Source organism: Bacteroides sp. MSK.20.12, from assembly GCF_019052435.1.
GTDB classification, from domain to species: domain Bacteria; phylum Bacteroidota; class Bacteroidia; order Bacteroidales; family Bacteroidaceae; genus Bacteroides; species Bacteroides xylanisolvens.
Map to the genome: position 1 here is coordinate 1 of NZ_JAHQVH010000049.1, position 48,196 is coordinate 48,196.

A 48,196-nucleotide genomic window follows, 5' to 3' on the forward strand; every position below is an offset into this window, starting at 1 on the left:
ATAAAAATAAAATACAAGTTGTAAGATAGTAAAAAATATAATGCGTCGACCCTGTCACTTTATAAGGTGATATTTGTTTTTCTATAAGGTGACTATTGTCCCGTTACAACTGGACAACTACCCGAGTGCATAAACTATGATAAATCTCTGCACTGAAAATCTTTATTCTCTGCACTGAAAAGTCTTAAATATAATAATAAGATTATGGCCTTTTACAATTTAAAGAAGAAGCCTGCCTTGACTACTAAGGAAGGAGAAACGGAAACAATGTATGCCGACATTGTCTACAGTGGAACGATTCCGGCAGAACGATTGATCCGTGGCGTTGCTAAGAGAACCGGATTTAAGGAAGGAGTGATAGAAGGTATCCTTATAGAACTGAAAGAGGATGTATTGCAATATCTGGGTGAAGGATACCGCGTTGAATTGGGAGAGTTCGGTTTCTTTTCAGCCAAAGTGAAAGCTTCCCGATTGGTAGCAAATAAGAATGATATTCGTTCTGAATCCGTAGCTTTCAACGGGGTGAATTTCCGTGCTTCCAAGAGTATGCGTGTAGGTATTCGCGGAGATTTGGAGCGCAGAAAGTGTGTCGATTTCAATACTTCGCGTAAGTGGGACAGGGAGAACCTGAAGAAACTCGTCCTGCAATATATCGGAGAGCATGGCTTCATCACAAGAACCACTTATACAGAACTTACCGGGCGTTTGAAGAATACTGCATTGGACGATCTTAAATCTTTTGCGGCCGAAGGCATTATCAAGCGGGAGGGACGGGGTAATCAGATGCATTTTATAGCACTGCCACGAAAGGAACCGGATGGCGAGTAGTGAACTCTGATTGGATATGTTTAACTTGCGTTCGTGTGTCTAAAACATACTGTTATCGTCCATCATTAAATGATATTATGGCTAGAAATTTGTATCTTAGCGCCCATGTTGGGTTGCTAATCCGGTAACCGTGTATGTTTGTTTTTATAATACTTCTAAAATAAAAAAACGATGTTTCAGAAACTTGTAGCTATAGAGCCGGTCAGTCTGGTTCCGTCGGCCGAAAAAGCGTTGTATTCATTTGCCGGTCAGGTGGTGATGTATCCTGATGTACCCGCGAGTGATGATGAAATCATTGCCCGTATCGGAGATGCCGATGCGGTGCTTTTGAGTTATACCTCCCGTATCAACCGGTATGTACTTGAATGTTGTCTGAATGTGAAATACATTGGAATGTGTTGCTCGCTCTATTCTCCCGAAAGTGCGAATGTCGATATTCGCTATGCCAATGAACGGGGTATCACGGTAACAGGTATCCGGGATTATGGTGATGAGGGAGTGGTAGAATATGTCGTCAGTGAGTTGGTGCGCTGTTTGCATGGCTTCGGGCAGGAATCGTGGGAGGAGTTACCTCGTGAGATCACCGGCTTAAAAGTCGGAATAGTCGGATTGGGTAAGTCGGGCGGCATGATAGCGGACGCTTTGAAGTTCTTTGGTGCTGATATTTCATATTATGCCCGCAGTGAGAAAGAAGCGGCTACTGCCAAAGGATATTGCTTTTTGCCGTTGGAGAAACTCCTTGCAGAGAGTGAAGTCATTTGCTGTTGCCTTAATAAAAATACGGTTCTGCTGCATGAAGAGGAATTCAGGCAGATGGGTAATCGGAAAATCTTATTCAATACCGGTTTGTCGCCGGCATGGGATGAGGCAGCTTTCGCTGAATGGCTGGAAGGTGACAACCTTTGTTTTTGTGACACGATAGGCGCGTTGGGGAGTGAGCAACTGCTCAATCATCCGCATGTACGTTGTATGCAGGTGTCTACTGGCCGCACGCGTCAGGCGTTTGACCGCCTGAGCGCAAAAGTATTGGCCAATCTGTCAGAATACAATGGGTGATGTGATATTAATCAGGGTGCTCACTACTGACCACCCTGCAATATCCGATGTAGCACTATAAATGTCTACTACGGCATGCACCTGGTCATTTTTGATTTCTACCCTTTGCGTATCTCCCACAAATCCGGGGGTAGATTGTATGGATACCTGCATGTTCTCCGGACCGACAGAAGCTCGTGAGGCGGCAACTGTAACATTCACTTTGGTTGGAAAGAGGCGAATAGCTTCCGCAGCACTTCCGGAGAAAACAGTACGTTGCTCCGTTTGCAAGGAATCATCATAAACGGGAGTTCCTTTGAGTCCGTTAGGACCTTTTTCATTGAAGAAGCGGGCCGTCGTATTTCCCATCAGAGAGGCAGTTCTTAAAACATCGAATCCACCGGTAGCTCCGGATGCGATATAGATTCGTGTACCATTTGCCTTGGCTGTTTCTGTCACTTCCTGATAGAATGTCTCGTCTGCCAAAGCACCGATAGACAAGGTAATGACAGAGGTTCCCTTTCTCAATGCCGGCAAAGCCAATTCCCGCATAGCGGCAGGAGAGGCCGATTCCACCAGATAATCTGGTTTTAATGCTAATAACTCTTCCAATGTGGCGCAAGCAATGCAGGGCTTGCCATGTTGCTGCATTTTATGAACGATGTGCGCTGTTTTTGAAGCCGTACGCGAATAGACACCTACCAAGTCATAATCTGGTAATAAGCCTTTGACAACTGCATCCGCAACGATTCCTGCAAGTCGTCCACATCCTACAATGACTAATTTTTTCATGCAACAAAGATAATACTTTTATTGGTAAGAGCTTGGATTGGTAATATGGTATTTATTTTCATCAGGTCTGTATCTGGGAATGGATTTGTCTGATAGAGTAAGACTCATTTTTATTAATAATAATGTAACATATACTCTGTCTGGCTTCTGTTTTTTCTTTATAATAGTCTGTTTGTTCCTTTAATTTATGAGCCATTTATAGTTAGGTTACGAAGATTTTCTCTACATTTGTCCGGTTAATCTCTATCATCTCATACTCACTAAAGTCTATCCGCCCAATGAAAAAGAACTGTCTACTCTGCTTTTTGCTCTTCTTTTCCTGTTATTCGGCTTTTGCTGGTGAAAGCCTGGATTCATTGTTGAATGTGCTTGATAAAACGATTAAGGAAGCCGATATTTATGTACAGATCAAAGAGAACAAACTCCATGAACTGAAAAAAGAAGCACGAAAGACACCTCCCGTTTCTGTCGAACGCTATCATCTGAATAATGATATTTATCTTGAATATAAAGCATACAGTTCCGATTCCGCACTCCACTATCTGAATGAAAATATGCTGCTGGCTCGCCAGTTGAATGACAAAGAGCGGGAACTTAACATTCAATTGGAACTATCCTATCTGTTATCCTCTATCGGAATGTATATGGAAGCAGCGGATATACTTAACTCGATTGATCGTCAGACATTGCCATCGTCACTTTTGGGATATTACTATACTTGTTACGAGCATGTATATTTCGAAGCAGGAGCGGCACAACCCCGATATAAGATGTTTGCTTCCCGCTATGCAAAATTGAGCCATGCCTACCGTGATTCGATGCAGGTCACTTTAGATCCGTCCTCGGCTACATACCTGTGGTTGCGTGAGACGCAATTAAGAGAAGCCGGAAAATACGATGAGGCTCTTGAATTCAGTGACCGTCGGCTTGCGGAATCTTCTTTCGGAACGCCTCAATATGCACTGGTAGCCTATCAGCGTTTCCGCCTTTTTGAGAGCATGGGCAAGAAAGACGAGCATTTGTATTATCTGGTGCTTTCAGCCATTTCAGATGTGCGTTCCGCCATTAAGGAGCAATCTTCTTTGATGGTACTGGCACAAGAACTGAATAGAAAAGGAGATTTGAAACGTGCCTATGACTATATCAATTTCTCATGGGAAATATCACAATTCTATAAAACGCGGTTGCGGAGCTGGATGAATATCACCCCGCTTTCTATGATAAACGGGAATTATCAGGATATTATCAAGCAACAGAACCGGGAATTACTGATCTATATTGCGTGCGTAGCCTTGTTGGCATTACTGTTGGTGATCGCATTAATCTATATCTACCGGCAGATGAAAGCCCTTTCCATCGCGAAAAAAGGATTGCAGGAAGTAAACGAACGGCTTTTCTCGTTAAATGAAGAACTCGAAGAAGTGAACCGTCATCTTCGTTCCACCAATCTCGAGCTTTCCGAGTCCAATCTCATTAAAGAAGCCTATATTGCCCGTTTCTTCAAACTGTGCTCTGTATATGTAGACCGTTTGCAAGCGTACAGAAAGCTGGTAAACAAGAAACTGCAACGCGGACAAGTGGCAGAATTGCTCAAGATGACACATCTTAGCAATGACATTGTAACCGTTGAAGTGCAAGAATTATATGCGAACTTTGATTCCGCTTTCCTGCATCTCTTTCCTAATTTCGTGGAATCTCTCAATGCCTTATTATTGCCGGAAGAACAAATCGTTTTGAAACCGGATGAATTACTGAATACCGAACTGCGTATTTTTGCTTTGATACGTTTGGGAATAAAAGACAGTTCGCAGATTGCGGAACTTCTGCATTACTCAGTGAATACAATCTATAATTACCGTTCGAGAGTAAAAACAAAAGCACGTGTTTCACGAGACGATTTTGAAGATTTGGTGGCAAAAATCCGTTAATAAAATCTGTGCCCAATCTACCTTTTAATGTGAGCTTATTTAGAAATAAGATATTAATAATCAAGTGGTTATTTCTTTGAGAGAATTGTAGATTTCCACTTATATTCCCTTTGCTATTTTTTATCGGGGCATTTCCCTCTATTTTTGTCATAACCGAACGGAACGAACAGGTTCCGCCTTCGGGAGTTTCTTTTTTTATTAACCTTTATAGAAATACAAATGAAAAATGAATTACTGCATTTTTTTGTTCCGGAAAAAGGAAGAAGAACAAAACGCCAGCCGATAAGCTGGTTATGCTGTTGGGCTATTCTATTGGGAATAGTTTGCAACGCTTGCTCTGACGATGATCCTGTGAAAAAGAATCCTTACCTGCAAGTAAGTACCCGTGCCCTGCTGAAAGAAGTGGTGGAGGTCAAATTCAACAACATTGATGGAAATACCGATATTACTGTCGATTTTGGTGACGGGACGGTCAAGGAAGGAAAAGCTGCTACCCCTATCACTTATGCCTATACCCAAAGTGGCGACTACACATTGCATGTTACAGCAGGTCAGTATGAGGTGCAGAAGAGAATCCGTATCTATAATCTGTTGGCACTGACGGAGGCGATGAAGCAATTCAGAGAGCCGGACAACAAAAAAGTATGGGTCATGACACACCGGGCGCACACGTCGGACAGGACTGTTCCCGAAAATTCAGTCTCTTCCGTAGAAGATGCCATTGATTCGGGCGCGGAAGTGATCGAGTGTGATACTCATGTGACAAGCGACGGAGTGGTAGTGGTATGCCATGACCAAACCATTAATGCCACTACGGATGGCACAGGCGACATCACAAAAATGACCTATGCAGAATTACAGAAGTACAACCTGAAAGACCGGAATGGCCGGGTGACTGATGAAAAAATGCCTACTCTGGAAGAGTTTCTGAAAGCAGGACGCGGTAGAATCTATTACAACCTCGACTACTCTCCGCGCACGGCTACTTCGCAGCAGGTGGTGGATATCGTGATGAAGCTGGATATGATGGAATCTGTATTCTTCTATTGTAACAGTGCGCAGAAAGCGGAAGAAGTATTGGGTATTACTCCTAAAGCACATGTGTATACATGGACAGGAAGTCATAAACCGATGATAGGGCTGCCGGGTAATTACTTTGTGCAATACAGTTACCTGACAAACGGGAAAAGCACTCCTTTGGGAAGTTCAATCAATGACGGAATGCTTGCTACGGTAAATATGCTTCCGACAAGTGGCAGTAGCGTATCCGAATGGACACTGAACGAGGATTATCTGAATGAACTCTTGCAAATCTATCCGATGGTATGTATGATACAGACGGACTTACCGGACTTGTTGATTCCGGCATTACAGGCAAGAGGGCTTCGTTAACTTTATCATCTAATATAAAAATCATCTATTTATGAGAAATATTCATTTCAAAACGTGTACCTGTCTGTTAGGTATATTGCTGATGCTGTTTTCCGGTATCCAGGCAAGAGGAGCTTCCTTAGAAGTGCAGCAGGAACGTAAAATATCCGGTACGGTGATCGACGAAAAGGGGGAACCTGTCATCGGAGCTTCGGTGGTAGTTGTAGAGACGAAACAAGGCACCATCACCAATATCGACGGTAAATTCCAGGTGAATGCTCCGCAGAACGGACGTTTAAAAATCTCTTATATCGGTTATGAGACACAAGAGGTGGCTATCAAAGACCGGCAGTCATTGAAAATCGTGTTGAAAGAAGAATCCACAGCGTTGAATGAAGTGGTAGTGGTGGGTTATGGTACGATGAAACAGAAAGAAATGACCTCGGCTATTTCGCATGTCGGTGCGAAAGACCTGAATCAAATCTCCAGTCTCGATGCTTCCATGCTGTTGCAGGGAAAAGTATCCAGTGTATCTGTTTCCAATACGGCTTTGGCCGATCCGAACAGTACGGGAAGTATCCAGATTCGTGGTATATCTTCGCGTAATGCCGGGCTGGGCCCGTTGATTGTTGTAGACGGAGTGCCGGGAGGTGATATGACGAATATCAATCCCGCCGATATTGAATCGATCGATGTGTTGAAAGACGGTGCCGCTTCCGCTATCTACGGTACACGGGGTAGCAACGGTGTGATCCTTGTGAATCTGAAAAAAGGAACCCGTGACGGGGAAGTGCATACGACTTACAGCGCTGCCGTCACCTTCAATAAAGCAAAGAAAGAGCTGGACATTATGAATGCGGAAGAATATCGTGCTTACCGCACGGTTTCTAATCCACTTTCCGATATGGGAGCCAGTACGGATTGGTTTGATGCCGTTACCCGTTTGGGAGTGACACACATGCACACGTTGACCTTCTCCGGAGGTAATGCGAGAACTAATTATCGCGTAACAGCCGATTATCGAAAAGCGCAGGGAATCGACTTGCGTTCCGACCGTCGGGAATATGGTGCGCGTGCTACCATCAGCCACACAACGAAAGACGGCCTGTTTACCTTTGCGGCTAACATGACTCCCCGTGTCATCGACCGGAATAAGTCAGCCAGTGTCTATGGCAGTGTCATCAAGAATAATCCGACAATGCCGGTTTATGATCCTGAATCAGCTAACGGATACTATCGTTTTCCGTCCGGAGGCGACAGCTCGAATATTGTTGAACAATTGAATGAGGAAGAGAATGGTACAGAGATTAAATTGCTGGAATGGAATGCTACTGCTGCCGTTAATTTGTTGCCGTTGTTCAATCCTAATAATCCGAACATGGTCTTGAAATCACAGGTTACTGTTTCACAGTATCAGGTGGATAAGTTCAACGGATGGTTCATTCCGTCTACTTATGGTCCCAATGTCAATTCGGGTGTTGCCGGAAAAGCGAGCCGTGACTTTGATAAAAACACTAACAACAATCTCGAATGGGTGACCAACTTCTCTACACGCATCAAGGATCATCAAATCCGTGCAATGGTAGGTTATAGCTACAATTATGGGGTAAGTTCGGGTATGGGAGCCGAGAACTGGGACTTCTCTTCCGACGGATTGACGTACAATAATCTGGGCTCCGGTCTGGAAGCAGCCAAAGAAGGAAAAACCATGATGAGCTCTTATAAAAATGACCATAAATTAATCAGCTTCTTCGGACGTGTCAATTACGATTGGAAAGAGCGCTATTTGTTCACTTTCTCTTTACGCCACGAAGGTTCCTCCCGCTTTGGTGAGAATCATAAATGGGGTAATTTCCCGGCGGTATCTGTCGGCTGGCGTATCTCGGATGAGAAGTTTATGAAAGGATTCTCATGGATTGACGACTTGAAAGTGCGTTATGACTATGGGGTGACAGGTAATCAGGAAATAGGTAACTACCAGTCTTTGGCAACCTATAGAGCCTATGGCTGGTATCAGTATGGCGGCAACAACTTCCATGTATGGGGACCGAGTAAGAATGTCAACTCGGAACTCCGTTGGGAGAAAGGGCACAATCAGAATATCGGTTTGGACTTCTCGCTCTTCAAACACAAAGTGACCGGTTCATTTAACTATTTCCACCGTAAACAAAGCGATTTGCTCGGTAGCTATTCCGTATCGGTTCCGCCCAATTTGTTCTCTACCATCTATGCCAATGTGGGTACATTGCGCAATACCGGTTTCGAGCTTGATATAACTGTAAATGCTGTCCGGACAAAGGATTTCACTTATAGTTTCACTTTAGTGGGAGCCACTAATAACAATAAGTTTGTCAGCTTCTCCAATGATGTGTACAAGGGGCAGAAATATTACTCCACGTGTAATATGGCGAATCCCAACAATCCAGGATATTTGCAGCGGATTGAAGAAGGCGAACGTATCGGCAACTACTTCACCTACCGTTATGCGGGAGTGGACAAAAAAGGTGACTGGCTGATTTATGACAAGAAAGGAAATGTGATTCCTGTTGCGCAGGGTACGGAAGAAGACAAGGCAGTGACCGGAAACGGTTTGCCGAAATTCACCGGTTCTATGACGCACAACTTCACTTACAAGAATTTCGACTTGACTGTTGCCCTCCGCGGTGCTGCCGGGTTTGACCTATTCAATGTGCACGATTTCTATTTTGGCTTGCAGAGTATGAGTACCAACCAGTTGACTACCGCCTATTCGAAGAATGCGCATATCACGACGGGTAAGAATGTGATAACCGACTATTTCATCGAACCGGGGGATTACCTGAAGATAGACAACATCACTTTAGGATATACGATGAACCTGAATAAGAAGTATATTGAAAAGATACGTTTGTTCGGCACAGCCAACAATCTTTATACATTCACGAAGTTCACCGGTGTAGACCCTTCTACCTACGAAGTGAACGGACTGACACCGGGTACTTTCGGAGGAGGATACAACTATTATCCGTCTGCCTTCCAGTTTATTTTAGGTTTACAAGTTAGTTTTTAAAAAAAGAACCATTATGAAAATAACAAAATATATCATAGGATTAAGTATGATGGCGGGCACAGTGTTAGGCTTACCGTCTTGTACGGATCTGTCGGAAACGGTGTATGACCAGGTGATGTCCAAGAACTATTATAACACGAAACAGGATGTTATCAACGCCGTTTTCCGTCCCTTTGAGCACATGTATTGCTGTATCTGGATACGTCATGAGAACGAGGAACTTCCCGCAGACCAGTTGATTACTCCCACTCGTGGCACTTGGTGGTACGATGGAGGTTTGTGGGAAATGTATCACCGTCATCAATATGATGATATCAATCAGGGCGACTGGTTGAGCGAATGGGAAAACTTTTATGTAGGTATTGGCCAATGCAATATGGTATTGGACGACTTGAACCAATTGAATCCGTCCAATTATGGTTTGAGTGACAGTGAATTTGAAAGTTTTAAAGCGCAGTTGCGCTGTATGCGTGCCTGGGGTTATCTCCGTCTGTTGAATACCCATCGCAACTGTATTCTCACCACTACATCAGACCAGGCTGTGAACGAACTGCCGGAAAATCGGAAGCAAGTCTCTCCGCAAATCATGTTCGATTTCATCGAGAGTGAATTGAAAGATTACTGTCTGGCGGCCTTGCCCTCCAAGAGTGGACAATCCGGGAATGGTAGCCAACAGGGACAGTTCACGAAAGCTGCTGCGGCATCATTATTGGTGCGTCTTTATCTGAATGCGGAGGTATGGATCGGTCAGGCGAAATGGCAGGAATGTATCGATATGTGTAAACGTATCACGGGAGGAGAGTTCGGATATTATGCGATTGCGGATAACTGGTATGAACCTTTCGACTGGAACAATGAAATGTGCAATGAGGTGATCTTCGGTTTTCCCGGTTCTTACGGGCTGACCAGCTGGCATCTGCAAAATGACAGAAGAACGGTTTACGGACGTGGTTTGCCTTATGGTAGTGCGTATTACCTGAAAATAGAGGGAAACGGCGAACGGAATCCGAAATACGCGCTTTCACCGAGCTATGACAATCAGCAGCCACGCGAACTGTTCGACTATGGATTAGGAATGGTTACCCGGAAGTTTGCCAAATATCAGGGAGACATACGTTATAAGCAATATGTAAACACCGGTAACAATACCCGCGAAGGTATGTTTTTTCTCGAAGGTAAGATTGCCAACTCCGCTGTCAGTGGAGGATATGCCAAGAACCCGGATAATCAATATGTGATTTATTTGCGTGACCAGGTCGGACGATTTGAGGGAAATGCAGAGTCAGGTTATATCTCTAATCCGGCTTATAAGGAATCTAAATTGGGTAATGGTGACTTCAATTCCGGACTTTACTGTGTGAAGTATCCTTTCTATCCGTTTACCGGAGGTTATTATATTGAGTCCGACTATACAGAGATTCGTTTGGCAGAGATTATTTATTCTCAAGCTGAAGCCCTTCTCCGTCTCGGACAAGCAGGTGAGGCTGGCAAATTGCTGAACAGCGTGCGTAAGCGCAACTACGAAAACTTTACAGCGAATATCGCTTACCAGCCGGAAGGCAACGTAGTACTCGATCAGAAAGAAATGCTGGATGAGTGGGGACGGGAATTTCTGGCGGAAAGCCGTCGTCGTACAGACTTAATTCGTTTCGGCAGGTATCAGGAAGCATGGTGGGACAAACCACGGGATGCGGACAATCATTATGAACTGTTCCCCTTGTCGCAGACACAACTAGAACAGAATGAATACCTGAAACAGAATCCCGGTTATCCGGATATTGCCCGGTGAAATCGGTGAATTTGTGATTATTCTTATCTAATGTACAAGTTAAAAAAGAAAGAAAATGAAAAATAGTTTATTCATAATATCGAAGCTATGTATGCTGGCTTTCATTCTCCTGTTGGCACAGGGATGCCAGGAAGACTATGAGATGATAGACCCGCCGATGATGACCGACTACGACGATGATCTGGACGAAGAAGTGATTATGCAGAAAGGACTGGAGAGTTACTTCGTGACTCAATTCGGTGAAGGGGAAATGGATGGTAGTTCCTGGGAACAGGCGTTGGATGTGGCTGGCTTCCGTAAGTTGTTGAGCGGTTCTGTCGATCTGTCCAAGAGTACGATTTACATGAGTCAGGGGAAATATGTCATGTCCGAAGAAAGTGGACTTGGTGTAATCGTTCGTAAGAATATAAAGGCGATTAAGGGCGGATATAGTCAGTTTAGCGAAGGGACCGATGTTTCGGCACGTGATATAGATGCGTATGTGACTGTTATCAGCGGCGATGTGAACGGAAATAAACAGGCGGATGCCGGTGACTGTGGTTTGCTATTGGTGAAGAAAGGGCATATTGTCATTGAGGGAGTTACTTTCCAATATGGATATGTGTCTGAAGCGGATGCCAGTACAACCGAATGTGGTAGTGGAATTTACGTGAGCGGCGGTGTTGGTGATACTTCCATCGAGTTGACCGATTGCGTGATTAGAGATTGTACGTCAGCAGTAACGACTTCTGCCAAGCAGGGTGGTCCGGCAGTCTTTGTCTTGTCGGGACAGGTGCGGCTGAATAAGGTGAACTTGCTGGATAATAAGGCTGTCGGTCGTGGAGGCGCTGTTCGTTGTAGTAGCAAGACAGCGGTGGTGTTTATGAATGGTTGTCTGTTGAAAGGCAATTCTCATAACGGTTCGTGGGGAAATGGTATTCAGATGTCGGAAGGACATATCTGTATTAACAATACCACGCTGATAGATAATATGGGGACAGGTGCCGCTCTGAACGGAGGAGGAAGTATCCTGCTGACCAATAATACAATCATTGGAAATGCGAGCGATAGTCATGGAGCGGTACGTTGTGAGACAGGTGCCGGTGGTGATACGAAGTTTATTAATAACCTGTTGATCTCTGAAAATCCTTCGGCTCCGAGCTTTAATCTGAATGGCAGTAACTTTGAAGCCTTTTCGAAGGGATATAATGTGTATCAGCGCGTGACGGGAATAACGATGAGTGCGTCCGACACGGCTTATCCCAATCCGGTGAATGGCATGCTGAATGAAAAGGGAGTGTATGTGTGGGATCTCAATCAGATTGGTTCGGTAAAAGGATATGCTACCAAACAGGCGGTGATAGAAGTTGCGAAAAGTTTTAATCCGGTGACTTCGCCTATTGCTGATTTGGGAGAAGTGTTTGTGGAATGGGTCGGTGAAGATGCTTTCGGTATAGACCAACGCGGAGTGACTCGTAATGCGAACAAGATGCAAGCCGGTGCTTATGATGCGGTTCTGACAAATTAAACTCTAAAACGACTGTAACATGAAGAAGATATTTTATATAATAGCTTTGGGTATCGCACTAGCCGGATGCTCAAACAACGAGGATGAGTTACTATCAATGGGCAGTTTCCCCGAAGATCATGTCATCCGCGTCATTACCGAAGTGAATGAACCTCTGTCGCGTGCAGGGTATGACGCCATGAATCTGGAACGTTTCGGATTAATGATCCGGAACAGCGAAAATGCTGCTTATAACTATCATAAACAAATGGTTGGTTCCGGCAGTGCATGGAGTACGTCTGACGGTCAACAGATGCTTTGGGATGCAGAAAGAACACCTGTGACGATGATAGCGTATGCGCCATTTATGAGTGAAGCCACTCCGGACGCTTCGTTGACGGTCAATGCGTTAACCAACCAGTCTACCGAAGAAAATGTGAAATCCTCTGATTTCCTGTTGATGAAAGCGACAGTTGACCCGGAGCAGGATTTAACGGCAGATGGGAAACTGAAAATCTCTTTGAATCATGCCATGAGTAAGTTGATTATAAAAATCACGGTCAATGGTACGACGGATGCTTCCATGAGTAAGTTAGGAGATATGGCTATCAATGGGGCTGTTGTCAATGCCACTTGTGATTTGTCAGCAGCGGCTCCGGTAGTTGTTCCTGCGGCGGATGCAGTAGTGGCAACTGTGGCTCCCTATAAAGGGACGGAATCTTGCGAATGTATCCTGCCTCCTCAAAAAATAGCAGAGGGCTTCTCTGTCAATTTCAGCTATGACGGGAAACTGTATATCTGGACTGCAAAAGAGCCCATTGAACTGGAAAAAGGAGTGGAACATACCTTAACTCTCAATGTAAACACAACAGTCCGACTGGCTGCTAAAATGGCCAGAAATTGGGCAACCGGGCAACTTATCGACCGGAATTAAAGAAGGAGGAGATAAACGATGAAGATTACAAAACTGATATTGGCTGCGTATTTACTGACGAGTATGGCGGCCTGTGATACAGATAAGAATATAGCTATGTACGGTGAAGATTCCGGTGCTATCCGGATTGAAGCCTCTATTAATACTGCCTTTACCCGCAGTAATCCCGGTGCGGCGGGAGATCAGCAGAAACAATTTAATGAGGGTGATGAGATTCAGTTAAGTTGTGAGGATGGGTATTTGAGTTATGTACTCTCGGAAGGAAAATGGATACCGACGGATAACTATTATTTAAGGTGGGGTGCGGAGCCGGTGACTTACTCGGCTTTCTATCCGGTGGTGAGCGGAGCCAGTACGGCCAACTTTACACTTCCCACCAACCAGCAACGTCTGGAAAACCTGGCCAAAGCCGACTATATGACATGTACTGTGGAGAATGCAACAGATGATGGTTCCCGTATTCTTCGTTTGGGTATGAACCGGAAAATGGCAAAAGTGATTATGACGCTTGCAGATGTAGGCGGACAAGGCAAGGTGCAGGGAGTAAAGATCGGTTCTTATCAGGGATACACGAATGGTGAAGTGGTATCGGGCACTTCTTTGATATCACCGTTCATTACAGTTCCCAAAGGTGGTAAGGCAGGACAGAACGGTTGTACTTATACTGCCATCGTAGCTCCCGGAAAAGCCGGAACCACCGCTACCTTTGTCTCTTTGAATTATTTGGGAGAAGATTTGGTATTACCCGGTATTCCGGAATTGAAGCCCGCAAAGTGTTATGAATTCACGTTGAAAGTGGAAGGCTCGATTATAAGTATTAGTGAACCCATTGTTTCTCCGTGGGATAGCGGTACTTTGTCGGGAGGAGATGTAGAAGAATTGCAGCTTGCGGCTTATTACGTAAAAGAACAGCCTGCCGGAAACGCAACCGGTATGGATTGGGACAATGCTATGGGAGTGGATGCGTTGCGCAACTTGTTACAAACGAATGGTAACAGTGACATCTCCAACGCTAATGCAGTCAAACTGGATGGCAAGAAGATTTATGTAGCTGCAGGCTCTTATGAGATGGCGAAAGAAAATTCCGGCGTGAAGATAGAATATAGCGGTTATAGCAAGCAAGTGGAAATAACGATTGAAGGCGGATATGATCCTTCAAGTACGGGAACGGATTTGACGAAGCGTGACATTAGTAAATATACGACTGCTTTTGTCAGAAATACCGGTAGTGGAGCGTTTGCGACATCCAACTCTTTATTAGTGCTGGGCAATCAGACAAATATTATTTTCGACGGTTGTACTTTCAACGGACAATATGGATTGAACGATGCAGGAAGTGTCCGTGCCGTATTTGTTGCGGCAGGTGGAGGTGATGCAACCCTGCAACTGAATAATTGTGTCATCAAGAACTTCAATCGCGGAAGTGATGGTGGAACAGATGGTGGAGCAGCCGTTAAAGTATCAAAGGGAAGAGTCTTGCTAAATGATGTAGAGATGGTGAATAACAAGGCGACAGGGCGGGGAGGAGCCATCACTACCACCGCAGCAAACAGCTTTCTGTTTATGAACAACTGCTTGTTGCATGAAAATTATGCACCGACCGCTTGGGGAACTGCCATTCATGCCGGAAACGGATATGTCTGCATGAATAATGTAACCGTACTTGGTACCACCGCTACTGGAGGAAATAGTATCACAGTCAATGGAGATGCCTATTTTATGCTTGCCAATACTACCATTGTTGGTAATTCAGGTAATCCGAACGGTGTGTTCCGTGCAGGGGGCAGGGCTTCTACAGTGGTAAATTCATTGTTTGCTAAAGGAGCCGGAAGCAGGACGATTTATGCAGGTAATATTACTTCCGGTGGATATAATGTATATCAGGCTGCGGATGCAGGTTGGGGAGCTGTTTCTACGGACACGGACTATTCATCCCAAACTCTTCCCGCCGCAACTTTGACCGATGGTGTTTACCAATGGACGGTAACCGGTACTATTGATGAATTTGCAACGAAACAGGCTGTAATTGATGCGGTGAAATCTTTCGACGCAACTGTGGGACAGCAATTTATCAATTGGGTGGGTGAAAACGGCTTTGGAGTAGACCAACGAGGAGTTGCCCGTAATGTCAACAAGATGCAGGCTGGTGCTTATGATGCCGGGTTGTAGCAGTGAGGCAATAGGTAGTTGAACAAAATTGAGCAGAAAGATTAAATAATGATAGATATGAAGAAAAGCAGGTTTATAGTGCTTTTGTTACTTTTCTGTTTGCAGCCAGGTTTCCTGGCTGCACAACGGGCGGAGGCCATCCGCAAGGATGTATTGAATCCGTGCCTGGACAAAGTATTGGTGGTGGCGCACCGTGGAAATTGGAGTATTGCCCCCGAAAACTCCCTGGCGGCTATCGATAGTGCTATTCGGATGAAAGTGGACATTGTAGAGATTGATATCCGTAAGACGAAAGATGGTCAGCTGGTACTGATGCATGATGATACGGTAGATCGCACCACCAATGGTACAGGAAAAGTAAAAGATAAGACATTGGCTGAAATAAAGCAACTTCGGTTGAAAGATAAAGACGGCCGGCTGACGGAACATACTGTCCCTACTTTGGAAGAAGCTTTGCTGGCTGCCAAAGGCCAGATAATGGTTAACCTGGATAAGGCTTACAGCATTTTTGATGATGTATATGTGATATTGAAGAAAACCGATACTGCAGATTTAGTGATAATGAAAGGTGCCCAACCCGTGGAGACGGTGAAGCGGGAGTTCGGTTCTTATCTGGATAAGGTAATCTATATGCCCGTCGTAACGATTGATGAGGAGAAATCGATGAAGGTGGTCGAGGACTATATGGAACAGTTGCATCCGGTTGCTTTTGAGTTGTGTTACCGGAATGTTGCAAGTCCGGTGCCTGCCCGGATGGAACGCAGGCTGGCAGGGAAAAGTCTGATTTGGTATAACACTTTGTGGGCTTCTCTGGCAGGAGGACATGATGATGAGGCTGCTAGGAAAGATCCGGACGCAAGTTATGGGTATCTGATAAACAAGTTGGGGGCAAGAATCCTCCAAACAGACAGTCCGGCTTTTATGCTCGATTATTTGAGAAGTAAAGGATGGCATGACTAATCACTAAGACTAAATTTATGAACGATATAAAGTTTTCTTTATGGGCAGCGGGATGGTTGTTCATCCTGCTCCTTGCAGGCAGTTGTAAGTCGGCGAATGAGTCGAGAGCTCCGGTTGCTTTAACCTGGGAAATGGGAAGCTACGATGGAAATGGTAAATATTATGAGAATTCTTTTGTACTGAAGAATGTTTCGGATGCTCCTATTGGAAAGGACTGGGAGATTTATTATTCGCAGTTTCCCCGTTCGATCCGGCAGGATGCTTCGTCGCCGGTTAGGGTAGAGGAAGTAAATGCGACTCTATTTAAAATATATCCGGGAGAAGGATTTAGTTCACTGGCTCCGGGAGATTCATTGAGAGTGATATTCCAGTGTGACGGGAAAGTGCCGAAGAATTCACATGCGCCCGAAGGGAGCTATTGGGTAAGTCAGTCGGGGACATCGAAAGGTAAGCCGCTGCCTGTGACGTTACATGCCATTCCATTGCCTGTTACTGAATGGCAAAGGACGGCTGCACGGAAGACGTATGAAACCAATCTTCGTTTACTAAATGCAGATACTCCGGAGTTCCGGATGACGGATATCATACCTTCCGTAAAAAAGGTGCTTGCTACCGGAGGGGAAACGGTGTTGGAGAAACAACTTGCTTTGACTTTCCATGAGGATTTTGCCAATGAAGGAAAACTGTTGAAAGAGAAGCTCACTGCATGGCATGGATTGGAAATTGTGCCGGAAGCCTCGGTAACCATTGTCTTGGACTATCTTTCTGACAGGAAAAAAGCAGTCAATGAGGAATATTATGAACTGTGCATTGACGGTCAGCAAATAAGGATTAGTGCCGCTACTCCACATGGAGTTTTTAATGGTACACAGACCCTGTTAGGATTGCTGAAAGGGCAGGAAAGCCCGTTCCGGTTGGAAGCAATGTCTATACAGGATTATCCGGACTTATTATATCGGGGACAGATGCTCGATATTGCCCGGAATTATACAACGGTGGATAACTTAAAGAAGCTGATTGATATGCTCTCTTCTTACAAACTGAATGTGCTCCAGTTCCATTTCTCGGATGATGAAGGCTGGCGGCTGGAAATTCCGGGATTGGAGGAGTTGACTGCAATCAGTTCGCGGCGGGGACATACAACCGATGAAAAGGACTGGTTGTATCCGGCTTATGATGGCGGATATGATCCGTATGCTGCAACATCGGGAAATGGTTATTATACCCGGGAGGAATTCATTGATTTATTACGATATGCGGCGGAAAGACATGTGCAGGTCATCCCGGAAATAGAATCCCCCGGCCATGCACGTGCGGCGATTGTGGCAATGAATGTACGTTATAAGAAATACATCGATACCGATCCGGAGAAAGCGGAAGAATATCTTTTGAGTGACTTGCAGGATACTTCCCGATATGTTTCGGCACAAGCCTATACGGATAATGTTATGAATGTAGCCTTGCCCTCCACTTATCGTTTTATGGAAAAGGTGATTCAGGAAATAGTGGCTATGTATAAGGAAGCCGGTACACCGCTGGCTACCATCCATTTGGGAGGTGATGAAGTGGCTAAGGGCGCATGGATGGGTTCCCCTTTATGTAGGGCGTTAATGGAAGAGCAAGGCATGGAAAAGGCGCATGATCTGGCCGAATATTTCATCACCCGGGTAGCTGATTGCCTGCAACAGCATCATTTGTCTTTTAATGGCTGGCAGGAAGTGGCTTTGGGGCATCAAAAAGACACTCATACTTATTTATCTCAACGGGCAGCCGGTATCAATTCGTGGAAGACTGTTCCGGAATGGAAAGAGGATGAAATACCTTATCAGATAGCCAATAACGGTTATCCGGTCATCCTCTGCAATGTGAATAATTTCTATCTGGATTTGGCTTATGATGCTCATCCTGATGAACCGGGACATTTCTGGGGAGGATATGTGGATGAATCCAAAGCATTCTCCATGCTTCCGTTCGATGTCTATCGTTCTTCACGTACGGATATGGCGGGCAATCCGGTGGAAATTGGTTCCGCAGGAAAAGGAAAAACGACATTGACTGCCTCCGGCAGGAAACAAATAAAAGGGGTACAGGCACAACTGTTTGCCGAAACAATTCGAGGATTTCAATGGGTAGAATATTATATGTTCCCTAAAGTGATGGGACTGGTAGAGCGTGGCTGGAATGCGCATCCGGATTGGGAAACCCTTTCCGGTGCAGCCGAGCAGCAAACCTTTGACCGGGATCTGGCACTGTTCTATGAAAAAATCAGTGTAAAGGAAATGCCTTATTGGAGCCGGATAGGGGTAAACTTCCGTTTGCCTCATCCCGGACTCACCATCCGGGACGGACTTCTGTATGCAAATACTTCTATCGAAGGAGCACAGATACGCTATACGACGGATGGGACTGAACCGACGGTTGAGTCGGAGCTATGGGAGACTCCCGTAGCCTGTCAGGCTGCTGTTGTAAAAGCAAAGTTGTTTTATAGGGATAAGCAAAGTGTGACCAGCTGTTATTGGCAGTAATTAGTGGAATAGTAGAATAGATGTACTTTTAATTTCTAGCCGTTTTATTCTTTAAAATACGAAGATTTTCTCTACATTTGTCTTTATTAGTCTTGTAATCTTCTATTAAAGTTTAATACTCCGATGAAAAAAAGGTATTTGTTGTTTCTTCTACTTCTCTCTTTTCCACTATATACCCGGGCCGATAAGACCTTGGACTCACTGTTGAATGTGCTTGATTTGACGATTCAAGAACATGAGACTTATGTCGCTCAACGTGAATCACGTATCAAGCACCTTAAAGAACTGACACACGGAATAGAACCTAATTCCGCGGAACAGTATAATCTGAACAGTCAGATATACAAAGAATATAAAGCCTTTATCTGCGACTCTGCAATCCACTATTTGAATGAAAATATCCGGATTGCAGAGCGCTTGCGTGATACGGACCGGAAGATAGAAAGTCAGTTGCAGCTTTCGCTATTATTATCATCAACTGGAATGTATAAAGAGTCTCTTGATGTGCTGGAATCGGTAGACAGTCGGAAAATCATTCCTCGTTTAATAGCCGATTATTACACCTGCTTTGACCATGTGTATGGCGAGTTGGGCGTTTATACACAGGATAAAACCCTTTCGGGACGTTATTGGAGTATTTCACAGGCATATAGAGATTCATTATATGCTATATTGCCTCCGGAATCGGAAGAATACCTGCTGATGCGTGAAGCATCATTTCGCGATCAACGCCAGTATGAGGAAGCCCTGAAAGTGAATGATCTCCGGTTGACGAAAATAGAACCATATACTCCCCAATATGCGATGGCTACTTACCATCGTTCTTTGATTTACAAGTACAGTAATGATAGTTTGGGAGAGAAACGGAATCTTTGTCTTTCTGCTATATCGGATATTCGTTCTGCCATTAAGGACCATGCTTCGTTGTGGATGCTTGCCCAGCTACTTTACGAAGATGGTGATATGGAACGTGCGTACCAATATATGCGCTTTTCGTGGAATGCGACCAAGTTCTACAATGCCCGTCTGCGTAGTTGGCAGAGTGCTGACGTGCTTTCATTGATTGATAAAACCTATCAGGCAATGATTGAAAAGCAGAACGACCGTCTTCAACAGAACCTGCTGCTTATCACTGCACTGTTGGTGTTGTTGATTGTAGCTTTGGGATATATCTACCGTCAGATGAAAAAGCTGGCAGATGCAAGAAATCATCTTCAGGTAGCTAATAAGCAGTTAAACGGATTGAATGAGGAGTTGAGGCAAATGAATAGTTGCCTGTCTTCTACCAATATCGAACTCTCGGAGTCCAATCAGATCAAGGAAGAGTATATTGCCCGTTTCATCAAGTTGTGTTCTACTTATATCAACCGTTTAGACGCTTACCGGCGGATGGTGAATAAGAAAGTGTCTGCCGGACAAATTGCGGAATTATTAAAGATAACGCGTTCCCAAGATGCTCTTGACGAAGAGCTGGAAGAATTGTATGCAAACTTTGATACAGCCTTTTTGCATCTCTTCCCTAACTTTGTGGGAAAATTCAATGACTTATTACAGGAAAATGAACAGATTTTACCGAAGAAAGGCGAGTTATTGAATACTGAACTGCGCATCTTTGCTTTGATACGTCTGGGTATTGAAGACAGTTCACAAATTGCGGAGTTTCTTCGTTATTCGGTGAATACAATTTATAATTATCGGGCGAAAGTAAGGAATAAAGCCCGTGGATCGAGAGAGGATTTTGACGATTTAGTGCGAAAAATTCGCTAATTCGGACTGTAAATCAACCACTTTTTTAGGTATACGTTTTGAATGTAAATGGGTGAAAATAAGTGGATTATCGTTTTGTATGATCCACTTATTGCCCCCTTCTTGTTAGCTCACTTTAATTTCTTTATACTTTTGACCTGTGCTTCGAAAGTAATGAGAGTAGCCCATTGCTGACGAGCGTCTTATTATTAACTTTAAAACTTAGTACGCATGAAAAAAAACAGGCGAAAAATCCTTTCGGGGAGTCGCAAGATTTTCTTTGCTATCTTGGCAATGTTTTTATCTTTGAGTGCATCCGCACAGCAAATTACTGCATCCGGTCAGGTCCTGGATGCTCAAAAAGAACCGCTAATCGGTGTTAGTGTACAAGAGAAAGGTACGTCTAACGGAGCAATTACCGATTTAGATGGCAACTTCACATTAAACGTTAAGCAAAACGCCATTTTGATATTCTCTTATGTGGGTTATAAGTCGCAGGAGGTAAAGGCAGCCCACCAGATGAAGATCACACTTCAGGAAGATAATGAAGTGCTTGATGAAGTGGTGGTCATCGGTTATGGTTCGGTGAAACGGAAAGATGTGACTACCGCTATCTCTTCCGTATCTACCAAGGATTTGGATATGCGGCCTATCGTTTCGGCAGGGCAGGCCATTCAAGGTAAGGCAGCTGGTGTCTCGGTGATTCAGCCTAACGGTACGCCGGGCGGTGAAATGTCTATCCGTGTTCGTGGTACTACTTCAATGAATGGTAGTAATGATCCGCTGTATGTAGTAGATGGAGTGCCTGTAGACAATATCAAATTCCTTTCTCCGAATGATATTGAGAGTATGCAGATATTGAAAGATGCTTCATCGGCATCTATCTACGGTTCGCGTGCCGCTAACGGAGTCATTCTAATTACTACGAAGGCCGGTGCATCCGGTAATGCCAAAGTTTCTTTGACAGCCCAGTTCGGTTTGAACAAAGTGGCTGATAAAGTAGAATCCCTGAATGCAGCACAATATAAAGAATTGCAGGATGAAATCGGACTAGTGTCTTTGCCGGACGGATTACCCGATCGCACCGACTGGTTTGATGAAACGTATACGACCGGAAAGACTCAAAATTATCAGGTAGCTGTATCCAATGGTAATGAGAAAATGAAATATTACCTTTCTGCGGGTTACCTCAAAGAACAAGGAGTGTTGGACATCTCTTATTATAAGCGTTACAATTTCCGGGTAAATCTGGAAAATCAGGTTCGTAAATGGCTGACAGTAAGTGCTAATATCTCTTATTCAGATTATACAAGCAATGGAGGCGGAGCAATGGGAACAGGCTCGAATCGGGGTGGTGTTATTCTGGCTGTTATCAATACACCGACTTATGCGCCGGTGTGGGATGCTTTGAACCCTAATCAGTATTACAATAACTTCTATGGAGTGGGTAATATCACCAATCCATTAGAAAATATGGCCCGCGCGAAGAATAACAAAGACAAAGAAAACCGCTTGTTGGCATCGGGTAATATATTGCTGACTCCATTTCCGGAACTGAAGTTTAAGTCTACTCTTACTCTTGACCGTCGCAACGCCGTTAATACCACTTTTCTTGATCCGATTTCTACTGCTTGGGGCCGCAATCAGTATGGTGAGGCTTCGGACAATCGGAATATGAACACAGTGCTGACATTTGATAATGTATTGACTTATAATAAAAACTTCAAGAAACATGGCTTGGAAGTAATGGCCGGTTCGTCATGGACGGATTCAGACTATTCAAATAGCTGGATCAACGGTTCACACTATCGTAGCGATCAGATTCAAACATTGAATGCTGCCAATAAAATATCTTGGGATAATACAGGTACGGGTGCATCTCAATGGGGGATTATGTCATTCTTCGGACGTGTAGCTTATAACTTCGACAGTAAATACCTGGTAACGGCTAATCTTCGTGCCGATGGTTCTTCTAAATTGCATCCCGATCATCGTTGGGGCGTATTTCCTTCATTCTCTGCAGCCTGGCGTATTTCTTCGGAGAAGTTCATGGAGAACCTGACATGGATTGACGATTTAAAATTGCGCGGTGGCTGGGGACAAACCGGTAACCAGTCGGGTATTGGTGACTATGCATATTTGCAGCGTTACAATATCGGTCGTATCGAATGGTTTAAGAAAGGCGGCGAAGGTGATTCTACTGATTATGCAAATGCTGTTCCTACCATTAGCCAGGCCAACTTGCGTACATCTGATTTAACATGGGAAACCACGACACAGACCAATATAGGTCTGGATCTGACCATATTGAATGGACGGTTGACGTTTAATGCCGACTATTATTATAAGAAGACCAAAAACATGTTGATGAATGTGTCATTACCTGCCGGTGCCGCAGCTGCTACGTCTATTGCCCGTAACGAGGGTGAAATGGTAAATAAGGGTTTTGAGCTTTCTATTAGTTCGAAAAATCTTCGTGGAGGAGCATTTACATGGGATACAGACTTCAATATCTCTTTTAACCGGAATAAATTGACAAAACTGGAATTACAGAAAGTTTATTACGATGCTAAAACTGCGGATGTGGTGAATGACTATGTGGTACGTAATGAGCCGGGCCGTGCTTTGGGAGGTTTCTACGGTTATATAAGTGATGGGGTAGATCCTGAAACCGGTGAATTGATGTATCGTGATTTGAACAATGACGGTAAAATATCATCTTCCGACCGTACCTATATCGGTGATCCGAATCCGGATTTCACCTATGGTATGACTAATACCTTTTCATGGAAAGGCTTTAATTTGAGTATCTTTATCCAAGGTTCTTATGGAAACGATATTTATAATGCTTCACGTATTGAAACGGAAGGTATGTATGATGGTAAGAATCAGTCGGCCCGTGTACTGAATCGTTGGAAAATACCCGGACAGATAACAGACGTGCCTAAGGCTAATTTCAAATTGCTCAATTCTACCTATTTTGTAGAAGATGGCAGTTATCTAAGATTGAAGGATGTTTCCTTATCCTACAACGTTAAAGGTAAACTGTTGAAGAAATGGGGAATTACCCGTTTGCAACCTTACTTCACGGCTACTAACCTGCTGACATGGACCAGCTATTCGGGAATGGACCCGGAAGTAAACCAATGGGGTAACAGCGGTACGGTACAAGGTATCGATTGGGGTACTTACCCGCATTGCAGATCATACGTGTTTGGTATTAATGTTGAATTCTAATGAAAGGAAAGATTATGAAACTAAGAATTATATTTTACGGATTAACCTCCGGCTTGCTATTGGGACTTTCTTCCTGCTCGCTGAATTATGAGCCATTAGACACTTATTCGGATGTGACGGAAGGAGTGACAAGTGATGGTACAAAAATCGTATTCAAGGATAAAGCTGCAGTTGAAAGTCATCTGACAACGCTTTATAATCAAATGCGTGACCGTCAGGAACATTGGTATGTGGATTTACTTTTGATTGCAGACTCCCATTCGGATAATGCTTATGCCGGTACTACCGGAGCGGAAGTTGTCCCGTTTGAGAATAACTCGATTGAAGGTTCCAATTCTGTGTTGGAACGTGACTGGAACCGTTATTTGGAGGATGTGGCCCGTGCCAATAAACTCATTTGTAATATTGACCTGGTGACAGATAATTCGTTGACTACTGCCGAACGGGCGCAATACAAAGCAGAAGCGAAGATATTCCGTGCCATGGTAATGTTTGACATGGTACGTCTGTGGGGTGATTTCCCTGTGATTACAACGGTGGCTGATGATATTACTTCTGAAAACATTGATGAGGTATATCCACAATATTTCCCCAAACAAAATACGGAACTTGAAGCTTATCAGCAGATTGAAAAGGATTTGTTGGATGCAGTATTGTATGCTCCGGACAATACGCCGGGGAATAAGACGTTGTTTTCCAAATCTGTAGCTCGTACCTTATTGGCTAAAATATATGCCGAGAAACCTTTGCGTGATTATACGAAAGTTATCCAATATTGTGATGAGGTGAAAGCAGACGGTTTTGATCTGGTAGATGATTTCAGTGATTTGTTTGGAATGAATGCTGCGGGAACAGATGCAAAGATGCGTAATACAAAAGAATCGATTCTTGAAGCACAATTTACATCCGGAGCAGGTAACTGGTGTACATGGATGTTCGGGCGTGATCTCGTGAATTGGAATAACAATTTCACGTGGGCGAAATGGGTGACTCCGTCACGTGACCTGATTAGTGCTTTCAAACAGGAAGGGGATGAAGTCCGTTTCAAAGAATCAATAGTCTATTACGATTGTAATTGGAGCAACTATTATCCGTCTGATAATTATCCGTTCATGTATAAATGCCGCTCTGCCAACAGCAGTATCATCAAGTACCGTTATGCCGATGTCCTGTTGCTGAAAGCAGAAGCGCTGATTATGCAGGATACGCCGGATTTGGAAGGAGCCGCCGATATAATAGATGAAGTGCGCGACCGTGCCAAATTGGGAGCACTTCCCACCTCTGTCCGTTCAAACAAAAACGTCCTGCTGAATGCTTTGCTTAAAGAACGTCGGTTAGAACTGGCTTTTGAGGGACAACGATGGTTTGATCTGGTCCGTCTGGACAAGGTAGAAGAGGTGATGAATGCAGTGTATGCTAAGGATTCAGGACGCAAAGCGCAGATTTACACTTTTGATAAGAACTCTTATCGTTTGCCAATTCCGCAGTCGGTAATCGACGCGAATGATAAGATTCACCAGAATCCGGGTTATTAATTCAACTAAAAACATAGAAAACTTAAGATTATGATAGACATGAGAAATATAGCATTGACCTTTTTAGGATGCTTCACCATATTAGCTGCATGCAGCAACAGTGACGATGCGGAGAAACCGGTTACACCTGTTCCGACCGGAGATGTGACTATTTATGCGACCACTAGCAGCCTGACTCGCGATTTGACTCGTGATGCCGTTAATTTCAGCTCGAAAGATAATTTGGCACCTACTTCAATCACATTGAATCCGACTGAACAATATCAGACAATGGATGGCTTCGGAGCTGCTATCACAGGCGCCACTTGTTTTAATCTTCTGCAAATGAAACCGGAAGATCGTCACGCCTTCCTTACGGAAACATTCTCTGACGACAAAGGCTTCGGATTTAGCTATATCCGTATCTCCATCGGCTGCTCCGACTTTTCATTGAGCGAATATACCTGCTGTGATACGAAAGGTATTGAACATTTTGCTTTGCAAAGTGAAGAGAAAGACTATATCCTTCCGATTCTGAAAGAGATTTTGAGCATCAATCCTTCTATTAAAGTCATTGCCGCCCCTTGGACTTGTCCAAAATGGATGAAAGTAAAGAGTCTCACAGACCTTACTCCGCTGGATTCATGGACAAACGGTCAACTGAATCCAGCCTATTATCAGGACTATGCCACTTATTTTGTGAAATGGGTACAAGCATTCAACGCCGAAGGCATTGATATTTATGCTGTAACTCCCCAGAACGAACCGTTGAACCGTGGTAATTCCGCTTCGCTTTATATGAGTTGGGAAGAACAGAGGGACTTTGTGAAAACAGCACTCGGACCTAAATTCAAGGCAGCCGGACTGGCTACGAAAATTTATGCATACGATCATAACTATGATTATAGTGATATTGCAACAGAAAAGAACTACCCCGGTAAGATGTATGAAGACGCAGCAGCTTCCCAATACCTGGCCGGAGCAGCTTATCACAACTATGGCGGGAATCGCGAAGAGCTTTTAAATATACATAAAGCCTATCCTGAAAAGGAACTTCTTTTCACGGAGACTTCTATCGGAACATGGAATAGCGGACGTGATTTGTCGAAACGATTGCTGGAAGATATGAAAGAAGTAGCATTGGGTACGATCAACAACTGGTGTAGGGGAGTTATAGTGTGGAACCTGATGCTTGATAATGACCGTGCTCCTAACCGTGAAGGCGGTTGCCAGACTTGCTACGGAGCGGTGGATATCAGTAATAGCGACTATAAGACAATTATCCGCAACTCACATTATTATATCATCGCCCATCTCTCAAGTGTGGTGAAACCGGGAGCGGTACGTATCGGTGCATCCGGCTATGCTGATAGCAATATCATGTATTCTGCTTTCGAGAATCCGGATGGAACATACGCTTTTGTACTGATGAATAATAATGAAAAGACTAAAAAGATAACCTTAAGTGATGGTAAGCGTCATTTTGCTTATGATGTTCCGGGCAAATCTGTGACTTCCTATCGTTGGGCAAAGTCGGAATAAGAACCTTAAAACGATCAAGACAATGAAAAAAAACAGTTATATTATATTGGCTTTGGCAGGAATGTTATCCATGAATTCCTGTAATGATGACGAATTCTTGCCCGGTAATCCGAGTATGGAAATCAAAGCAGAGAATGCAGATGCTCTTTTTGGTGACAGTCTTCCGTTTACGATTAAAGCCTCGGATGTGGATGTGCCTCTTTCTACGTTGAAAGCACAGCTTTTTTATGGAGAAGAACAAGTGTCTGAAACGGTCATCCGTACAAAGACAAGCGGAAATGACTATACTGGTAAAATCTTTGTTCCTTATTATGCTAATATTCCTAATGGAAAGGCAACTTTGAAATATATCCTTCAGAACATTCATTTTACTACCACAGAAATGACGAAAGAACTCGCTCTGGCACGACCGGACTTCCCCTATCTGACATTAGTGGATGAGGAAGGAAAAGAGTACCGGATGGAACGTCAATCCATGTACAAGTATAGTGTGACAGGAGACTTCTCGCAAAAGATGAAAGCGTATATCAAGACTCCGAAAGTGGGAGAGAATGGGAACGAATTGACCTTCGGCTGGGAGAATGGAACGATTGAAGCCGGTTCTACTAATGCTATCTCATTTTCTAATACGGAACCGGGAAATTATGCTATCAAGTTTAATACGTTGACTTACGAGGCAGAACCATTTGCCAAGTTAAAGGTGAACGGTGAAGATATGGAATTGGTAGAGAATGATATCTATGCAATCAAGTTGACTTTGAAGAAAAATGACATTCTAGCGTTTGAAGGGGTGCCTGATTATGATAATTGGTGGATAGATCAGGATTATTTTGAAAAGCAGGGAGATGGAACATTGAAATTCCTGCCGATTGACGGAAGTTACCAAATAACAGCCAATGGTAAAATGAAGTATTTCTCTGTCATTGCTTTGAAGAATGGTGAGGCAGCCAAGTTGCAGGATGATGGAACAGGTGCTATCTGGGCTATTGGAACAGGAATCGGTAAACCGTCGGTGGTACTTTCTGAAGTCGGATGGACTCCGGAAAACGGTCTGTGTATGCCACAGCTTACTGCGAAGAAGTATCAACTGACATTTATAGCTGGCGTTACCATGAAAGTGGATGATATTAACTTTAAGTTCTTCCATATCAATAAATGGGACAACGGCGAGTTTAAGGGTGATGCTATTTCTACAACGAGTGAATTGGTTAAAATCTCATCGGACGGAAACTTGGGACTGGAAGAAGGTCAGAAGTTCGAAAGAGGAGGAATTTACAGGTTTACAGTTGATGTGACGAAAGGCAATACCAAGGCTGTGTTGACAGTGGAGAAAGTAGGGAAGGTAGATTTACCTGCACCGGATATTTTCTTTGGTAATGATAAGATGGAGGTGACAGATACTGATATATATAAGTCGGATCAGGCGTTTACACAAGGACAAATGATAACTGTTACAGGCATTGATAATTTGAATGAATGGTGGATCGATCCTGACTTCTTTGAGAAACAAAGTGATGGTGCATTGAAGTTCCTGCCGATTAACGGAGATTATCGGGTGACAGCTAATGCTGTTTTGAAGTATTTTTCTGTAATGGCTTTGAAAGATGGTAAACCGGCCAAATTGCAAGATGACGGAACGGGTGCAATCTGGGCTATCGGGAAAGGAATCGGTAAGCCTTCTGTTACGTCTTCCGAAGTAGGTTGGGAGCCAGGTAAAGCGCTCTGTCTGGCGCAAGTTGCTCCTAAAAAGTATCAGCTAACCTTGAAAGCCGGGGAAACGTTGAAGACTAGTGGTGACTGGGAGGCGATTAGCTTTAAGTTCTTCTATCAAAATGATTGGGGAGGAGAATTCGGCAATTATGCAAGCTCTATTTTAGTGGAACAGCTTAAACTTGCAGATTCCGGAAATTTGGAAATGCAGGATAATAAAGCATTTGAAGAAGGAGCTGTCTATCGATTTACCATTGATGTAACGAATGGCAATGCAAATGCTGATCTGAAGGTTGAGAAAATAAATTGATCTGAAGATTGATGCCGGATTTTTATTGAAACTATCCTGAAAGGGTATGATGAATTGTACCCTTTCAGGATTCATCTTTGGTCGGAATAATGTAAAAAACATTAATAAACCCGTCCGCAACTAGGAAATATCCCCTGTTTGGGAGTCTATATAAATAAAGTATTAATTCATTTCTTATATCATCAATAAACATGAAACTCAAAGCAATGTTACTTGGCTTGTCTGTGATGACTGCGTTTCCTGCCTTTGCGCAGAAGCCCGTGTATCTGGATACTGGTAAGCCTATCGAAGAGCGAGTGAAAGATGCATTGAACCGGATGACCCTTGAAGAAAAGGTGAAGATGATTCATGCACAGTCTAAATTTAGTTCGGCAGGCGTTCCTCGCCTCGGAATCCCCGAAGTATGGGCTACCGACGGTCCTCACGGTATCCGTCCGGAAGTGTTGTGGGATGAATGGGATCAGGCGGGATGGACAAACGACTCCTGTATTGCCTATCCGGCACTGACGTGTCTTGCTGCTACATGGAACCCCGAAATGTCGCATCTTTATGGGAAAAGTATCGGTGAAGAGGCGCGTTATCGCAAGAAAGACATCTTGTTGGGTCCCGGTGTGAATATCTACCGTACTCCCTTGAACGGACGTAACTTCGAGTATATGGGAGAAGACCCGTATCTGTCCGCAACTATGGTGGTTCCTTACATTAAAGGTGTACAAGAGAATGGGGTAGCTGCCTGTGTGAAGCATTATGCATTGAACAATCAGGAGTTCAACCGTCATACCACCAATGTGCAATTGAGTGATCGTGCTCTTTATGAAATATACCTGCCTGCTTTTAAAGCGGCTGTTCAGGAAGGTGGAACATGGTCGATTATGGGCTCTTATAATCTTTATCAGGGACAGCACGCTTGTCACAACAAGCGTCTGCTTAAAGATATTCTTCGTGATGAATGGGGCTTTGATGGTGTTGTAGTGTCCGACTGGGGTGGTGTGCACAACACCGAACAGGCTATTCACAACGGCATGGACTTGGAATTTGGTTCCTGGACGAACGGACTGTCTGCCGGAACGAGAAATGCGTATGATAATTACTATCTTGCTTTCCCTTACCTGAAACTGATAAAAGAGGGTAAAGTAGGAACAAAGGAACTGGACGAAAAGGTTAGCAATGTCCTTCGTCTGATATTCCGTACTTCAATGGATCCGCACAAACCGTTCGGCTCTTTAGGTTCTCCCGAGCACGGACAAGCCGGACGTCAGATTGGAGAAGAAGGCATTGTATTGTTGCAGAACAACGGTAACGTATTGCCTATCGATTTGAATAAAACGAAGAAAATAGCAGTAATCGGTGAAAATGCGATAAAGATGATGACTGTGGGCGGTGGTAGTTCTTCTTTGAAAGTGAAATATGAGATTTCTCCGTTGGATGGACTGAAAAGCCGTGTGGGCTCAAAAGCGGAAGTGGTATATGCCCGTGGGTATGTAGGCGATCCGACAGGAGAGTATAACGGTGTGAAAACCGGTCAGGATTTGAAGGACAACCGTTCGGAAGATGAACTGCTCGCAGAGGCTTTGCAAGCGGCTAAAGATGCCGACTATGTTATCTTCTTCGGTGGCTTGAACAAGAGTAATCATCAGGATTGTGAAGATTCGGACCGTGCCTCTTTGGGTTTGCCATACGCGCAGGATAGAGTGATAAGCGAACTGGCAAAGGTGAATAAAAACCTGATTGTTGTCAATATCTCCGGCAATGCAGTGGCTATGCCTTGGGTGAATGAAGTGCCTGCTATTGTTCAGGGGTGGTTCTTGGGTTCGGAAGCCGGAACAGCTCTTGCTTCCGTATTGGTGGGAGACGCTAATCCTTCAGGAAAACTTCCTTTCACTTTCCCTGCAAAACTGGAAGATGTAGGTGCTCATAAACTGGGAGAATATCCGGGTAATAAAGAAGAACTGGCACAGTCTAAACATAGAGGGGACACCATTAATGAAATCTATCGGGAGGATATTTTCGTAGGTTATCGCTGGGCGGATAAAGAGAAAATCAAACCGCTGTTCCCGTTCGGACACGGATTGAGCTACACTACTTTCGCCTATGGAAAACCCTCGGCCGACAAGAAAACAATGACAGCAGATGATACCATTTCTTTCACAGTCAATGTGAAGAATACAGGCACTCGTGAAGGTCAGGAGGTTGTTCAGCTTTATATCAGTGATAAGAAATCCTCTCTCCCTCGTCCGGTAAAAGAGTTGAAAGGTTTCCAAAAAGTGAAATTGGCTCCGGGAGAAGAGAAAGCGGTAACGCTGACGATTGATAAGAAAGCATTGAGCTTCTTTGATGATGCCAAACACGAATGGGTGGCCGAACCGGGCAAGTTTGAGGCAATCATTGGTAGTTCATCCAGAGATATTAAAGGTATTGTGCCATTTGAGTTGAAATAGGTAGATGTTTGGTTAGAGATCTTTTTTAGGAGATGAAGGCGGTTCCGGGTACAGGAGCCGCCTTCTTTGTTTATAGTCAGGATAGAACTTACTACCATTCACCCTTAATTTGTATTATCTTCCCATATAGGAAAAAGTAGCTTTAAGTTCGATGAGAAAAGGATAAAATCGAATTTGTCCACAAAATGTGGACGATTTGCCTGTTCCGTACAGAATCGAATAATTTTTTCCACTGGATATTTATTTCCCACCTTTTCAACTCCCCTTTCACCTTTTCTCTGTTTCCTCGATGAATAAGGAGTTTACGGGTGAAGGGCAACAACTTCACTATCTCTTCACCAGTAGCGATTAGTTTCAAGAATTGTTTCAAGGCTTGAAACAATCCGTTTCTCGGTGCGAAACACTTCGTTTCCCTGCTTGAAACACTTTGTTTCAAGCAGGGAAACGAAGTGTTTCAAATAGGGTTGAAACTAATTGCGAAATAGCTTTATAAATCTTGCTCAATGGTCTACGAGTTTGAGGCAGTCATCGGTAGTGCATCCAGAGATGTGAAAGGTACTGTGCCGTTGTTTTAAGTATTAATACTTGAGTTATAGGCTATTAATACTTTGTATCTAGGTTATTAATACTTGAGTTGTTGGATGTATATACCCAAGACGCAGGATATATATATCCAACGTGTAGGATATATATGCCCAATACATTGGATATATATACCCAACAAATTGGATGTATACACTCATTAATTTATATGATGTAAGCATTTCCACAGTGCTATCTTGTCATTTATCCCTCGGCTTTTTATCTTTGTGAAGGAGGTGAAGGATGGTTCTTTCTGTATTTTGCATCCTCTTTCACCATAAGGTTTTGATTTATAGTCATTCAGCTAAAGGTGAAACCGGTGAACCTTCAAAATGAATCTTATAGTTGCAAGTAGTCTTTAGACGGTTCTGGCTTAAGCTTATTGCTGTAAACTTCAATTAATACTGATTTTCTTTTCTCTTTTCTGATTTTATATTCTATCTTTGTAGTGCATTCCATTTTAAACCACGGCAGAGAACCTGCCGTATCAGTGTGGCGGGCTTTTTTATGTCCGTCTCATTAATCCTATATGGCGGTTTCGCACCCCCATGTAGGATGTTAGTGCACCTACTGCTGTCGTGGATAGTGGAATGCAATGGGACAGGCGGAACCGCTTCTTTTATTCCTTAAAACTACCTTTCTGTATCGCCCCATTAAACTTAATTTATTCACCATTTAATTAAAATTCTTATGGAAGAAGTTTTAAGCAACCAGGAGGCCCGTCCGGGGGACGCGACGCAACTCATGCACGCTATCTTTTCATCCGATGATGAAATGATGTCTTTTTATCTGACCCTCAATTGTTTTATGAATCCTGAAAGCTATCTAGTGGAACGAACAGATCGAAAGAGACTGGAGGATTTAGCTAATACGCTTTATAGTAATGTGGCGGCCTTTGAAGCCATCCGTACTTATAAGTCGATAAGTGTGAAAGAGGTGATTAGAGGATTCGGCGCGCACATGATGAATACGCAAATCTCCAATACCAATCGTTTCCAGAGTGCTGATGCAGTGGGAACGTTAATGAATTGTATACTGAATACCACTAAAAACAGTTGGCAGTTTAAGAAAATGGATCGGAATAACAATATACATCTTCAGAATGTACGATACTTATTGAATCGGTTGGATGCGGCAGAATCTAATGAAGAGAAGAATCGTGAAGAAGTAGCGGTATAAACAGCTTTATAGAGCTCATTTAGTGATTATGGTTTAGTTGAGAGTATGATACGGGTTATAGCATTATGATGTATGATGCTATCGCTAAACCCTGATCACTTAGTCATCTGCTCTATTGGGGCTTTTGACTAAGCAACTGAATCGATTCTGTAAATTCCGTAATGACTTCAGACAGATGCGGATTGTCATTACGAAGAATGATTGTTGCGAAGTTCACAATGCCATCTGCATCCACAATAGAAGATGACATCATTGTGAAAAGGGCTTTACGGTTGTAAGTCGAGAACCAATATTCAAATAGGCGACTACGCATACGTTGTTTGTCATCACCTGTTTCACAGATATAAAGCAATGTAGAATTGTTGCGATTGAAGAATTCGTCAACGATAGAAACAATGGTATCACGTACTTTGCTATCACGGGGGGATTTGTGATTATTAAGATTGGCAATAATTAATTGATATGAATTTTTCACGAACAGAACATCATCTTCCATGAAACCAATGAAATAATGTACACCTCCATCGGTAAAGAACTGGTAGAATCCAACTTTGTCGGTCGGTTCTACCTGATAAGACGATTTCTCGTTAATATGTTCGAGTGAAAGAGATTGCATTATAGTGCAAAAAAGTTTTCAACCTCCTTGCCTGTACGTTTCTTGTATTCCTCTTTCATCGACTTTTCCAATTGGACAAGACATTCCTTTTTCTTCTCCTTTGCAGTCTGAAATTTGGTGAGGACTTCTTCTCTTGTTTTCTTTGCTTTCATATCATATACTTTCTTTGCTTTCTGCAAAAATAACAAATTCTCACTGATAATCAATTACATTCGAGCATTTATTTATTAGTTGTAGAGAATTTGACATTTAATGCATGTACCTATTTCCGTAGAACATATACATTCCTTGTATCAGAAAGTTGATGTATGGATAATGATAGATTGAAGCGGTCATTGCTTACCCAGTACCAACAGACTTTCCGGTCCCATATTGAATAACAGGTCTATGATACTTAAATTAGGCAGGAAACCCAGTTTGGACTCGAAAACCTGATAGTAAGGTTGCGGAACAAATTCTTTATCCACTTCCCTGAAATCCTTTTTCGGATGAATCACTTCCCGAAAATCGGATTCTCCGGGAGCAAACTCCATCTTATATTCGGAAGTACGCTCAATGGTGGGGTGAATATCAATCAGTTCACAGACCATCCGGCAGAGTTCTTCGTTGAAATCGATTAAAAACTCGTATTTCTTTTCATAGAAAGGGCGGAAGTCATCCTTGTAGTACTCGAAGAAAGGAGTATTGTTGTAGGCCGATTCGATGGCGTTCCAATGTAGATGTCTCCAGTTGCCGTGATCGGAGATGCGGATATCCTTCATTGGGCACTTCAATGTATCGGGCTTTACGGTTGGGATGGAAAGAGCTAACTCACCCGATGGGCCGGCAATGGTGCACCGGTTGCGGTAGGTTTGTTTTATATAGTGGTCGTATTGTTCTACAAATACCTTGTCATAAGCCAGTAGTTTGGTATAATATTCAACGGGAGCGAGATAGGCTGAAGATAAATAAGCGATATTCATTTCTTTCATTTTAATTCGTTTAGGAGGCTCTGTTATTAAGGATATTATGAGATATTATGAAGGGGTTGTTTCTTTTATGATCCGGAAGATTATTTCACTGTTCTGAAGAAACGGTTCCATCGATATCCGTCAAACAACCCTGTATCTTTTTCTTTGGAGAACCAAATGATGGAGGCTTTTCCGATGATATGGTCTTGCGGGACAAATCCGAAGAGCCGTGAGTCGGAGAAGTTGACGGTATTGTTAGACCCCATCCAATAGTAATCTTTGGTGAAATAACAGTGTTGTGTGGGTTTTCCGTCCACGTAGAGAGTGTCGTTCTTTATTTCTGCCTGTTTGCCTTCGTGCATCACGAGGGTATTCCGCAGCAAGGTCATGTTCCAGGGATAGACCCGGATAAATTTCCCTTTTCCGGGGACAATCAGCGGATTTGGTTCGGCATCTTCTTTGTTTGACAAAGGTTGAACGAAACTCTCTTTCCCATTCATGGCCTGTTCCAGCAGATAATATTCGTAGCGGCTGAAACTACGCACATGGGTGCTGTCATTACTTCCCATCAATCCGTCGTTGGTGATGGAAAGGGTATGCATGAGTGACGTAATCAGATTTTCTTTTGAAGCGGGGTACGAATAAAGTCTTTTCTTATCCGGGTTAAACTGTGCCTCCGGAGAAATAACGGAGAAAAGAGAATCGACCAATAACGTATCTCCCGGAACTCCGAGACAGCGGCTGATATAGATTTCCCGACGGTCGATGACAGGTTGCCGGATTCCGGCAGGATTATTGAATACTACGATGTCTTGCCGACGCACAGGACTCTCGCACCAGCGGTGATAAGAAAAAAGCGACATGAAAGGAACCCGCAGCCCGTAACTCCATTTGTTGACCAGGATACGTTCACCCTGAAAAATGGAATTCTCCATGCCGGTGGAAGGGATAAGGCAGGATGTGAAAGCAAATCCCCGGAGCAGAAGCACTACGGCTACTGCTCCGGCAAATGCTAGTATCCATTTGAATTTACGAATGTTCATCAACTTTTATCACCTTATCACTCTATTCTATCCGTACACTTATCAGTCTACCCACTTGAAGAGCCGGTTCCAGCGAATCTTGCCGTCGAACCATCCACGGTCTTTGTCAAGCGATAGCCATACAACAATCGGTTTGCCCACTACGTGATCTTCGGGTACAAAACCCCAATAACGGGAGTCGGCGGAGTTGTGACGGTTGTCACCCATCATCCAGTAATAATCCATTTTGAAGGTGTACTCGTTGGTCTTTTCACCGTTGATGTAGATACCGTCCGGTTTCACTTCCAGCTTATTGCCTTCGTAGGCTACGATGCAACGCTCATAGATAGGCAGGTTGTCTTCTGTGAGGGTAATAGTAGCTCCTTTGGCAGGAATCCAGATCGGACCGTAATTGTTGCGGTTCCATTTGGTATAAAGATTGAGCGGATACATCTGTCCGGCATAATCTTCGGGTTCCATTACTATTTTGCTGATTAGCTTTTTGTTGCCCAAAAGCGTTTCATACATCTTCTTGGTTAGCGGGAAATGATATACCGGATTCAGTTTGCCTTGTGCATTCCGGCTGTCCAGTCCCATTTCCAGCAGTCCGCTTTCCCAGCCGGAGTCTTCTATCAGCATGGTGTCGTCCTTGCTGATACCCAGTTCACGAAGCATATCTTCGGGAATGTACGGACCAGTGGTCTGTACGAAATAGTTGAATTGCAGGTTTTCGGGGTTCTCAATCGCTTTACCGTCAATCATCACCTGTCCGTCTACAATCTGAAGGGTATCACCGGGCAGGCCGACACAACGCTTCACATAATTCTCGCGACGGTCTACCGGACGCCAGAGGACTTCTCCGTAAGTGCGCGGGTTGTTCATTATCTGTTTACGTCCGGCAGCATAGTACAAATCATAGATGGCACGTTGCTGGGCGCGTGTCAGACTATCCATTTCAATCTGTTTGGAATAGATGCGTTGTCCTTCGCCGTAAGCCAGCGTATAGAAGTCCGTTGTCTGTTGGTAGTTCACTGCTACTGTATCTCCTGCGGGGAAATTGAAGACAACAATGTCATTCAGTTTCACTTTGCCGAAGCCCGGTACCCGTTTGTACTTCCATTGTGGCCACTCGATATATGATTTAGTATTGAAGACAGGTAATGTATGCTGCGCCAACGGCATGGAAAGGGGAGTGTTCGGTACGCGGGGACCGTAACTCATCTTGCTCACATACAGGAAGTCGCCTACCAGCAATGATTTTTCCAGCGAAGAAGAAGGAATCTGATAATTCTGGAAGATGTAGATATTGACGAAGTAGACAGCAACCAACGCAAACACGATGGCGTCTACCCAGCTCATGATACTGCGGACAGCCGGATTCTTCGACTTCTTCCAAAAAGACCAGGGAATTTTCTTTGTGATATAAATATCGAAAATGAAAGGAACAACAATTAAGCCCCACCAACTCCGTACCCAGATTAGGAAGATGAGGTAAAGTAGAATAGCAGTGGCACATTTGATCCATTGTGCGCGTGTGGCTTGTCTCATAATGTTATATTTGTTTAGAACTAGCTTCTGATATTTTAGTCATTTAAGAACGGGAATAAATCACTCATACCCAAAAAACCTTCGTGTGTAGCAGTATATTCGGCTGCCAATACGGCTCCCAATACAAACCCGCCGCGGCTCTTGGCATCGTGGGTGATAGAAATGGTGTCTACATCGGACTCATAACGGATGGTATGAAGTCCGAAAACTTCGCCCTCACGGATCGAGCTGATAGGAAGTTCGTTAGGAGCATAATCGTTGGTTCCGCTAATGGCTCCGTCCGGCGCAAGGAAAGTCCCTTTCACCCATTTGTCCTTACGGTCTATCTTTTCCAGAATACCTTCCGCCAGTGTAATAGCTGTTCCGCTGGGGGCATCCAGCTTGTGGATATGATGTGTCTCGCTCATGGTGACATCGTATGCAGGGAACTGATTCATGATTTTAGCCAGATACTTGTTGAGAGCGGAGAAGATGCTGACTCCCAGGCTGAAGTTGGACGACCAGAAGAGTGTTTTGCCCCCTTCCGTGCAGAGCTTCTTGATTTCTTCGCCGTGCTCGGCCATCCATCCGGTACTGCCCGATACCAGTTTCACACCGGCTTTGAACGCTTTCATATAATTGCTGTAAGCTACCATCGGATTGGTAAACTCAATGGCCACATCGGCCGATTTGAATGCTTCCGATTCGAAGTCATCCTGATTATTGATGTCAATGATGCAGACGATTTCATGTCCGCGACTACGGGCAACCTTTTCTATCTCTTTGCCCATCTTTCCGTAACCGATCAGTGCTATTTTCATTGTTTTCTGACTTATATTCAAAATAATAGTCGCAAAGATAAGATTTTTATTACATTTGCAGTGCACATTAACGTCTTGTTAACATGGAACATCTTCTCCACTACGTGTGGAAACATAAATTATTTCCCCTGAAACTACTGCAAACCACCAACGGCTTACCGGTAGAAGTGATTGACCCCGGTCTGCAAAACCCCAACGCCGGTCCCGACTTTTTCAACGCGAAACTAAAGATTGACGGCGCCTTATGGGTGGGAAACATCGAAATACATACACATTCTTCCGACTGGTTTCGCCACGGACATCATTCTGACAAAACATACGATTCTGTGATTCTTCATGTAGTAAGCGAAGCAGATACGGAAATAACCCGTTCCAACGGTGAACAGATACCGCAACTGTTACTTACCTGTCCGGAAAATGTGCAATTGCATTACCACGAACTTTGTGTCGCGGATCATTATCCGGCTTGTTATTCCATCCTTGCCTCTCTTCCCAAACTTACCATTCATTCTTGGCTGACCGCTTTGCAAACGGAACGTTTGGAGCAGAAAGCGCAATTAATCACACAGCGTCTCAAACATTGTAACAGTAATTGGGAAGATGCTTTCTTTATCACCCTTGCCCGTAATTTCGGTTTTGGCTTGAATGGAGATGCTTTTGAAACGTGGGCGGGATTATTACCGTTTCGTGCGATGGATAAGCACCGGAATGATTTGTTTCAGATAGAGGCTTTTTTCTATGGTTTGGCTGGATTGTTGGAAGAAACGTTTCTGAAAAAGGAACAGGAAGACGAGTATAGTCTCCGTCTTTGCAAGGAGTTTCGTTATTTGCAGCGGAAGTTTGAAATCGGGCAGGGGATGGACGCTACGTTATGGCGTTTTCTACGGCTTCGTCCGGAAAACTTTCCGCATATTCGCCTGGCGCAGTTGGCTTATCTCTATCAGAAAGGGGATAAGTTGTTTTCACGTTTGCTGGAAGCGGAAACTCTGGCGGATGTGAGAAACTTACTGGATGCCCGTACGTCTCCTTATTGGGAAAATCATTATTTATTCGGACGACTTTCTTCACAAAAGGAGAAGGCGATGGGAGAGCGTTCCAAGGATTTGATAATCATAAATACAGTGGTTCCTTTTCTTTATACATACGGCTTGCATAAGGCAGATGAACGAATGTGTGAACGTGCCGGACGTTTTCTGGAAGAATTGAAGGCGGAGAGCAATCATATTATCCGTTCGTGGAGCGATGCCGGGCTTCCGGTTGTCAGTGCGGCGGATAGTCAGGCGTTGATACAGTTGCAAAAAGAGTATTGTGATAAGCGAAAGTGTCTGTACTGTCGCTTCGGTTATGAATATCTGAAACATACATAGATTTGGGAAATTGATTATATAGGCGCAAATATTTAGTTCTTAAAATAACCAAGATGCCAAACTTGTCATTATCTTTGCGCCGTCAATTAAACTCTTAATTTGTATAGTGTTATGAGAGCTAAAAAGTTTGTATGCTGCTTGCTGGCTATGCTGCTGCTCGCCGGTGTTTCGTTTATCTCCTGCGGTAATAGTTCCAAGGCAAAAGCCGATAGTGAACTGACTACGCAAAACGGTGAAGATTTCAAATCGTTTCTGGATAAATTTACTTCCAGTGCAGCCTTCCAGTATACTCGTATCAAGTTCCCATTAAAGACTCCGATTACTTTATTGGCAGACGATGGTGAAACCGAAAAAACGTTCCCTTTCACCAAGGAAAAATGGCCGTTGCTGGATAGTGAAACCATGAAAGAAGAACGTATCACTCAGGAAGAAGGGGGAATCTATGTCTCCAAGTTTACGCTGAATGAACCGAAACACAAAATCTTTGAAGCGGGCTATGAAGAGTCCGAAGTGGATTTGCGTGTTGAGTTCGAATTGCAGGCTGACGGGAAATGGTATGTGGTGGATTGCTATACAGGCTGGTATAGATATGACTTGCCGATTGGGGAGTTAAAACAGACTATTCAGAATGTGAAAGAAGAGAATGCTGCTTTCAAAGAAATACATCCGTAGAGATAAGTATCAATATCAAGTATTAAGTATTAGCCAGTCGTTTAATACTTAATACTTATTATTAGGGTTCTCCTACATAATATCCTAGTTCGGATTCTTTTCCGTCTACCATCTCCCTGACAATGCCGTTTTTAGTGTTGAAATCCTGATAGAGTTCTTCATAATCACGTGTATAATCTGCGTCGGGGACTACGTTAACATCAAATTTTAGTTCTGCTTTTCCATTTGGGAGCATATTGCCGAAAATCCGGATGCGGTGAACCACTTCGCCTACATTCTTGATGCTGTTGTAGGTTGCCTTGAATTGCCTGATACCGTCTTCGGGAATGATGATATGCGAACTTTTATCCAGAATGATACAGCCACAGGAAGGTTGCATTTCTGAAATGATTAACGGAGCGTCTCCCGTGTTGGTGATGGTAAACATGATATCGAGTTGCTGACCTTGCTTGATAGGGTAATAGTGCCTGACGGAATCTTTTATCGTCATGCTGGTGGGACGTACTTCCTTCCTGCACCCTGTAAAGCAGAGCGGAAGTGCCGTCAGTAGTAAAATATAGAATATAGATTTATTCATTGTTGCCATTTATTTTTGTTATATCACTTTTTCAGCATTTAAGGGATGAATGCAATTTCATCGATACCCATTTGCGTTCCCGGTTTCTTTAAACAACTGATTTTTATGCTTAATTGTTCTGTTCCGTTCAAGTCTGCCGGAACGGTGGCTTTCATCATTTCTCCTTTTTCTTGGGAGTCTTCCGGTTTCAAGTCTATTGTTTTATAGGCTACTCCGTCTTTCAACAGTTGAACTTGCTGTGGAGCATAGATACGGTGGCGGGGAAGATTCAGAAAACTGATATAGAATGTTCCTGATGCATTGAGTCCTTTAACCGGCAGGTCGATGGTACATTCTTCTCCCGGAATGATAACCCAACCGCAATGATAGTCTCCGGGTAAACCGTGAGTGCCGTCGGTCAGTTTCTTTGAATCATTTTTATTTAGTTTAGGGGTTGCGGAAGGATTCATTCCTAGAAACAAACTTTTCTTTATGTCGGAAGCAAGTATATATTGTTCCCATTCCTTTATATAATAGTCAATCTCATAGGCTGACTCGTTATAATATTCCATTCCGGCAAATGCTTGATGCTCTTTGAGTTGGGCGATCCATTCACGGGTTTGGGGGAGCGGCTGAATATCCTTTCCATTCCGCTTGGCATATCCGTAAGCGTCGAAACCGTGGTCACGTGCTAATTCCATGCGCGTGAAAGACAAAGCGGTCTGAAGTTCGTGCAGCTTTTTGCGCTCTTTCCCTTTTGCTTCGGAAACAAAATCTCCCATTTCATCATAGAATTTGATAAACTTCTCCGGATAGAGGAATCCTTTTTCCGATTCTCTGATACCGGCGTAAAGTCCGAGCCGCTTTCCGGATTGGGCGTTGTTTTCTAGCTCTGTGTAGTAATCGTACAGCCATTTTTTGGATGCCGGGTATTCCTGATTGAAATAGCTTTTAATTAACTCATCAACCGGAAGTTCCGGGTTGATAAGAAGGGCTGATAATACAAAAGTCCTCATTTCATCGAAGGAAGAATAGCTGTAACCGCTTCCGTTGAAAAATATGCCGCTGGCTCCGTGTTGTTTGAAAAGTTGGAGTCTTTGCTGGGCTATCTTTAATATGGGGAAAGGAGTGAGGTAGTCGTCGAAGTTGTTGATATAGTCCCATATATAGATGTTATTCGTTACTTTCTTCCAGTTGTCGAGTTGTTCCGCAAATTTCTTGTCTTGCTCGTCCTTGCCGTCTGTCCGGCGGAGCGGGTAGTTGATAGCGCTGACAATTACCCCGACGTTAGGCGGAAGTTGCTTGTCTGTGACTTGTTGCGTAGTCAGGTAGGAAGTCGTAAAGAACGTGTGCTTGGGAAAACGCTGCGACAGGCGGAGGATCAGTTCCGTAACGGCGGGAGTTGCGTTCTTCTCTGTATTTCCCAATGCGGTACAGGTGGCACACGTACAGGCATACGGAGTATCATCCGGTGCGATTACAAAACGGAAATTCCCCTTTTCACCGAAGTTATCTACGATATAACTTTCTATCTGGTGATACATGTCCTCGGAAGAGAAACACAGTTGTGAGTCATCTGTTTTCCCGTGAATGGTGGCATATACTTTCTCTGCATCTTTTCCCAATACTTTTCGCAGGTTGTGTCCCCATATTCCCCAGCTGTCGTCAAAGTTGTTCAGACCGATAACGCCTGTATGATCGGCGTTCAGGCCGTATGGAGAATAAATACTTTGATAGTCAAATGCAAAAGCTCCGCAAGTATCATTAAGGTTGATAAGGGCGGGAGGAAGATCCGAACCGTCTATGCGCGGGTCTTCTTTACTGATCTTCTTTATCAGCTGGTATTGCAGCCATAACATTTGTTTGTCGTCACTTGCGGTCAGTCTGATATCCGAACCTTTGCAGGCTACTTTGAATCCTCTCTGCAATGTCGGGTCTATCTGTATGATGATACGCCACATATCCATCTCGGAGACACCGAAAGCGACCATTTCATCGTCGTTTGCACGTTTCTTGAGGTGCTCGTACAGGTATTTGGCCCATCGGGTATCTCTGTCCGTCGGATCTTCGCCGATTGTGATGAGGTATCCTTCTTTAGATGGGAACATCTCCGTGCGTGCCTGCATGCGGCAGCCGGATAAAAGGCAGCAAATACATATCATTCCTGCCAATATGGGGCAAAGCGTGTCAGAATGAAATATAGACTTGTGCATAGATGTTATATAAGTTTTTATAGCGTGTCGATATGGATTCTATCGGGTTGAGCGGACTGCTCCCTCGCACGGTGTTGGTCTGGTTATAATAGGTATTCCAGGTACCCATCAGACCTATGGTAATATTAGGACTGACCATGTATTGGCCTCCCAGTCCTACCATTGTATTGGTGTGTGAGAAAGAGCCGGGCAGCGCGTAATCCAATACAGCCGTTTCCGGGGCCGATCCGATACTTGCCATGGCGTTGATATTCGTCTTTCCGTCATTAGCCGGGAAGTATTTGGCACCAATCTGTGCATTGTAGTAGAAGTTGGAATTGAAGAAATGCATATCCAGCTTCGTGTTGAGGCGAACGACTTCGATAGTTTTGGCTAATTCTCCACCTACGGTGAGCAGGTTGGTCTTTGACTCATTCCAGCCGGTAAATAGATAACCGTTATCTCCGGTGCCTCCTGCAAAGAATTCGTCGTTCCATTCATAACGTTTCGTATAGGCAGCTACACGTCTGTATCCCACATGTGCTCCTATTTCCCAGTCATTCTTGAGATAATGCCGTATGGCAACATCGGCGGTAATATCCGGGAAGTATTTGGTAGCAAAGGCGGCATTGACCGTAGTGCTCCACTTCGGTGAGAAGTGATGCGTCCATTCTCCCTGTACCTGGATGCCGACCCCTCCCGGTGTCTGTTCTTCAGCCTCCATGCTGTCGCTTGCCGAGCCGCTTCGTCCTGCATAGTTGAGACGTCCCGTGTAGCTGTTCTTCTGGCCTTTTCGGGTGTATTCGGCGGTGGCAACGGAGGTAATGATGTCTTCTTCTCCGTAGCGTGCACGCAGGTAGGTCAAAGCGATCTCATTCTTGAGCATCATGCTTCTAAGGCCCGATAAGTGCCGTTGGAAAGAACGGTATTCCATGATGGAAGGCTCGTAATACTTTTGATAATAATAGGCTGAATCCGCTTGTCTGTTGGCTTCATATACCACGCCTTTGGTGTATTTCAACGACTTGTTCTGGCTGTCGTAAAGCAAAGCTGTATCAAGAACAGCGAGAGCTTTTTCGGGTTCTTTCGCCTTTGTCAGTTGCAGGGCACGATATTCGCTGCTTTGTGAGAATGCGCCTATAATCTCTTTGTTGCTCGGGTATTTATTGAGTATCGGTTTCAGGAATTCCAAAGAAGCTTCGTATCTCTTGTCGCGTTCAAGAACAGTAGCCCTCTTTGCCTGATAGAACGGTTCTTCAGGATAGTAATTGATTCCTTGCGCTGTATATTTCTCGAATTCATCGTATTTTCCGAGTAAACCGGACGAGTTAATGGCATACCGTAATCCAAGATCGCTCGATGGATTCAGGCTGACCAGTTTGATGGCTTCTTCGTATGCTTTCTTCGTAGCTCCGGCTTCCATGCACTTTTTGATGTAGGGCACTGCCAGTTCCTCGTATCCGATGACGTAGAAGATACGCATATCCTCGTCGCTCTGCTCGATGGCAGACAAATATAGTTGCAAAGCCTCCTCGGTTTTGTCCATTTTATCGAGAATAAAGGCCCTTTTCAACGTACCGTTCTCGTAATCCGGGAAGTGAAGGGTGATGGTATCCAATGTGGCAAGTGCTTCATTGTAACGTTTCATATTGATATAGCAACTCAAGGCTTTTTCCCATGCGGCACCGTTCACGTCGTTGTCTACATGTTTTTGAGATACAAACAATACGTGCGGCAATGCTTCCGCATACAGACCGAGTTCCATCAGTTTTTCAGCTTTCTTCATGTGCTGCGCGCTCATGGCAAGCGTAATGTCATAATCATCAGGATACATCTCGTACATCTTTTTCAGCGTTGAATAGGCAAGATCATCCTCATTCATCTGGCGATAAAGCATATATTCTTTATAGAGAATTCCTTTATCATTGTTGCCATATTGTTTTTTAGCCTCTCTGATATAGAAGAGGGCATCGTCGGTATATCCGCGGGTGACGGAAGTGTTCAATAAATAGTCTAATGCTTCCTTGTTCTTGTTGCCTCCTTCATAGGCCATGCCATATAATACATAAGGGTCCCGCTGTTTCTCTGCACGGGCAGCTTCCATCAATAAGTCGTTGTACATACGCCGTATGGCAGGACTATTGTTTCTCTTCATTTGCTCGCGTATAAATGCCAGTGCTTCCGGATAACGCGCCAATTCACTGAGGATACTTGCCCTTTTGACGATGAGGGCGCCGCTTCCCGGTATGGCAGCCAAACCATTGGAGGACCAGCCTAGAGCAGCCTCCCGGTTTCCTTCCTGCAGATGCAGGTTGATGATGTCCAGGTAATATTCTTCGTTTTGCGGAGATACCTTGATTAGCTCCGTCAGTCTCTCGATCGCTTCTTTCCGGTTACCGCCTTTTTTCATTTGTTGGTAGCCTACTTCCATGCTGTAGATGTAATCCTTCCTTAGAATGGTATCGTTCGGGTAAATCTGATTGATTCGTTTCAACAGGCGATCCGCTTCCACATCGTTGTTCTGCTTGCGGTATAGTTCAATCTTCCTTCGCCATAAGCCTCTCCAATACGGATTCACTTCCAGCAACTCATTAACGTAGCAAATGGCACTGGAGTAGTTTTCGGTAATATCTTCCACGTCTACCAGCAGGTGTTTGGCATTGACGTTGTTATAATTGTCGTCTATTGCTTTAACAAGATGATAACGCGACTGGTCATAATTCTTTTCGTGAAACCAGTATTTGCCCATGAGCCATTCAAGGTCAGAAACATTCGGGTATTTCTGAAGGCCCTCCTCCAACAGCTCTTTTCCTGCTTCCCATTCCTCGTTCGCAAAATGCTCCTGCACAATTTGGGCATATTGCTCCGGCGTCTGGAATCCATTATCGGTTCCGGAGGAAGAGGTTATCAGCAAAAACAGACAACCTAATAAGGTGATCTTATGGAGAAATTCTCTGTTCATTCTATCTTGTCTTTAATCTTTCTTTCTTGTTTAAATCGTAGCCGGTTCAGGCTTCATAGCCGCTGTTTCAGCATCATCCGTATTTTCTTCTTTCTGCTTGAATCCTTTACGTTCCATATTCTTCCACTTGAAGTCTCTATTGGTCAGATAGCTAAGGTATCCTCTCAATGAACAGAAAGTGATGATGGGATGATAGAAGATGGGCTCCAATATGGACGCTATGATAATCCACAGATATTCGTATCCTCTTTTATAAAGCATCCCGACGTAATAGTCGTAGGTAATAACGACGATGGAAAGGAACTGGCAGAACGTATAGATCGTCAGGTAAATCATCCACGCCGTATTCCAGTTGACCGCTCCTGTAAAGGCCAGATAGATAAATACGATCAAACCGGTAAGCTCGATGATGGGTGCCAGAAACTCAAATACGAACATATAAGGCAGAGTCAGCAATCCCATCTGTTTATATGTTTTCTTGAAGATCATCTTATGGTGGATACTAAGTGTCTGGAACAATCCTCGTGCCCAACGGGTACGTTGACGGTAAAGCATCGCCAAGTTGGGAGGTCCTTCTGTCCAACAGCAAGTATCAGGAATCTGAATAATCTTATAAGGACGGGAGAAGTCGCACATATATCCTACCATGCGGGTAATGAGGTCCATATCTTCTGCAAAGGAAGTACCGTCGTATCCTCCGGCTGCAATGGCTACGGAACGGTCGAAAAGACCGAATCCACCGGAAACATTCGGCATACCATTGATTGCAGACCATCCCATCTTACCAATCAGGTAGGAACGCATGTATTCGAGGTTCTGGAAAAGCGGAATCGGAGTACGCGGAGTTCTCACGTCTACTATCTGCCCGTCTTTCACTACGCATCCGTTTGCCATCAACATCGTTCCGCTGACTGCGATTACCTGTTTATCGGAAGATATGATGGGCGATATACAGCGGTAAAGAGCATATTTCTCTAAGATACAGTCTACGTCCGTACAGATGAAATAAGGATATGAAGAAACATTGATACCTGCATTGGATGCATCCGCCTTGGTTCCTCCATTCTCTTTGTCTACAACGATGAGCCGACTGTATTTCGGACTGGTAGATTTGAAGAGTCTTCTGAACGGTTTGGTTTTGATTCGCTCAATATAGGCATAGGGAACTTCTATCAGTTCGTAATGTTCAATCATCTTCTTCAACGTACTGTCCGTGCTTCCGTCATTTACAATCACCACCTCGAAAAGTGGGTATTCCAATGCGAGCATAGAGTTCACGTTATCAATGATTGTCTTTTCTTCATTGAAAGCAGGGGCAATTACCGAAATACCCGGTGTATAGGGAGATTCTTTAATTGTTTTCCGCATATAACTTTCCACATAGTAATCTTTTCTCCGTTTCAGAGAAATGAAAGAGAGGAAGGCGAATGTGACGAAGAATATCGCCAGCATACTCGTATAAAAGAATACGAAATAATTGAAGAATGTAAATATTATATCTCTCATATTCTCTAAATTAACTGGTTGATTAACGGATGCTTGGTATGGGCAAACAATATAGCTGTGTGGGAATCAGCTTTTCTCTCCAATTGATCGAATGTTTTTCTTCCCATTGCACTGTATTCATAGAGGGCTTTCAGGATGATACGTTTTGTCCCCCAGTTGTCTGCTTCATCATAAGCATTGTAAAGAAATCCTAATGCTTTATCTGTTTTCAGGTCTGCAACAGCCGAAATGATTTGTCGTTTGACTTCTTCCGGTTGCACATGATACATTTCAATCAGCTTGGGCTCGATCTCTTTATATTTTAGTTTTCCTAAAGTTCTGATCGCTTCGCCCCGGATTTCGGTAGAGCGTGCGTTGATTTGTTTAGCCAGAATGGGAGCACTATCGGTTTCATTATATAACCGGATTTCGTTGATAAAGAATATCTTAACATTCTCTTCGGCCGAAGTATTCACCCATTTTATAAAGCTCGGTGTGTTATATCCCACCTTCTTGCGGTGTTCCAAGATGGCATGCAATTCCATCATATCCCATTGTCTCAACTTCATGCCGATGTCTTCGTCGAAGAAACGGAACGGATCTCCCTGGCTTAGCCACATATAAGTGTAGCGTGCAGAGTTCCTCAATTCTATTTCACGATGATAGAGGAAGCGCACCAATACCGCTTCAGAGGCATATCCGTTGATGGATTGAATAAGTTTCAGCGCTTGTATCTTTGCTCTTTTGGAGCCGAATTGAAGTTCGCGTTCAAGGAAACGCGTGATCTGGAATACGGTTTGAATCGTTTGATAGTTTAGTTCATGGATGTCATCTTCATGTACACTCTGTAACTACTCAGGTATCTTTTCCTGAAAATTGAAAAAGTAATCCAAACTCTCTTA

General features: G+C 43.8%; 31 protein-coding genes and 1 pseudogene. 20 read left to right on the top strand and 12 right to left on the bottom strand.

The features are described from left to right. The first annotated feature begins 204 nt into the window (after positions 1–204). Positions 205–828, top strand: a complete 624-nt coding sequence (locus KTR06_RS20180; protein WP_008023859.1) for an HU family DNA-binding protein — start codon at positions 205–207, stop codon at positions 826–828. Positions 829–999: 171 nt separating this feature from the next. After that, positions 1,000–1,884 (top strand): NAD(P)-dependent oxidoreductase, encoded by an 885-nt coding sequence (locus tag KTR06_RS20185; RefSeq protein WP_004309884.1) that lies wholly within the window; start codon positions 1,000–1,002, stop codon positions 1,882–1,884. Here KTR06_RS20185 and KTR06_RS20190 read toward each other — a convergent pair. Then, entirely contained in the window at positions 1,867–2,655 is a 789-nt protein-coding gene (locus tag KTR06_RS20190) for an aspartate dehydrogenase domain-containing protein (protein WP_120067663.1), read from the bottom strand. The genes KTR06_RS20185 and KTR06_RS20190 overlap by 18 nt on opposite strands. A 278-nt stretch (positions 2,656–2,933) precedes the next feature. On the opposite strand from KTR06_RS20190, the gene KTR06_RS20195 reads away from it, so the two are divergent. From KTR06_RS20195 to KTR06_RS20270, 16 genes are all read left to right on the top strand, one after another. Then, positions 2,934–4,583 carry a DUF6377 domain-containing protein gene (locus tag KTR06_RS20195; protein WP_009040959.1) on the top strand — a complete coding sequence of 550 codons (1,650 nt, stop codon included), beginning with the start codon at positions 2,934–2,936 and terminating at the stop codon, positions 4,581–4,583. 219 nt (positions 4,584–4,802) lie between these two features. After that, on the top strand, positions 4,803–5,975 hold the full coding sequence (locus KTR06_RS20200) for a glycerophosphodiester phosphodiesterase family protein (protein WP_118195100.1): 1,173 nt from the start codon (positions 4,803–4,805) through the stop codon (positions 5,973–5,975). A gap of 31 nt (positions 5,976–6,006) precedes the next feature. Then, on the top strand, positions 6,007–9,003 hold the full coding sequence (locus KTR06_RS20205; protein WP_217290758.1) for a SusC/RagA family TonB-linked outer membrane protein: 2,997 nt from the start codon (positions 6,007–6,009) through the stop codon (positions 9,001–9,003). A 13-nt stretch (positions 9,004–9,016) separates the two neighbouring features. Beyond that, positions 9,017–10,792, top strand: coding sequence for a RagB/SusD family nutrient uptake outer membrane protein (locus KTR06_RS20210; protein ID WP_120067659.1), 1,776 nt, complete (start codon positions 9,017–9,019; stop codon positions 10,790–10,792). A 55-nt stretch (positions 10,793–10,847) separates the two neighbouring features. Beyond that, positions 10,848–12,299: a right-handed parallel beta-helix repeat-containing protein gene (locus KTR06_RS20215; RefSeq protein WP_009040961.1), complete on the top strand. Its 1,452-nt coding sequence runs from the start codon at positions 10,848–10,850 to the stop codon at positions 12,297–12,299. A gap of 19 nt (positions 12,300–12,318) precedes the next feature. Then, complete coding sequence (locus KTR06_RS20220; protein WP_120067656.1) at positions 12,319–13,212, top strand: fimbrillin family protein; 894 nt, start codon at positions 12,319–12,321, stop codon at positions 13,210–13,212. Between the two features lie 18 nt (positions 13,213–13,230). After that, on the top strand, positions 13,231–15,381 hold the full coding sequence (locus KTR06_RS20225; RefSeq protein WP_032851618.1) for a fimbrillin family protein: 2,151 nt from the start codon (positions 13,231–13,233) through the stop codon (positions 15,379–15,381). 57 nt (positions 15,382–15,438) lie between these two features. Beyond that, positions 15,439–16,341, top strand: a complete 903-nt coding sequence (locus tag KTR06_RS20230) for a glycerophosphodiester phosphodiesterase family protein (RefSeq protein WP_008023870.1) — start codon at positions 15,439–15,441, stop codon at positions 16,339–16,341. Positions 16,342–16,358: 17 nt separating this feature from the next. Further along, positions 16,359–18,866, top strand: a complete 2,508-nt coding sequence (locus KTR06_RS20235) for a family 20 glycosylhydrolase (RefSeq protein WP_217290759.1) — start codon at positions 16,359–16,361, stop codon at positions 18,864–18,866. Positions 18,867–18,989: 123 nt separating this feature from the next. Further along, positions 18,990–20,633: a DUF6377 domain-containing protein gene (locus KTR06_RS20240; protein WP_120067651.1), complete on the top strand. Its 1,644-nt coding sequence runs from the start codon at positions 18,990–18,992 to the stop codon at positions 20,631–20,633. Between the two features lie 210 nt (positions 20,634–20,843). Continuing rightward, a complete protein-coding gene (locus KTR06_RS20245) occupies positions 20,844–23,849 on the top strand; it encodes a TonB-dependent receptor (RefSeq protein ID WP_120067648.1) in 3,006 nt (1,001 codons plus the stop codon). Continuing rightward, positions 23,849–25,384, top strand: coding sequence for a RagB/SusD family nutrient uptake outer membrane protein (locus tag KTR06_RS20250; protein ID WP_165861895.1), 1,536 nt, complete (start codon positions 23,849–23,851; stop codon positions 25,382–25,384). The genes KTR06_RS20245 and KTR06_RS20250 overlap by 1 nt, the downstream gene beginning before the upstream one ends. A gap of 30 nt (positions 25,385–25,414) precedes the next feature. Beyond that, on the top strand, positions 25,415–26,905 hold the full coding sequence (locus KTR06_RS20255; RefSeq protein ID WP_009040968.1) for a glycoside hydrolase family 30 beta sandwich domain-containing protein: 1,491 nt from the start codon (positions 25,415–25,417) through the stop codon (positions 26,903–26,905). A 22-nt stretch (positions 26,906–26,927) separates the two neighbouring features. Continuing rightward, on the top strand, positions 26,928–28,925 hold the full coding sequence (locus KTR06_RS20260) for a DUF5125 domain-containing protein (RefSeq protein WP_217290760.1): 1,998 nt from the start codon (positions 26,928–26,930) through the stop codon (positions 28,923–28,925). A 191-nt stretch (positions 28,926–29,116) separates the two neighbouring features. Next, positions 29,117–31,363: a glycoside hydrolase family 3 C-terminal domain-containing protein gene (locus KTR06_RS20265; protein ID WP_165861894.1), complete on the top strand. Its 2,247-nt coding sequence runs from the start codon at positions 29,117–29,119 to the stop codon at positions 31,361–31,363. A 1,272-nt stretch (positions 31,364–32,635) separates the two neighbouring features. Then, positions 32,636–33,124 (top strand): hypothetical protein, encoded by a 489-nt coding sequence (locus KTR06_RS20270; RefSeq protein WP_008641706.1) that lies wholly within the window; start codon positions 32,636–32,638, stop codon positions 33,122–33,124. Between the two features lie 112 nt (positions 33,125–33,236). On the opposite strand, the gene KTR06_RS20275 is transcribed toward KTR06_RS20270, so the two are convergent. The 6 genes from KTR06_RS20275 to dapB form a co-directional block, all read right to left on the bottom strand. Then, positions 33,237–33,740, bottom strand: coding sequence for a DUF6169 family protein (locus tag KTR06_RS20275; protein WP_207895136.1), 504 nt, complete (start codon positions 33,738–33,740; stop codon positions 33,237–33,239). Continuing rightward, positions 33,740–33,892, bottom strand: a complete 153-nt coding sequence (locus tag KTR06_RS20280; RefSeq protein ID WP_165861893.1) for a hypothetical protein — start codon at positions 33,890–33,892, stop codon at positions 33,740–33,742. Before KTR06_RS20280 ends, KTR06_RS20275 begins: the two co-directional genes overlap by 1 nt. A 180-nt stretch (positions 33,893–34,072) precedes the next feature. Then, positions 34,073–34,711, bottom strand: coding sequence for a WbqC family protein (locus KTR06_RS20285; RefSeq protein ID WP_120067640.1), 639 nt, complete (start codon positions 34,709–34,711; stop codon positions 34,073–34,075). Between the two features lie 80 nt (positions 34,712–34,791). Next, positions 34,792–35,733, bottom strand: a complete 942-nt coding sequence (gene lepB / locus KTR06_RS20290) for a signal peptidase I (protein ID WP_120067637.1) — start codon at positions 35,731–35,733, stop codon at positions 34,792–34,794. Positions 35,734–35,775: 42 nt separating this feature from the next. Continuing rightward, a complete protein-coding gene (gene lepB / locus KTR06_RS20295) occupies positions 35,776–37,260 on the bottom strand; it encodes a signal peptidase I (protein ID WP_004324267.1) in 1,485 nt (494 codons plus the stop codon). 35 nt (positions 37,261–37,295) lie between these two features. Continuing rightward, on the bottom strand, positions 37,296–38,060 hold the full coding sequence (gene dapB, locus KTR06_RS20300) for a 4-hydroxy-tetrahydrodipicolinate reductase (RefSeq protein WP_120067635.1): 765 nt from the start codon (positions 38,058–38,060) through the stop codon (positions 37,296–37,298). Positions 38,061–38,143: 83 nt separating this feature from the next. Between dapB and KTR06_RS20305 the strand changes: the two genes are divergently transcribed. Further along, positions 38,144–39,427, top strand: a complete 1,284-nt coding sequence (locus KTR06_RS20305; protein WP_120067633.1) for a DUF2851 family protein — start codon at positions 38,144–38,146, stop codon at positions 39,425–39,427. Between the two features lie 111 nt (positions 39,428–39,538). After that, the gene (locus KTR06_RS20310; RefSeq protein ID WP_165861892.1) at positions 39,539–40,099 is read left to right on the top strand and encodes a DUF4348 domain-containing protein; all 561 of its coding nucleotides are present in this window, start codon (positions 39,539–39,541) and stop codon (positions 40,097–40,099) included. A gap of 61 nt (positions 40,100–40,160) precedes the next feature. Here KTR06_RS20310 and KTR06_RS20315 read toward each other — a convergent pair whose 3' ends face one another. The 5 genes and pseudogenes from KTR06_RS20315 to KTR06_RS20335 form a co-directional block, all read right to left on the bottom strand. Then, positions 40,161–40,676 carry a DUF1573 domain-containing protein gene (locus KTR06_RS20315; protein WP_004324271.1) on the bottom strand — a complete coding sequence of 172 codons (516 nt, stop codon included), beginning with the start codon at positions 40,674–40,676 and terminating at the stop codon, positions 40,161–40,163. Positions 40,677–40,714: 38 nt separating this feature from the next. Further along, complete coding sequence (locus tag KTR06_RS20320; protein ID WP_120067628.1) at positions 40,715–42,868, bottom strand: DUF4838 domain-containing protein; 2,154 nt, start codon at positions 42,866–42,868, stop codon at positions 40,715–40,717. Further along, positions 42,843–45,809 (bottom strand): hypothetical protein, encoded by a 2,967-nt coding sequence (locus KTR06_RS20325; protein ID WP_004310345.1) that lies wholly within the window; start codon positions 45,807–45,809, stop codon positions 42,843–42,845. Before KTR06_RS20325 ends, KTR06_RS20320 begins: the two co-directional genes overlap by 26 nt. A gap of 30 nt (positions 45,810–45,839) precedes the next feature. Continuing rightward, the gene (locus tag KTR06_RS20330) at positions 45,840–47,315 is read right to left on the bottom strand and encodes a glycosyltransferase (RefSeq protein ID WP_004324274.1); all 1,476 of its coding nucleotides are present in this window, start codon (positions 47,313–47,315) and stop codon (positions 45,840–45,842) included. Between the two features lie 5 nt (positions 47,316–47,320). Beyond that, positions 47,321–48,145: pseudogene (locus tag KTR06_RS20335) on the bottom strand (HEAT repeat domain-containing protein); the annotation flags it as partial. Positions 48,146–48,196 lie beyond the last annotated feature (51 nt).

Coding starts and splice junctions, on each gene's coding strand:
- KTR06_RS20180 (WP_008023859.1), top strand. CDS start 205: ATGGCCTTTTACAATTTAAAGAAGAAGCCTGCCTTGACTACTAAGGAA.
- KTR06_RS20185 (WP_004309884.1), top strand. CDS start 1,000: ATGTTTCAGAAACTTGTAGCTATAGAGCCGGTCAGTCTGGTTCCGTCG.
- KTR06_RS20190 (WP_120067663.1), bottom strand. CDS start 2,655: ATGAAAAAATTAGTCATTGTAGGATGTGGACGACTTGCAGGAATCGTT.
- KTR06_RS20195 (WP_009040959.1), top strand. CDS start 2,934: ATGAAAAAGAACTGTCTACTCTGCTTTTTGCTCTTCTTTTCCTGTTAT.
- KTR06_RS20200 (WP_118195100.1), top strand. CDS start 4,803: ATGAAAAATGAATTACTGCATTTTTTTGTTCCGGAAAAAGGAAGAAGA.
- KTR06_RS20205 (WP_217290758.1), top strand. CDS start 6,007: ATGAGAAATATTCATTTCAAAACGTGTACCTGTCTGTTAGGTATATTG.
- KTR06_RS20210 (WP_120067659.1), top strand. CDS start 9,017: ATGAAAATAACAAAATATATCATAGGATTAAGTATGATGGCGGGCACA.
- KTR06_RS20215 (WP_009040961.1), top strand. CDS start 10,848: ATGAAAAATAGTTTATTCATAATATCGAAGCTATGTATGCTGGCTTTC.
- KTR06_RS20220 (WP_120067656.1), top strand. CDS start 12,319: ATGAAGAAGATATTTTATATAATAGCTTTGGGTATCGCACTAGCCGGA.
- KTR06_RS20225 (WP_032851618.1), top strand. CDS start 13,231: ATGAAGATTACAAAACTGATATTGGCTGCGTATTTACTGACGAGTATG.
- KTR06_RS20230 (WP_008023870.1), top strand. CDS start 15,439: ATGAAGAAAAGCAGGTTTATAGTGCTTTTGTTACTTTTCTGTTTGCAG.
- KTR06_RS20235 (WP_217290759.1), top strand. CDS start 16,359: ATGAACGATATAAAGTTTTCTTTATGGGCAGCGGGATGGTTGTTCATC.
- KTR06_RS20240 (WP_120067651.1), top strand. CDS start 18,990: ATGAAAAAAAGGTATTTGTTGTTTCTTCTACTTCTCTCTTTTCCACTA.
- KTR06_RS20245 (WP_120067648.1), top strand. CDS start 20,844: ATGAAAAAAAACAGGCGAAAAATCCTTTCGGGGAGTCGCAAGATTTTC.
- KTR06_RS20250 (WP_165861895.1), top strand. CDS start 23,849: ATGAAAGGAAAGATTATGAAACTAAGAATTATATTTTACGGATTAACC.
- KTR06_RS20255 (WP_009040968.1), top strand. CDS start 25,415: ATGATAGACATGAGAAATATAGCATTGACCTTTTTAGGATGCTTCACC.
- KTR06_RS20260 (WP_217290760.1), top strand. CDS start 26,928: ATGAAAAAAAACAGTTATATTATATTGGCTTTGGCAGGAATGTTATCC.
- KTR06_RS20265 (WP_165861894.1), top strand. CDS start 29,117: ATGAAACTCAAAGCAATGTTACTTGGCTTGTCTGTGATGACTGCGTTT.
- KTR06_RS20270 (WP_008641706.1), top strand. CDS start 32,636: ATGGAAGAAGTTTTAAGCAACCAGGAGGCCCGTCCGGGGGACGCGACG.
- KTR06_RS20275 (WP_207895136.1), bottom strand. CDS start 33,740: ATGCAATCTCTTTCACTCGAACATATTAACGAGAAATCGTCTTATCAG.
- KTR06_RS20280 (WP_165861893.1), bottom strand. CDS start 33,892: ATGAAAGCAAAGAAAACAAGAGAAGAAGTCCTCACCAAATTTCAGACT.
- KTR06_RS20285 (WP_120067640.1), bottom strand. CDS start 34,711: ATGAAAGAAATGAATATCGCTTATTTATCTTCAGCCTATCTCGCTCCC.
- lepB (WP_120067637.1), bottom strand. CDS start 35,733: ATGAACATTCGTAAATTCAAATGGATACTAGCATTTGCCGGAGCAGTA.
- lepB (WP_004324267.1), bottom strand. CDS start 37,260: ATGAGACAAGCCACACGCGCACAATGGATCAAATGTGCCACTGCTATT.
- dapB (WP_120067635.1), bottom strand. CDS start 38,060: ATGAAAATAGCACTGATCGGTTACGGAAAGATGGGCAAAGAGATAGAA.
- KTR06_RS20305 (WP_120067633.1), top strand. CDS start 38,144: ATGGAACATCTTCTCCACTACGTGTGGAAACATAAATTATTTCCCCTG.
- KTR06_RS20310 (WP_165861892.1), top strand. CDS start 39,539: ATGAGAGCTAAAAAGTTTGTATGCTGCTTGCTGGCTATGCTGCTGCTC.
- KTR06_RS20315 (WP_004324271.1), bottom strand. CDS start 40,676: ATGAATAAATCTATATTCTATATTTTACTACTGACGGCACTTCCGCTC.
- KTR06_RS20320 (WP_120067628.1), bottom strand. CDS start 42,868: ATGCACAAGTCTATATTTCATTCTGACACGCTTTGCCCCATATTGGCA.
- KTR06_RS20325 (WP_004310345.1), bottom strand. CDS start 45,809: ATGAACAGAGAATTTCTCCATAAGATCACCTTATTAGGTTGTCTGTTT.
- KTR06_RS20330 (WP_004324274.1), bottom strand. CDS start 47,315: ATGAGAGATATAATATTTACATTCTTCAATTATTTCGTATTCTTTTAT.